Genomic DNA, 57,671 nt, shown 5'->3' with positions numbered 1-57,671 from the left:
AGGCGCACCAGCTTTACCCTTTTTTGTAGTAACTATGATAACACCATTAGCACCTCTGTTACCATAAATAGCTGTAGCAGAAGCATCCTTTAACACTTCCATAGATTCAATATCAGTTGGAGCAAGATATTCTATACTTCCTACAGGATAGCCATCTACTACATATAATGGGTCACTTGCACCAAAAGAACCGATACCTCTAATTCTTACTTTGGCACCAGTACCCGGCGCACCAGAACCAGGCGTAATTTGCACACCAGCCACTTTACCCTGCAGTGCCTGATTTACATCCACAGTAGCTACCTGTTGGATTTTTTCTGTTTGCACAGTTGATACAGCTCCTGTTACATCACTTTTACGCACAGTACCATAACCTACTACTACCACCTCTTCCAGTGCCTGAGCGTCTGTACCTAGCTGAACATTTACATTTGTTCTGCCATTAAGCGGCACTCTTTGAGTCTCATAACCAATAAATGAGAACACTAATGTTGCGTCTGTGCTAGGCACATTAATAGTAAAATCCCCATTAATACCTGTAGCAGTACCAGTTGTTGATCCATCAACCAGCACCGTTACACCCGGAAGAGCCTCACCTGTAGTGGCGTCTGTAACAGTACCTGTAATTTGCTGCGTCTGAAAATTTTTACCATACCTTCCAATTGCGGCACCTACATCTGCAGAACTACTATTGCTTGGCACAGCTTCGGCATGTATTTGGCCTACACCTGCTATTAGCAGTAAAGCAGCCAATCCTGAAGCGACTTTTCTTTTAGACAAAGACTCTTTATTATTGAAGTCTTTCCCTGTAAGTCTTTTATCCTTAGACATATATTGATCTGTACTTATTAAAATATATTAATAACTGTTTAATAATTCATCTTTCATTAAAACTGCCCTAAGCTTTGGCAGAAAACCCAGACTATTTATATAAAGAGACTTTGTTAGAAAATTGTGCGACAAAAATTTATTTTACACTTAGCGTTTATTGATTTTTTTTATCAATTACATAAACACTTTATGCAATAATTATCTGTTTTTAATTTCCTAGCACCTTATTTTATTTTACAAGCCAATTGATTTATTTAAATGTTTCCACTTAAAATATTGTTATAAAAAGGAATAGCAAATGATTTTGCCCTTATACTTCATATTTTCCATTAAGTTTCAACTATCTAACCAACGTTAGTTTCACATACAAAGATAGGCAGTATCTATAACAATTATTAACACAAATTTAACATTTTATGTATGTAAACTAACACTAAATAGGTTTTCTTAACCTAACTATTCCATAAAGGTTTACAGCTATCTTGGCTGGTTAACGTAAGACAGTAGCCACTACAGTTTTTTTACTGTCATGTTCAACTAGCTTAAAGTTTCCACACAACATTTTACACTCTAGAAGCAGTCATCTATCTACAACTGGTCTTAAGCAAACAGAAAAGGTCCAACCTGATTTAACTCTCTAAGCCGGACCTTTTTACATATTTCCTTATAAACACCTTGGCTAAAGTTCTTAACCGACACTTCCTCCCTTTAAATAAGGATGAAATTATTTATGCCAATAACTTTTTACATCGGTGCATTACTTCCAGGCATGCCCTGGCATTGTGGTACGGGCATTTCCAGAAGCCAATCTTATCTTCGTTCTTCATGAGGCTATAGTCGTCAAACACCCCCCAGAACCACTCGCCCCTCTCCTCATCCAGAAGATGCTTTTTAGCAAAATTCCACGCATTTAAAGAGTGCTGCAAATACCCTATATCCTGTGTTATCTGATACGCATTAAGGAACCCAACCATAGCCTCAGCGCTTACCCACCACTCACGGTGTTTATCATAATGGTTCTCGTCTTTATTCAATTCATGGTAAAGACTTCCGTCAGGTTGCAAGCCATTGGTTGTTACCTTAGCCATAGCTACAGCAACATCTTTTACTTTGGCAGTGAGTTCTTCTTTACCTAACACTTCTGCCGCTTCTAATAGCAGCCACGATGCTTCGATGTCATGCCCATAAGACACAAGATTAGCTGTCGATTTCCAGTCGGTGGTAAAAAACAGATTCATGTTATGGGTATTAGCATTAATAATGCGCTCCAGGAAAACATTAAGAATCCCCTCCAACTGCCTCGCCAGATACTGATCTGGCCAGATACGATACAGGTTAGCATAAGCCTCCAGAATATGCAGGTGCGTATTCATGGTTTTGGGGTCGTTGCGGTCTTTCTCACTTAAACGCAGATCTTCCAGCAACTGTCCTTCTTCGCTAAAAGCTTCGTAATAGCCGCCTAGTTCAGGGTCAAAGCTGTGCTTCTCAATCCAATGGAATAGCTCCTGGCAAAGCTGTAGCGCTTTAGCTTCTTTGGTGGCCTGATAATATTCGCTCAAACCATAAACAGTAAAGGCTATGGCATAAATTTGCTTGCGTTTGCTATAAGGCTTTCCTGCTGCATCTACACTCCAATAGGTGCCACCATGCTTTTTATCCAGGAAATGCTTTGTCACAAAAGTATATGCACGATCTGCTATAGCACGATGCACCTCTTTTTTTGTTTGCCGGTAAGCTGCTGAAAAAGTCCATAGAATGCGGGCGTTAAGCACTCCCCCTTTAGGAGAGTGCTCATTAATCTTCCCGTCATTATACATTTGGCCTACAAAGCCGCCATTCATCTCATCCAGCGCGTTCTGCTCCCAGAAAGCGAGAATCCTGGTAAGTTCAGCTTCAGCTTCGGCCTTATAGTTGCTTAACTTTTCGTTTATTGCTAAAACTTCAGATGTTATCATTACGAAACTCCGTTCTCACTTACCACTGTTCCCTTCTGGGCCTGCACATAAGCTTCATTGCCATCAATAATCTTGTTAAGGCGCTCGACAGATGCTCCTGAGCGGAAATCATCAGATGGCGTGTTGACAGCATAGTCAAGCAAGCGATCGATAGTAGATGTGGCAACATGCATACGCGTGTCAGATGAAGCATAGTAGATAAATACTGTTCCGTCTTCATCTAAAACCCACCCGTTAGCAAATACTACGTTAGAAACGTCTCCTACTCGCTCTTCGCCTTCTGGTGCAATAAAGTAACCCGCCGGTTTATGAATAACTTTTGTAGGATCCTCAAGATCAGTCATAAATACATACAGCACATAACGCAAACCGGCAGCAGTATTACGCACTCCATGCGCCATGTGCAGCCAACCTTTATCAGTTTTGATTGGAGCCGGCCCCTGACCATTTTTCACTTCGTAAACAGTGTGGTAGCGCTTCTCATCTATGATCATTTCTTCAGAAACTTCGGCATTCTCCATAGAGTCTGTTAAGCCCCAGCCAATACCGCCTCTGGTGCCAGCTTCAATAAAGCTGTCTTGTGGACGCGTATATAAGGCATACTTCCCATTTACAAACTCTGGGTGGAGTACTACGTTGCGCTGCTGCGGAGACGGGGTTTTCAGATCCGGCAAACGCTCCCACTCTACCAGGTCTTTGGTACGAGCAATACCACATTGCGCTACGGCAGAAGACTCATCGCCAGGGCCTGCGCTAGGGTCTTTACGCTCTGTACAGAAAAGGCCATAAATCCAGCCATCTTCATGCTGTGTTACGCGCATGTCGTATACGTTCACATCTGGCTCACCTGTCTCAGGCAAGGTAATTGGTCTGTTCCAGAACCTGAAGTTATCTACTCCGTTATCACTTTCTGCTACAGCAAAGAATGACTTTCTATCCATCCCTTCTACACGCACCACTAGCAGATACTTACCATTTAGCTTAATAGCACCAGCATTGAAAGCAGCATTAATTCCGAAACGCTCCATCAGATAAGGATTTGTCTCCTGATTCAGGTCATAGCGCCAGAATAAAGGCGCATGTTGCCCTGTAAGAACCGGATATTTATAACGGTCATAAATGCCGTTTCCTAATGCTTCTTTTACGTTTTTGCGTGTGATCAAGCTATTGTAAGCTTTTTCAAGCTCGCTAAGTCTTTCTTTAAAGTTGATTTCCATCTGGAGAAATAAATTATTAATTATTTTTTTGCTGCTGAACAGATCAGTTTATCCTTTTATTTTTGAGACACTAAAGCTCTTTTAGAAGCGATATCCTGTTTAGGGGCATCATTATTAAGCCTATCCCACCAGGTTTTCTTTAGAATAAGCACACAAACAAAGAAGATACCGAGGCTAATAAACAGTTCGGTGTGCATACTTATTACCAGGTAAATAGGCAACAGGGTAAGGCACATTTGAGCAACAACACCTATTACTACGTTAAACATATCAAGCCAGAAATACTTGTTCTCCTCAACAGTAGGATCTTCTGCCTGCACCAAATCCTTTATTGGTTTCCAGAAACCCCAGGGGCGAACTGTTTTATAAAACTCCTTTAGCGTTTCCTCATTTGTTGGAGGTGCCATGTAGGTTCCTATTATACTACCAGCCAGAGAAACAGCCAGCAATAACGGGAAGTAATAGAGATCAAGCCCATCGAATATGTATGGGAAGATAAGCGCAGGCACTATACCCGCCAGCATACCCCAAAAGAAGCCGCTGCTGTTAAAGCGCCACCAGTACCACTTCAGCACGTTGGCTGCAATGTATCCGCCATACAAGCCAGCCACAATCCACTGCAGTAAGCTGTTTACGTCTTTGGCAAAGAAACCCAGCACCACACTTAGCAACACTACAACGATACCTGTAGCATAGTTCATGCGTGTTACTGTCTGGTTAGGCGCCTTTGGGTTTACGTATTTCAGATAAATGTCATTAACAAGGTAAGCCTGCGCCGCATTTAGCGTACCGGCAAATGTTCCGATAAAAGCAGCCAGCAAGCCCGCTAATAACAGGCCAAGGATACCTGTAGGTGCAAAGTTAAGAATGGCAGCAGGCAGGATTTTTTCAAAGTCGATACCTGTTGCAGATTCCAGGTTCAGTTGCTCATAGTTAAGAAGAGCCAGTGCAGCAAAACCAATAATCATCAAATAACGTGTCGGAATCAGCACCAGCGATACAAACATGCTCATCTTGGCGGCATCCTGCGGCGAACGACTGGAAAGGATTTTCTGCATGTCGTAATTTGGCGCAGGACCTGCTAAGCTGGCTAATACTCCTTTAAAGAGCATTAGTGAGAAGAAAATACCAAAGAGAGAGAAACCATCTTCCTGTATTTTAGCATTTACTTCATCAATAATACCAGTCCAGTCCAGATCCAGAGTTGCACCAAAGAATGGCGTGTACCACTCATCCGGCACATGTAATGTGCCAGCATCCAGGCCATTCATGGCAATTACAGCAATAGCAATAGCTGCCACTGTCATAATTACAAACTGTAGTACATCCGCCCACACAATACTAGCCATACCACCTAATATAGAATAAAAAACAGCAAAGGAGGTAAACACAAGACCATAGAAATGAGGCACATATTCAGCAGACAGGTCAAAAGGCAGGTAAGGCTGCACTACTGACCAAGGCACGAATATCTCTACAAATTTACCTAAACCGATAAAACCATAAGCCAAAAAGCCAAGGCAACTGATAAGCGCAAAAACCACCACAATACTATGTGACTTGTTAGAGTCTTTTCCTCTTCCAAAACGAGTCAGCATCCATTCAGCCCCGGTAGTCACATTGGAACGGCGCAACCAGGCAGCCATAAACATCATCAGGAACACCTGGTTGAAGGACGGCCAGAGCCAAGGAATCCAGATACTTTTCAGACCATACACAAAGGCCAGCATCACCATCCACATGGTACCGGAAATATCAAACATACCAGAGGCATTTGAAAGCCCCAGCGCATACCAAGGGAGGGTATTCCCCCCCAGCATATAGGCTTCCTTATCAGCCTTTGCTTTTTTTTGCAATACCAGCCCTATGGCCGCTACCGCAATCAGGTAGGCGAATATTATACTAATATCAATTAACGATAACTTCATTGGTGTTTTTGATTAAAGTATTTTCTAAGATGCGTAAGGCAGAGGATAAACAACAGGTTCAAGTTTTTAAGTAGCAAGTCTAGCTTAATATTCAGCACCCTATCATGTATACCAGCCTCCGACATACTTATTCTTGTTGCAATGGCTTACTTATATAATCGCTGGTTTGCCACATCCTGCCCGAAAAGCGTTTCCGGGCTGTTATAAAACTCCTTAAAATCCTCAGCGCTTTCCTGCCCCGGATAAGGCGCATAATAGTGATCTGGACGACCGTTGCGCCATACCAGCACATAAGACAAGCCTGAATCTTTGATAATTGGGAGCAAAGTATTGGTCCACCAATCAGCGTCAGGTAATGTTTCAAGACCTGTTTCAGTTAAGGCCCATACTTTCCCTTTTTCCTGCCCTATTTCACGAAGAATGTCAACCATACCACGTGCTTCCGCTACAAAGTTATCCTCCTCACCTGGCTGAGGACGGTGGTAGATATCAAAACCTATAATGTCAACATACTTATCACCCGGATAGCGCTCCAGATAATCTTCGCGTGAGTTGAATCTATCTGTGGAGTAAGCGATCAGTATATTATCTACACCCTCTTCTTGGCGAAGGTAATCCACGGTAAAGCGCCACATTTTAATATATTCCTCTGGCGTACTGTAGTCCTTCCCCCACCAGAACCAGCTACCTGTGTGCTCATGAAGCGGACGAAAAACAACAGGTATCACTTCACCATCAGGTCCTTTCAGGCTTTTAAGAAATGTAGCCACATCACCTAACCATGATTTATAGCGGTTCATTGCCTCCTGGTCAGCAAATAGTTTCCTGATCGTAGATTCTTCTTTATCCCAGCTTGTTTTCGCCGGATCTACCGGGTTATTTAAGTGCCAGCTAAAAGTATTCAACCCGCCCTGCGCATATATCTGCTCGGCATAGGAGCGCATTTTATCAAAAGGAACACCATCCAGGTTTTTATCTTTACCCAACTCCAGGCTACCCAAATCCCATCCTACTACAGCCGGATATTCTCCTACGACACTCTTCACATCAGAACGCCCCTCTTCATACTCCCAACCAACACCATAGGCTAAATCATCCTGGTGCCCAAACATTACACCTTTCTCAGACAGGTTTTTCAGGTTAGAGTAGAGGTTCTTTGTTTCCTGTGTAGCCGTGGAGTTTGTTGGCAGTCCCTTTTGTGTACATGAAACATTTACAAAAAGCAGTGCAAAAAAGCTGGCAAAAAGAATGCGGTACATAGCAGTTTTATAGGTAAAACAGATACTTCAAAACAATATTTTTAACAAGCAATCTAAGTAAGCTTAACCAACCACAAAAAGAACCTCTGTACCTAAAGCAGTTCAAGGAACGTCGTTATCAGGTACAAGTCTTTAAGTATTTTAAATCGATTTAGAGTCAGCATGAGTCTTGTTTGCAAAAATAAACAGTTTATCAGCGAAAAAGTAATACTATTTTATCAAATGTTTGTTAGTTTTTCCCGGCAAAGATGCTTTACTTTGATATATCCTTTAGAAACAACACCCATTAACAAAGGATAAATGAAAATGCTAAAGAATTGCCAGAGCAGCATAAGATAATATTACAACTAGTATAATTATATGATATTAAGAAAATCTTTCATATTACCTATTTATACTAAGTTTAGAATATATCATTCTGCATATCTTACGCATAAGTTTAAAAGTCGGACAATATATTGATCTTATTTTATCATAAGCACAGCATAACGACATCATAATTAAGTGAGAACTCAAATATACTGACACTATATGAGCAATATTTATAGAGAAATTACGCCCTTAACCCAAAGCGATTGCTTTACATTTTTTTCAAGAACCAAGAAAGAGTTTAATTTTCCGCTGCATTACCACGAGGACTTTGAACTGAACTTTGTTTATAATGCTGCAGGTGCAAAGCGAGTGGTAGGCGACCATGTGGAAATAATAGACGATTATGACCTTGTGTTGGTAGGAAGCAATTTGCCACATGGCTGGTTTACGCATGAGTGCAAGAGTGAAGAAATCTCTGAAATTACAATACAATTTCACAAAGATCTATTCGATGAAAAGTTTCTAAAGCGAAATCAACTAAGCTTTATCAGAACTTTGCTGGAACGTTCAGGCAAAGGCATTTCATTTTCAAGGGAAACGCGAGAAGCCTTTAAGCCAAGGTTAGAGCAACTGACACAAAAGAGTGGTTTTGATTCAGTGTTAGAACTGATTTCTATTCTGCATGATTTGTCTATTTCGCGTAACATGCAGACCTTATCGAACAGTTCTTTTACATCTGACCAGTTTAACTACTACAGCCGCCGAATAGAGAAAGCATTCGAGTACATGCAAACCTACTATGACAAAGAAATATCGTTGGCTGATGTGGCAAAAGTAGTAAACATGCCAGAGGTATCGTTCAGCAGGTTTATTAAGAAGCGCACCGGAAAAACCTTTGTAGAGAGCCTGAACGAAATACGCCTGGGCCACGCATCCCGTTTGTTGATAGACACAACAGAAACTATTTCTGAGATCTCCTACAAGTGCGGGTTTAATAACCTGTCATACTTTAACCGGATATTTAGAAGAGTAAAAGGTTGTACACCTAAAGAGTTCAGACTTAACTATTCTGGTTCGCGTGTGTTTATATAGGCCAGGATTAAGATAGTATAAATGTGTTATGCTGTAGATACCAGATTCTATTCTCTATAAATAAAAATGGCTTCCTGAAAAGGAAGCCATTTTTATAAGTTGTTGTTAACTACTCCTGATAATTAATAGTAGTTTTTAAATCTCCTATCATTAAGTCAAAAGCACCTGGTTCCGTTACCCACTCCCCTTGCTGATTAACAAAAGCCAGATCTTTAGCCGTGATGGTAAAGTTTACTGTTTTCTCTTCGCCAGGCTCTAAGGAAACTTTGGTGAAAGCTCTAAGCCTTCTGGTACTAGGTGTAACACTGGCATACTGGTCGTGGCTATAAAGCTCCACTGTTTTCTTACCCGCTCTGCGGCCTGTGTTTTTCACTTTAACAGACACTTCCACGTTATCGCCAGGCCCAAAGTTAGTGTTACTCACGCTTAAGCCAGAAAAGCTGAATGTGGTGTAGCTTAAACCTGCACCAAAAGCCCATTGAGGGTTAAAACCTTGATCTCCGTATGTATTAGGCACGTCCTCACGAACACGCTCTGTTCCTTTGTGGTCGTACAGCACAATATCGCCTGTGTGGCGAGGGTATGTAAATGGAAGCACACCATTCGGGTTATAGTCTCCAAACAAAACATCAGCTATAGCAGGACCACCAAATGTGGCAGGTCTGTAAGCCATCAATACAGCATCTACCATTGGCTCAATGGCAGACACAATACGAGGGCGGCCTTCCAGCAGTACCAGTATCACAGGCTTACCAGTTTCTTTTGCTGCTCTCGCTAATGCAATCTGGTTCTCTTCTATGCTCAGATCGTCTATCACACCTGGGCTCTCTGCATATGCTTTCTCTCCTAAGCAAAGAACAATGGCCTGTGCTTGCTGTGCATCTCGCTTCAGTTGTGCCACATCATAATTCGCGGCAGCACCAAACTCAGCCACCGAACGGGAAACAACATTGCCCTTGCCAATCTCTGCCTGCAAGGCCTCCACTAAAGTAAGTGCTTTTTCAGGATACTGGCTTTCGTCGTTTCCTTGCCAGATATAAGACCAGCTACCATGTAAAGAAGCAAGTGTGTTAGCAGTAGGACCAGCCACCAGTACTTTAGTATTTTTGCTTAATGGCAACACCTGCTTGTCATTTTTAAGCAGTGTTAAGCTTTCCAAAGCTGCCTGACGAGACACCTGATCATACTCCGGCTTCTGCACCTGACTTTTCAGTTCTGCTTTAGGATAAGCATTTTCGAATAAGCCAAGTTTCTTTTTCAGTGTAAGGATACGACGTACCGACACATCAATGCGCTCTTCTGAAACAGTACCCTCTTTAACCAGTTCTACTAATAAGTCATAGAAAGAATAATCTACCGGCACCATGCTCATATCCAGGCCAGCCTCAACTGCCAGACGCACAGCTTCCTTAGGCGTGTCGGCTATACGATGCCTGGTATGCAGACGAATCACATCTTCCCAGTCAGACACAGCCACACCCTGAAAGCCAAGTTCACCTCTCAAGATATCTGTTAGGTAGTACTTGCTGCCATGCACAGGCGTACCGTTAATCTCCCCGGAGTTGATCATGACGGTAGAAGCACCAGCCTCTACAGCTGCTTTGAACGGTGGAAGGAAAATCTCACGCAGCATCTGCTCCGGAATGTAAGAAGGCGTACGGTCTTTTCCGCTGTTGGGCAAGGAGTAACCCAGGAAGTGCTTCATAGTAGAGGCAACTGTATGGTCCTGGTTCAGGCCATCTTGCTCATATCCTGTAATAGCAGCTCTACCCATTGTTTTCACTACATAAACATCTTCGCCAAAGGTTTCTTCGAAACGAGGCCACAATGGCTGCCTGCCCACATCTAACACCGGGTCAAAATTCCACGGAATACCCGATGCTCTTGTTTCTATGGCTGTAATTTTAGCCGCCTGATTTACAAGATCAGGATTACGGGTGGCCGCCATAGCAATGTTATGCGGGAAAAGCGTAGAGCCAGCAATGTAGTTTGCACCATGTATGGCATCAATACCATATAACACAGGCACTTTCATTCTGGATTCTTTTGTAGCTACATCTTGTATAGCTGAAATAATCTTATGCCATTCATCTACTGTATAAGCATGTCCCATTACGTTAAGTATAGAACCCACATGCTTTTCGAGAAGAGCTTTACGAAGCTTAGCCGGATCTACCTCAGTAGTTGAACCATCTTTCAGAATAAGGTCGATAGTAACCTGAGTCATCTCCCCTACTTTCTCTTCGATTGTCATTTTAGCCAACAGGTCTTCAATTTCCTGGTCAGTAGCCTGGTTCCCTGCTGTTGCCGGTGTTGCTGCTGATGCCTGTGTTGTGGCCTCCGCAGACTGTGTTGATTGGTTAGACTGCGTGACACCGCAGGAACCAAGAGCTAGCGCAAATAATAATAAATAGCTGCTTTTTTTATGATTCATAATTGTTTGTTGAATGGAAATTCTTTCTAAGCTATGATAATTAAACGTTTAAATTCTAAGTTTATTAGCCGCCACTTTACGTAGTCAGCTCCAAATTCGGGCATCACTCTTTTACCACTTTAACCACTCCTTTTTGGTTTACCCTCACAAGATAAATATCGGGAGAGTACCCCTTGAATGGAATAACAACTGTATCTCCGTACACTTCCTGTTGTTTTAAAAGCTGCCCTTTGATGTTGTAAACTGCAACAGTTTGTATCCGGCTCTCATTACTGATGATTAAATCATTTTTCACAATGGTAGGATATGCCACAAAAGAAGGCTTATCAACATTTTTGTACCAGATACCTGTAGGTTCCTGCCCTGGCTCCTGTCTTACATAAGTACTCAGCTCCGGCATTTCATCCAGTGTAATCACGTACGCATCCGCAAACATCTTTTCCCATAACTCAAGTGAGTTGTACTGGCTATCACGTGTATAGTCTCCATACCAGGGCATGTACCATGACCAGGCAGCTCCGTCTTTAATCAGCTTATCAACATCAGGAAAAGATCCAACCTCGCTTAGAGTTATCATCTTTTTCCCTCCATACAAGGCATTCATGTTATTGAACTCAATAGCATGAGAGCTATGATCTCCTGTCTTGTAAATATCACGTCCTATTATGTCCACGTATTCGTCTCCCGGATACCAGGCTTCATCGCCGGGTTCCCTTGTCCACACCCAAATGAGGTTTCGCAGCCCGTGATAATTGACCATGCGGTCATACATTAAATGCCACAGCGCTTTTAGCGGCTCTGGCCCTTTAGCTCCCCACCAAAACCAACCGCCTGCTGCCTCATGTAATGGCCTCCATATTACCGGCACATTCTGAGCCTGCAATTCTTTTAGCAAACCAGCTACATAATCTATGTCTGCCAGCATAGCGGTATATTCTGCTGAGTTGGGATCAGCTATTTTTGTAATATCAAATTCAGTACCACCCGGATTAGATTGACTGTTAGCATAAAACTCATCTGTTGCACGTGAAGGGTCTCTCCAATGCCACATTAAAGCTGGAATGCCGTTTCTATTGTACCAATCTTTGGCATCATTTATTGGCTCTTTATCATCATACCAATTATATTCCCGGCCACTGTGCATAAAATCTAGTCCAACTAGAGCCGGCTCTTTACCTGTGTTTTCTTTTAGCCAGTTCACCTCATCCATGCTGTTTAGTGTCATGACGCCTGAGATGATTTTATCGCCGTAATTGTCCAGCAGAAAGTTATAAAGCGCAGCAGCTTCAGGAGTAGGATCTGGGGTTACTAAAGTCTGATTAAGGTTAAACCTATCAGATACACTAACTTTTTCCAGTTCAAGGTAATCAACATTAATCCAGCCCCAGGACTTCTTTATTTCAATTACATGATCTCCTGCTGCTAATTTATAAGTGTTAACTACTTTATGCCTGGTATACTCTGAATTTTGCACCAACTGAAAATCAGCCGAAGTATCATCTACTGAAATAATGTTTGTCTTCTCGCCACCTGGGGAGGAGGCAACAATGTAAATGTTGTAAAAAGCTTCTTCAGTAAGGCTTATATTAAACTGCAGGTTGCCTTCTCCCTGCGTTACAGAAAAGCCTCCTGAACAAGCCGTACATGCCTCTTCCGAAGCACCATCTGAGAGTATAGCATTTTCAGCTTCATACCTTTGCCCAAACCCTTGTAAAGCAAAAAAGAAAGGCAGAAGAATGAAGAGTAACTTTGTAAATATTTTAATCATGTTAAAGGATCTTATTTCACTAAAAGCTCTCTTAAACTTATAAACTTCATGCTATTCTGGAATGGCTAAAATTACACCTTCAAAATTAAACATTCGTTCGGCTAATTTTATATACTTTTTTATCATTTAATTGAACAACAAAACTTTTAATGGCAATAAAAATAGGGTGTTTTTGTTTCCTAACAGTTTTTTATAATGTTAAGGCTGGTACTTTATTATCCTGAATTATAAAAGTTTTGTGGCAGTACGCATATAAAAAGCGATATGTTCTCTTGTTGATGGAAAAGATGCAAAAGGAAGAGCATTAACACTCTTCCTTTTGCATCTTTATACAGGCTTTATTTTAATCTCTCAAGCCAACATCATCTATATAAATGGTGTTAGATTCAGTACCGTAGTTTTTAATCATAAACTCGCTAATACCTCCAGAAATATCTCCGAACGCACTTATCGGAATTTCAACTTTCTGCCATTCCCCCTCAATTAATTCAAATGTGGGCTCCGGAGAGTCCACACCTCCCTTTGTTTTTACACGAAGAGCCATTCTGTTATTCCCTGATCCTCCATATACATAAAGTACTACATGGGTATAATCATTTAAAATATTTGGGTTCTTAGGACTTAGATGAAATGCACCATAAGCTTCGTTGTAAACAACTTTAATAGATTTTTCTCCTCTACTTACCTGTTCAGTGTTTGCTAAATCTTCTGATGCTTTGCCCCAGCCTCCCAATAGGGTCCAGCCATTATTAGGGTCTGCATTCAGAGCGTTATCGTAAATAAAATGGTCAATATCAGGTCCACCATCACCTACCATAGCTTCGAGCGTTGTTTCAATCTCAAGACCGCGGTTTGTAACCAAAGTTAAGGTACCACTTTTGGCCTCTGCAGGAACTGTTAAAATTATTTGGGAAGCAGTTTTCGCTAAAAAGTTTGTTACTGTTGCACCACCTGTAAACTTAACTGACTGCACCAGATCCAGGTTAGTACCTGTTATTGTAAGATAGGCCCCATAAGCTGCAGGTGCAGGCGTAATACCCGTAACGACTGGTAAAACAACGGTTACCTCAGTTTCTGTAGCTACCTCATAGTTGTGAGTGGTAATCAATGTTAAAGTACCACTGGTGGCTTGATCTGGCACTGTTACAACTATTTGGTTAGCAGACTTATTTACGAATGTAGAAACTGAAGCATCTCCACCAAAAACAACCGATTTCACAAGATCCAGGTTAGAACCAGTAATCGTAACGTTGGCTCCTGGGTCTACAGGAGTTGGTGTGGCACTCGTAACAGCTGGCAGTATTAAATCCAGTGCAGAAGAAGTTGGCACCTCATAACCATGTGTAGTGATTAGTGTCAGGTTACCTTCATCTGCAGTATCAGGTACTTTTACCTCTAACTGGCTAGCTGATCTGCTTACAAAAGCAGAAACCTTTGCTCCACCTGCAAATACAACTTCCTTCACCATATCAAGGTTTGTACCTGTAATGGTCAGGTTATCACCATGCTTTACAGCATTCATAGAGGTGACAGTTGGTAAAGTTAGCTCTAGTTCAGCTTCTATTACGACTTCTACAAGCGAACCTGCTGCCACAAGGGTAAGAGCTCCTGCATCAGCTGTATTAGGAACTGTTAATACAATCTCAGTAGCAGACTGGCTAGTAAAATCTGAAACTATTGCACCTCCTGCGAATACAACTTCCTGAACCAGATCAAGATCAGTACCTGTAAGTGTCAGGCTTTCGCTGTGCTTTACTGCAGCAGGCGACAGAGAAGTTACTTTAGGCAAAGTTACAATCAGCTCTTCCTCCGTTTCTACAAACGACGGTTCCGTACCGCCTCCTATAAGAACCAGGGTACCTGTTTTTGCATTTAAAGGTACCTGAAGAACTAACTCTGTTGCTGACTGGCTTACAAACTCGTCTACCGTATCTTTTGCGAACACTACTCCTTCTACCCAATTAAGTTTGGTACCATTAATAGTAATATTCGTACCAGGTCTTGCTTCTGTAGTAACTGAGGAAATTGTAATTGGAACTTCAAAGCTTAAAACAGTCTTGGAGGTTATCTCCTTACCATCTGAAAGTTTAAGTGTTACCAGTCCTTCCATCGCCTCATCCGGCACAATAAGGCGGATAAGCTCTGAAGTCTGCTCCAGAAAGTCTGCTTTAGCAACCGTTGCACTTGGTAACTCAACTGCCTCCACCTGGTTCAGGTTATGACCAATAAATCGAATTTCTTCTCCATGTTGAACGCCAGTAGGACCAAAACTCAGGAGTTGTACCTGCCCAGCATTTGGTTGAGTATCGTCGTCATCTTCACATGAAGTTAAGAACCCAAAGGACAGTATCAGGCATACAAGCAACAGTAGCCTTACATTATAAATGTTTTTCATACAATAATATCTTTTATAGGATTATTATTCAGCCGTTAAAGGCACTACACGCATGTTATCCAATGCAAAATTGATATCCATGGTTTGTGGATTAGCAAAAAAGAAAGAAGCTTGATAACCTTCAGGATTATACTCTAAACTTGTATTTGCTTCCAAGAAATCTTCAAACGGAATACTAACCGTTTCCCAATCTCCTCCTGTATCAATATTTGGCTTCCAGGTATAGTAAATTTTCTCTCTTTCTCCACCCATATCAGGCCCCATATACATTCTCACTTCAGCACCTGATAAAGAGGCTAATGTGTTGATTTCGAACTTTAAAACATAGTTACTCGGGTTTTCAAACGCCTGAGCTGGAATAGCTTTTGTTGCTTCAACCAATGTGCCGCCATTTCCTACCCAGAACTCCAGCCAGCTGGCACCCCACTGAGGTTTGTTTATTCGAAGGAAATTGTTGTTGATAGCTTGAATATCCGGATCAGAACTAACTATGTAATCTTTTCCATGCCACCATCCGCTAAAGTCTGTTTCTTCAAAACCAGCAATAATGTTACGGTTATCACGGAACCAGAAATCAGATTCTGTCTCACCAAAACTAGTGGTAACTGTTATAGGGCCCGGCTCAGCACCCTCTGGCACTCTAACTTCAATTCTATCATCTTCAACGGATACTACTTCTCCTGTTACATCTCCTGTAAAAGTTACAGTAAGCGGGGCAAGCTGCTCGTAAAAGAAGCTACCCACTATTGTAGCCACTTCACCTGTATTTACATGTTCACTTTCCATGTAAGAGATCACAGGATCGCTAATATCAACAGTAAAATCATGAATCAGAGAGTCACCGTTAGCAAAAACGATTTTCATCTTGTTAGTGATTTCTTCCGGAATCCTATTAGGAACTCTGGTGATGATAGAAGTATTAGTAATAAATGTCGGTATGAGTGCTGCCTGCTGGTCATTAACCCAAAGTTCCCGGGCATCCTGCAGGTTTTGTCCTATGATGGCAATCATAGCTCCCTGACCTGCTTTAGCAATGAGAGAGTCTGATGCCTCTGGCCTTGTAATCCTTATGTAGCTAATCATAGGTTTACCACCGTTCGGAGCATTGTCATCATCATCCGTACAGCTCGAAAATACTCCAACCATCGCAAACGCGATAAAGAGGAATAACAGTGATTTATAATTCAATTTCATATTTCAGTTCTTTTATAGTTAAATATAACTTCAGTACTACTCTCCAAAATCATAAGGAACGGGTTCATTTCTCAGATTCGGAGCCTGGCTTGCCTCAGCGGCAGGTATCGGAAGCTGAAAGTTACCAGAACTTGCAGTGGCATAAGGCTCTACTTCCGTATCCTCGTTTATGATAAACTCCCAGGAGTTTGGATTTGGCATTCTGTTCGGACGGATTACATATAGGCCACGATATTGATTGTTTATGATTTCATAAGCTTTATCAGGATTGTAGTAGTGCAGGCGAACCAAATCATACCATGCTAACCCTTCCACAGCGAACTCCTTTGCACGCTCCTCGAAAATATCGTCCCAGGTAAGAGTTCCTTCATGGGCAGGTAGTCCAGCCCTGGTATGTACAGCATTAAAATATTCTATTGCCTGCGCATCGGTAGTTGATGTACTATTTCCCAGAGATGCCTCCGCATAAATTAAATACATCTCTGCTAACCTCAGCATATAGGTATTGTTAGGATAGCGCTGCGTAGTAGCCTGCCCACCAAGGTCGACTGCTTTTCCTACTACGTACTTCTTAACATTGGCAAAGCTTTGCGCATCGTCTTCTGATGGCGCCGGGAAAACTAATTCCTGTTCAGCTTCAGTGCCATTGTCATCTCTCACCGTCTGAGTAATCTCAGGGTAATGGAAGCCCGGCAACATGAAGGTTGCTTTTAAACGTGTGTCAACAGTAAAACCGCTTTCGAAAAGACCATCATAAAGGCTCATCATCCAGTACGAAGCACCCAGGTCACCTCCCCAGCCATCACCATTGGCAATATCGTTGCTGTAGGTTAACTGAGAAACCATAGTGTTAGCGTAGCCATAGTTTGTCGTGAACACCCACTGCTGCTCAAACAAGGATTCCGCGTTGTTGTCGTAAGGGTACCTGAACAGATCGGCATAATCAGGAAGCAAAGTAGCGCCACTCATGGTAATAACCCTTTGAGCATAATGCTTCGCCAAATCCAGATATTCCTGATTTTTGCTTCCGCCACCTCCTACTCCAGCTCTGTTCAAGTAGGTTCTTGCCAACATACCTTCAGCAGACCACCTGGTAATTCTGCCTGGCTCAATTGGATCATCTGGTAAATTCTCAGCAGCGAACTGATAATCTCTTGTAATAAACTCCCACACACTTTCTATGGTGTTACGGGTTAAATTCTTATCATTTAATAAAGCAATGTTGTTTTCGATGATAGGAACAGCACCATAGTTCATCACTAAGAACGTATAAGCAGTAGCCCGCATAAACCTTGCTTCGGCAATAGCATGATTTTTAACATCTTCTGATACCTCTGCTCCAGCATACGTGTTAATGTTTTGAATTAACGTGTTTGACTGGCCTACCACAATGTAAAAAGCACGGTATGCACTGTTGTTTGACGAAGACACATCCGATGTATTGAACAACGTATTGTCTCTGTCATTCCAGGCTCTGTAAAGAGTTCCTGCTCTTAGGTCACCTAATTGATAATAAGCCTGGTCTACATAATCCTTCCATACCACACTATATAATGGCGCAGAAGCGGCTAATACTTGTGCATCTGTTTTAAAGAAGTTAGCATCCACCAAGGTATCCTGAGGAGGTCTATCAAGAAACTCTTTTTCACAGCTCGTGAAAAAGGATAATGCCAAGAGTGCTCCTATATATAAACTTTTATTTTTCATCTTACTTGTTGTGTTAAATTAAAAATCAATCCCAATGTTAACAGAGTAAACAGGTGTTAACGGGTAGCGGCCATAATCTACTCCTATGGCTGCAGAGTTAGGGTTTTCAAGGCCACCAACGTGAGAGCCAACTTCCGGATCATATCCTGAGTAACCAGTAATGGTGGCTACGTTCTGGGCGCTTACACCAATTCTGGCCCCTTTAATGTAGCGCAGCTTAGACAGCATTGAAGGCGATAGGTTGTAGCTTAAGGTTATGTTTTTAAGCCTTACAAAAGAGCCATCTTCAACAAATTTGTCTGTGTGGCGTTCAAAGTTGCTGTTCTTATTACCTCCAGACATTCTGGCCACATTGGTACCTGGGTTTGTCAGGTAAGGGTCCAGATGGTCAGGGTCGTCGTCTCTGTAAGCTACATCAGCATAGTTGAATGCATCTACAAACAAGTTCCTGCCCAGGTTGATGTTATTTGGATTCGTGTTTTCCCGGCGGAGATAGTTGTAGATATCATTTCCGATGGTACTTGTAATCAGAACACTTAAATCGAATCCTTTGTAAGAGAAGTTGTTGGTGAAACCTGCATAGTATTTTGGCCATGGGTTACCTATAAACGTCTGATCATCACCGTTGATAATGCCATCGCCATTTACATCCTTATATTTCACATCCCCAACCCAAATGCTGTTTTCAGCAATAGCATACTCATTACCATTGTTATCGGCTGGCAAGGCACTTTCTTGCAGTTCTTCTACTGACTGGAATATGCCTTCTTCTATATACCCATAGAATAACCATGGAGCTTGCCCTACAATAGAGCGCTGTGTCCATTCATTCCACTCTCTTGTTGTACGGTTTAACAAACTGTTTTCAGAAGTAAGGGCCGTCAATTCAGTTTTGAAATGGGAGATGTTAAAGTTAGATCCCCATGTAAAGCTACCATTATCAATGTTGATAGTGTTTAGGGTAATGCTCCATCCTTTGTTTTGCAGAGAACCAACGTTTACAGTAGGAGGTGCTATAGAGCCACTTCCGTTAGTACCCATGTACCAAGGCAATGTACTTTGCAGAATCAGGTTATCTGTATCCTTAATATAGTAATCAGCTTCTATCTGAACTCTGTTTTCGAACAAGCCAAGGTTTATACCAACGTTATTTGTTTTCGTCTCCTCCCACTGATACTCTGGGTTAGGGTATCTGTTTGGTAAGAAGCCTGTGCCCCAAGGTGTTGGACCAGGAGAAAGCGTTCCATAAATAGCCCCACCTTGGCCTTGTGACCCTGTAAGGCCAATTTCGTATCTTAATCTTAAGTCACTAACAAAGGTAACATTAAAGAAATCCTCCTCAGACAATCTCCAGGCAGCCGATACGGAAGGGAAATATCCCCATCTGTTCTCAGGTCCGAAGTTTACAGAACCATCTGCACGAAAAGCAGCCTGAAGAATGTAACGATCACCATAGTTATAGTTAACACGACCCAGATAAGACTCCATTGCCCAATCACCTTGACCACCGTTAGCTACACTTGTTAGCACATCACCTGCATTCAGATCAAGTATGTCATTTGTTTGGAAGCCACGTCTTTCACCGTATAAGTTCTTCCAGGTAGATTCCTGCGACTCATGCGATGCCATAACATTAAGGCTGTGCTTTCCGAACTGCTTCTGGTACTGAAGCATTTGGTTCCAGTTTAAGTAGGTGTTTATACCATTGGTGTTGTTCAGTGTTGCTGTCTCATTTCGCTGATAACCGAACTGGTATGTTGGAAGGAAATAAGTAGAGTTAGAGTAATTTACATTGCCGTTCAAGGATGTATTAAAATCCAGCCCTTCTATTATATGGAAACCTAATTTTATCCCTCCTAAAACCTGCCTTCTGGTTAGGTCATTTGTAGTAATATTGGCAAGCCCAATTGGGTTTGGCGGCGTGAACTGCTCTGCTGTGTTGTCAGATGTTACGGTACCGCCACCATAAGAACCATTAATGTTTCTTACCGGAATGTGAGGAGGCAATTGAATTGCCGTTGATATAATGTTTGATTGTGTGGTAGACAACTGCTCATTGGTTTGAGCGTAGTTAAAGTTACCGTTGATAGTGAGCCATTTCTTTACCTTACTGTCTAAATTTAACCTCACTGAATAACGATCGAACCCTGAACCTATGGCAATACCCTCCTGGTCCAGGTACTCACCTGATAAGTAGTAAGTTGTTTTTTCGCTACCGCCGCTTACGCTTAGCTGATGCTTTTGCATAGGGGCACTTTTAAATAGCTCATCCTGCCAATTAGTTCCTTCACCTAATATAGAAGGGTCTAAAAACTCTTCACGAACTGTTCCGCCTGCAATAGACTTATATTCATTATCCATTTGAGCGTATTGGCGCAAGTTCATCACTTCAAGCTCATTCGGAGGCATTTGTAAACTATACATGAAAGAATAGTTTATACGTGTTTCCCCTGCTTTACCACGCTTAGTAGTAATTAACACAACCCCATTTGTACCTCTTGAACCATAAACTGCTGTAGCAGATGGGCCTTGCAAAACCTCCATACTTTCAATGTCAGATGGATTCAGCGTAGCCAAAGGGTTAGAGCCAGTGGCAGAGTTTGATCCTTCAATCTGCACGCCATCTATTACATAAAGCGGTTCGTTGCTTCCGTTGATGGAGTTTACACCTCTAATATTAACAGAGATACCGCCACCTGGTGCACCTGTGTTCTGTGTAACATACACACCAGCGGCACGGCCTTGAATTGCCTGTTCAATAGTAGTGTTAACTGTTTTCTCAATTTGCTCAGCACCAATAGTTGTCTGAGCTCCTGTGATGTCGCTGCGTCTAAGCTCACCATAGCCAGTTACAACCACTTCATCCAGCACCTTCTGATCCGGAGTTAAACTAACGGTGATGTTAGATCTCCCTCTTACAGGTACTTCCTGTGCTGTAAAACCTATGTAAGACACAACAAGCACTGCATCGCTGGCAGCCTGAAGGGTAAAATTACCTTCAGCATCTGTGATAGCACCATTCGCAGTTCCTTTAACACCTATACTTACACCCGGCAACCCCTGGTTATTTTCCGATGAAACTACTCTACCATTTATTGGCTGTGTTGATTGGGCAAAGCTACAAACCCCTTGCAAAAGCAAAATAGCCAACAGCATGAGGGCTACTTTCCATCCGCTTAAGTGTTTACTTACAGGAATACTTGTCAAATATTCCCTTAATGCGTACATGTTTTTCATCATAAACTTTGTTTTGGTAAAATTTAAATAAATTTATTATTATTCTAACAAATGACAGTTAGTACAAATAAGTTTAGCTTCTTATACTGTTTCCATTCATTTTTTTAATTTTTAATTGGTTAATACTAGGTTTGGCACTTTAAATTATTCTTTGCTCTCTTGTACATTTACTTCTTAAGGTAGACCAACAGCGTTAAAACTATCTTTAGATATTCTTCCAAAATGCTTACTAGTATTGGGTACACCTTATGTTAAAGCAACATCTTTTAATAAGATAAATGTTTCGCTTTTATATCAGGCAGTTACCTTCTGGTAACGGTAGCCAAAGTGAGAGGGAGAGGTCCATATAGCAGGCCGTTCTCTGGTGCTTTGTTTATTATAGATTTCCCCTGGCTATATCTTTTAATTTCTAACATTCCCTCTATCAATAAACTTAATTCTAATTAATGGATCAACCTACAAACTAACAAGTGATTGTAAGATTTGTTCTGATATTTGATCTATTAGTATTATATCATGTTTGTAATTGACTTTAACAATATAATACTATACTGAGCACCATCTAACGAATGTTAGTACATTAAAGTTAAGAATAGTACCCTGCACTGTAGGGCATCAAATGTTTCAAATGCAGGCACAAAATGTTAACAGCTTAAGAACATGCTCAAAAAGAGCTAAGAGTCAAAGAAATTAGAAGCTGTGAAAGGTTTTAAGCTGCTAATATCACTAAATTTCTTTATAAATGTGAGAATAATATAACCAGAGCTTTCCAATGATTATTGACACCATAACATTAAAACAGAGACCTTGCCTGGAAATTCAGGCAAGGTCTCTGTTAAGTAAACATACTATTAGTATTACCTGAACGTCATAATAAATTCTCCATTTGGCCTTAATATTAAGAGTAGTAAGGCAACTCTTTTTTGCACCTAGTTTGACTGTTTATTTACTGAAGCTTCAGCTATTAGACCGCCCTCTTAAACTTGCCTTTATAAAAGTGAAACGTTAAAGCTTGTCACTTCCTCTGATATCTTTTTAACATCATCAGTGTTCCAGGGAAATGATACTGGAAGATATCCCAATCGTTGCCAACCTGGAAATTAATACCCGTCTTCAGTACCTTTATAGTTGTACTAGCGCTGCTTACCGTGGAGCGTTTTATAGCTAGTTTCAGCACCTCTGTCTTCAAGACAGATACTACAAGTTATAGAGAAACTAACTGATAAATTTCATCAGGGCTTTGGAAAGAGTATTTAAAACTCAGATTACTGCTTTTTACTTAAAACTTTTTTAGCTTTTGCTTCTTTAAATGTTATCAAAGCCTCATTTACTTCCTTGGCTAATAAAGCGGCTCCTTCCTCGTTTGGATGGACACCATCATAAGTAAGAGCAGCTTTACCCAGGAAAGGAGTATAGAGGTCTATTGTCTCTACCTTTGTCTTTCGGGCAATTTTATTAATTGCAGGTAAAATCTCCTCTTTCACTATACGCTCTGTTATCCCCCATTTATCTTCGAAAACAGGAAGAGGTTTACAGATATAAACCTTTGGTTTGGAAGGCAAGTTTTTAAAAGACTTAACTAACGCCACGTAATCTTCAACAAAGTTTTCCTTATACTTCCAGTTCTGTGGCTTTGTATCGTTTGTCCCTAACTTGATGATGACTACATCCGGATTCCAGTTCAACACTTCTGTGTACTTGGCTTCGATCCAATACGGATAATCGCCTTTCTTTAGTAGTGTTCTTCCTCCAATGCCATAGTTACGTACCTCATACTCCTCTCCCAACAGTTCCTGTAGTGCCTGCGGATAAGTTGTTTTTAGCCCTGCTCCCTCTGTTATACTATTTCCCACACAAGCTACTTTTACTTTATACTGCGCCTGTGCCCCTACAGATAATAACAGCATTATACTAAAGGTTATGAAATTCAGAACTGCCTTTCTCATTTTTTTGATGATAGTAATGACAATTTAGTCCAAATGGAGACTATACTATAATTCTCTGATCCAGATATTGCGGTAAGCAACTGGGTTGCCATGGTCCTGTAACGTAATAGGTGCTTTACCATGCTTTTTGTATTCTGGCAGACCTATGTATTCCGTCGGTCCTTTCACTTCTACATCGTTTTGCACCAACACACCATTATGCAGTACCGTTACACGAGCAGGTGAAAACACAGCGCCATCTTCTTTAAAACGAGGAGCAGTATAAATAATGTCATATACGTTCCACTCAGTTGGTTTACGTGTAGCATTAACCAGCGGCCGATGCTGCTTGTATATACTCCCCGCCTGACCATTGGAGTACGTGCGGTTGTTGTAAGAATCCAACACCTGCACCTCGTAGCGGTCCTGCAAAAAAATGCCGCTGTTGCCTCTGCCCTGGCTGGAACTTTGTACCTGGTCTGGCGCACTCCATTCTATATGCAACTGAAAGTCTTCAAAATTACGTTTTGTTGAAATATCACCTTTTCCAACAGTAAACTCACCGTTCTTTACCTGCCACTTTGCATCTCCACCTCCACTTTTGGCTTTCCATTGCGACAGATCTTTGCCATCGAAAAGCACTATTGCATCAGAAGGTGCAGAATTGTTATTGCCTGGGGTAACTACACGTGGCTCCGGTTCCCAGAACTCTGTCATTTCAGGCACCATTTTAGGAGGAGTAGGCACCTCTTGTGCCTGAGCATTGGTGTAGGCTAAAAAACTAAAGGCTATCGCTACTACTGCAGTTTTTCCTGTAGTAAAGAAACTTGTGTTCATGTTTGTCTGTGCGTTTATCTTTGAATATAAGGGTTAACCGTTAACTTTCCTTTGTCCTAGTTTAATGTGTTGATCCAGGCGGCAATTTTAAGCGCCTCATCTTTGGGCACCTGGGGCATTGGCGGCATAGGCGTAGCATACCCTGGCCAGTTATCAGGCTTAGGAGTATGTATCAGCTCTACAATCTGGCTATTGGTATACTTACGCTTCGCAACGTCTTTAAAAGCTGGCCCTACCTGTTTTTTATCTGCATTGTGGCAAGCTAGACACGTGTTTTTAGCCAACAATGGTTTCACATCATCAAAGGTTAAAGCTTCTTTAACTGGAGCAGTCTTAGCAGATACTTTTTTAGAGGCTGCTTTTGTTGAAGCTTTTGCAACAGTCTTTTTTGTAGCCTTTGCGGCGGCGGCTCTTCGCTTAGCCTCCTCAGCTGAGTTTCGGGTACTTATCTCTGTCAATGCCAGCTTTTCACCATCAGGAATGCTATTTAACGTGTAATAACCAAATGGATGTACCAGTGTATAGTAATTTTCCTTAGCCCGCACACCATCTAACTTCAGTAAATGAATATAGCCTTCGCGCAAGCCATCTACTACAATTCGTGCTTTCATACCATCATCAGACAGCTTTACCCCCTTTACCGGCAATTGTTTCTGGTTAACTGTTGGGCTACCGTATACAGCATGGTACTTATAGATGAAGCTTTCTACAGCATAAGAGGCTACATCCTCTGCTGACTTTTTATCTACAGGCGCCGTAAACTCAACTTCAAAACCATCAGGCATGGCACGCACTGTTCTCATCTCAAATGGAACCTTATTGTTCCATACCAGGCGCTGTAAGCCTTCGTTGGCCTCACCAGCAGAGCCCCAACCCCGGTTTGTTTCACCTATAAATAAGGAGCCATCTTTTGCCCAATCCATTCTTAACACACCCGACTGAAACCCACTACGGAAATCAAAAGCCACGCCCTGGTATTCCCCGTTTACTTTTTCCAGCACCACACGCATTATTTTGCTCTGCCCCTGGTCCCCTACCAGCAGTTGTCCTTCAAAAGGGCCAAAGTTTCCTTCCGGAATCTTAATTATCTCAGAATTAGAGATGCCATAGATACCATGTGGCAGCCAGACAGCCGGCAATTGTAGCTCCGGGAACTGCTTCTTCATGTCGAACATCGTGACAAACTCCTCGTTCTGCCTGTTCTCAGGCTTTACGGGCTCCCCTCTTTCATCGACCTCATTACGAGAATCCATTTTAGCAAACACCTGCTCCTGCGTTAGTTTTACAGGTGACTCAGGAGAACTGGTCCAGCGCAGGCCACCAGGGTGAACAGTAAAAGAACCTTTCTTCACATGCCAAATACCACCTGAGCCAACCCAATCGCCTTGGTTTTCAGCATAGAATAGTTCCCCATCAACCATACCCAAGCCAGCTGGCGATCGCATACCTGTTGCCCAAGGTTCCATTTTACCATCTTCGGTTATATGCAACATCCAGCCCCGCCAGGGAGCCAGGCTCTTAGCATGCCACCACGGGTTCGGAAAACCTAGGTTAGTCGACACAAAGAAAGATCCGTCAGGAGCTAGTTTAGGACCAAAACTGTACTCGTGATAGTTACCCGACAGAGGCCAGGCATAAACGGTTTCGAACAGATCAGCTTTGCCGTCATTATCTGTGTCAGTCAGTTTCGTAAGCTCCCCTCTTTGCGCACAATATAAGGCACCATCTTTATAAGCCAGACCTAATACTTCATGCAAGCCTGAGGCAAACTTCCGAAAAAACGGACGGGCACTGGTTGGGTTCTCTGCTATAAAAATGTCGCCTCTGCGTGTTGCTATTCCTAAATCACCATTTGGCAAAACAACCAACCCCCCCACTTCCAGTAAAGTACCCTCTGGAGAGCTTATACGCATTATTTTAAAGAAGTCTTCCTCCATAGGCGACTCCTGCGCCTTTAAGGTTGTACCAATGCCCGCTACCAATGCTGCCATGAGCATAACATTCAGCACAAATTTTTTACCTATATTCTTCATGTGTAAAAACCCTCTTAATGTTAGAAAAGAATAGAATAAGTTAGCTTCTCACGTACAGGTACAATCAGTTCCTGGTGACCTGCCACGTTACGCACCACTGGTTTTGCCCCTGCTGTATCCTCCACACGCACATAGTAAGATTTATCATCTATCAGATACATGCCTTTTCCTGCTTCTTCAATCTTGTTCCCCTCTACTAAACGCACATATAAATTAGCCGAAGGATTTTGAACGATTAATTCCCGTCGTAGCCCCTGGCCGTTTTCAATAACATTAATCGCATCCATAACAATAGCTCCATTTACCTCATAGCTGAAAGTAGGCTCCGACTTCTTATTTAATTTATAACTTTTAGGGTGATAAGCACTTCCTGTAGTGTCTGTTGTCCAAGCCTCCTGCTCGGAGGCAAGTTTAGCTACGGTTAATGCTGGCTTTCCGAAATACTGCACAGAGCCTAGTGCACGCGAGGATCCGTCGCCACGCTCATGCCACATAGGCGTTGCATCTAAAAACCCTCCTCGCCATAGCTGCACAATAGTACCATGATCCATGTCGTATGTGTAATGTAACTCTGCAGGACTGCCCACCGATATAGCATGCGTCACGCGCTGGTCGCCCGGTAAATCTATAAAGCTCCGCAGAATTGGCCTTTCCTGGGCATCTACTATAATAGGATCTACTACATCTGCCAGGCCAACCTCTTTATCGCTAATCAGGAACTCCCGCAACGCAGGACCAGACACCCGCAAAGCTAAAGCAGGCTGAGCCCAGTCCATGTACTTGGCATACAGTAGCTCGAATGGAACTTCACCGGCGGGCAATGCTACGGTCCCTTTCCCGTTCCAGGCACGCATAGGTACTACCTCCTGCTTGTTAACTCTTACCAGACCCGAACCTCCAGGGGTTTCCACATTAAAAGTATACTCACCTGCTTCTTTAACAACCAATGTGCCTGTGTACCGAATCAGGAATCGCCTTGCCGTAGTATTTAAGTTTGATGTCAGAATACCAGATGTTCCTTCCGCCTCTGGAGGTATGCTATCGTACTGTGGTTCCTGCTCATATCTGCCTCCGTACACTATATAAGAGATATTCTTAAGCTCTGGACGAGGTTTGTTGTAGTGAGTTACTTTGATATTGCGAAAAGCTACTGCGCCGTGGTCGCCTTGCAGGCGCAGCGGACCCATTGCTTTTTCTTCGTTACTAGTGGCACCGCGTGTAGGGCCGAAAAGTTCTATGTTCTCGTGTATTGCCACACCATTGAGTTCTACACGTAGTAGCTTGGCATTCTCTGTTTTGTTACCACTGGCATCGAAGCGTGGTGCCTGAAAAGAAATTTTCAGGTGTTGCCACAGGCCCGGGGCACGTCCTGCATTTTGGCGCGGTGCATACCCCTGATAGCCCTGCTGCCCCTTCGGACGGCTCTCATCCCAACGCTCATACACGCCACCATTACTGCTTGCTGAAACACCCGTTGCTCCCCAATTATCGGCCAATTGTAACTCATAACGCCCTTGCAGATAGATACCTGAATTAGAACCTTTAGCCATCATATAATCAAGCTCCAAGTCTACATCACCATGTTCAATATCTGTAAAGAGATCCTTGCCTTTATTCTTTTTGGTCGGGATGTTGACAAGAATACCTGTTCCCTCACTTACATTCAGCTTATTTGGCTTATCAAGATCAACTGTTACGTCTCCTGCTATTTGCCAGCTTTTTCCGGGGCTTTGGAAAGAAGAAAGATCATTCAGATTGATTGACATAACCTGGCTACTTGCTGGTGGCGCCAGGGTCACACAAACTAAAAGAGCGCAAGCTGCCCCTACTTTTTTCAAGGATAAAAACCAAAAGTTCAACATTTCTTTTCTTATACAATAAAGTGATGTAGCAACATATTTAAACAGGCTTCTCAAATCAGAATTACTCCGCAACTCTAAATGCTAATAGTTCTTCATTATTATCCTTTATTTCCCACGCAATGATGAAGGGCTGTAGTTTTGAAAGCCACCGCAGCTTTTGCTATTCTATATTGATGATAACGGAGGCAGGCTCCAATCCATCAGAAGTAGCCGTTAGCGTTACCTCGCCTGCTTCTTCCTTTGCCTGAAGTATAGCCAGGGCCAAGCCATGGAAAGCAGATCGTTGGCTCGCCTTGAAAGGCTCCATACTTGTCTGCAGGCCATTGTCCACGCCCGCAATAAAGGCATTGCCTGCTATCTTAAAGTTAACCATATTGTCGGCCCCTGGCACTATATTTCCATCTTTATCTAAAATTTTTACTGTTACAAAAGAAAGGTCTTTGCCGTCAGCTTTAATGTTTTCGCGATCAGCTTTCAGCATAATTTTAGCAGGAGCACCAGCAGTTTTCACCTCCTTCGTCAGCACTTCTTTGCCATCTTTTCTGGAAACGGCTCTAAGTGTGCCTGGCTGAAAAGGTATGCGCCACATCACGTGCAGGTCATCGCCTTCCTTCTTTTTCGTGCCTAAAGCCTTACCGTTCAGGAATAGTTCTACCTCATCGGCATTGTTATAATAAGCCCAAACATCTACTAACTTGCCTGGCTTCCAGTTCCAGTGCGGGAACACGTGCAGCACAGTTTCGTTTGTCCACTCGCTCTTGTACATGTAGTAAGAGTCTTTCGGGAAACCTGCCAAGTCTACTACACCAAAGTAGGAGCTACGGGCAGGCCATCCATAAGGCGTCGGCTCACCGATATAGTCAAAACCTGTCCAGATAAACATGCCCGACAAGAAGTCGTGCTTCTTCATTACTTTCCAGGTTTCTTCGTGCGTGGAGCCCCACGGCGCGCTTACGTTATCATAAGCTGAAACGGTCAAGTCTTCGTTACCATCTGTAAACGGCTCGTCCCATTTATAAGGCCAGCGGCGGATGCTGTCGGAAGGCATATCGTAGCTGCCACGGGTTGCCAGGGCAGAGGTTGTTTCCGTTGCGATAAATTTTTCTCCAGGGAAAGTCTCCGGAAACTTCTCAAAGTCCTGATGGTGGTAGTTGAAACCAACCAAATCCAGCTCACCAGATTTATAGATGGTGTTGTGCGGGTAGGGCTCATTTAAGCCAGCTGTGATAGGCCTGGTTTTATCAAGGTTCTTTACAATATGCGCCAACTCTGTGGCTATAAGCGTGCCCGTACTGTCTCCCTGCTCTGGAATCTCATTGCCAATACTCCAGATAAATACGCTTGGGTGGTTACGGTCGCGCCGGATAAAATCCTGCAGATCCTGCTTGTGCCACTCATCCCACACATGGCTATAGTCGTACTTGCTCTTCTCCTTCTTCCACATATCAAACATTTCATCCATCACAATAAAACCCATTTTATCGCATAGCTCCAGCAGTTCCGGTGCTGGCGGGTTATGTGAGGTACGGATGCCGTTTACTCCCATGCCTTTCATTATCTCCAGTTGGCGCTCTAATGCACGGGTATTAATGGCTGCACCTAAAGCCCCAAGGTCGTGGTGATTACAGACACCTAATATTTTCATTTGCTTTCCGTTCAATGAAAAGCCTCTCTCTACATCAAAGTTAAAATAGCGGATCCCCAATGGTGTCTCGAAGTTATCCACCACTTCACCATCCTGCTCTACCAGTGTGACTACTTTGTATAAGTATGGCTCTTCCACTGACCAAAGCCGAGGGTTTTCCACCGTTAGGTTCTGATCAAACTCATTGGTTTCTGCATTTAGCTGTAGGTTGTCAGACGTAACACGAGCTACTTCCCTGTTATCCGCATCATAAATAACAGAGCTTAGAGCATAGCCATCCTTTTGCGTTGCTTTACCATCAATCTTAGTCTTGATAGCTATTCTTGCTATTTGCTCGTTTACTTCAGGAGTGGTAACAAAAGTACCCAAATGCGCTACGTGCACTGGGTTTGTCTTCACCATCCACACATTGCGGTAAATACCAGAGCCAGAGTACCAGCGGGAGTTAGGCTGCTGCGAGTTATCTACCTTAACCGCTATCACATTTTCTTGGTCACCATAGTTAAGGTAAGGAGTTAAGTCATAACGAAAGGAGATGTAGCCATTAGGCCGCTTTCCCAGATACTGGCCGTTAACCCACACCTCACTGTTGGTATATACGCCGTCGAAGTCGATAAAGAACAACTTTCCTTTATCTTCTTCACTAACGACAAATGATTTCCTGTACCAGCCGATACCTCCTGGCAAAGCACCTCCGCCTGTACCGGCAGGGTTGTCTTTGCTGAACTCTCCTTCTACACTCCAATCGTGCGGCAGGTTTAGCTTACGCCATTGCGAATCATCGAAATTAGCTGCCTGAGCATTTTGCTGGTCTCCAAGGTGAAAAGACCAGTCTTTGGTAAAATCTGTTCTTTTTCTTATCTGCATCTCCGACTCATCTGCCGAAAAGCTTATTGTGGATTTGCAGGCGTACATGCCTAAAACAGCTACAAGTACAAGTGTAAACCTGCACATATTTATGGTGGCTCTGTTAAACGTTTTGTGCATTTTTTAAGCAGGCTGCTATGGCCCAGGTATTGTGATTGATGAACTTTGACAACGTCTGATATTTGGCACTTATATCAGTTTAATCTTTTATAGTAAAGTGGAATAGAAAAACCAACACGAACAACTCTACTACTTTGGAGTTGTTCGTGTTGGTTAGTATTAAAGTGCACTTATGGAATTATATAATGAAATGCGAACCATTCGTCTTTTGCTTCATCATAGCTTGTACCAAACCAGATGCCTTTGTTTTCATACTCTCCAGGGAAGGCCTTTACTACTTTTATTGTGCTGGTTGTTGGGCTTAAACTGCTATTTTGGTTTTGAATTAAAGTATTGTTACCGCCTAGCACAATGGTATTTTCCTCTTCATTGATGGTGAAAGTACCAGTAGTGGTTACCCCGTTCTGTGAGCGCGTATAATTCTGGGTTCCTCCAAATCGGTCGAAACGTATCCAGGAACTCTCAGCTACTTCATCCCAGGAATCGTTCCATCCCCAGTCTCTGGAATCATCGCTGGAGGTTGTCCAGCCATTACCTCCAGCTATCCAATCTACCGGATTGCCGGCTGCATCTAATTGCCACACACGACCAGAAGAAGGTCCGCCAGCCAGCATTGTCAACAATTCGCCAGGTGCAAACTCCGGGTCAAAGCCTTCATCATCAGGGGCAGGACCTGAAGGCACCCAATTATCAGAGTACTCTTTTGATATGAAGTTATATACCAACATAGCGGGTCCTTCACCGTCTACATCCTTGTCGCGTATTACTCCAAGCCGTAAGATATTCTCATCCAGAGCAAGAACAGTATAGTTGGTCCAGTCGCTTATGCCGCTAATACCGTTTTTACTAGGCTTGTAGCCCCGCAGGATAGAAGCATCATTTATCGTCAGTGTTTTTTCGTTTACGTTAAGCGAGTAAGTTCCTGTCTGTGTAATCCCTCCCTCCATTGGTTTTGTGGCACTAAAGTTAGGGCCTCCTATTAGGTTAAAGGTCATAACGCCATAGTCACCCTCAGCCATTATATTTGGATATATATCGGAAAGTCCAGGCGCCCAGGTCCAGCAATCGCTTCCATAACATCCGGTTTCTTCAGCACCATCGGCCCAAGACTCACCTCCGGCCAACCAGCCGTTATCAACGCCATAGAAGGAGATAGGACCAGAGAAATACTTTCCTTCGGTATCTAGTACCCAGTCCTTTTCATTGCCAGGGCCACCTGTTAGAGCAATCCACAGAGGGTCGTTTACATAATTCAGGTTATCTTCTGTTACCTGAATGGTAACAGGGTCCATTTCTACTACACCACCAGCTGTCATGGCCGAGAACTTGATTACATACTCACCTTGGAAAGCAAAATGAACGGTATCTATAGTGCGAGTAGAACGGCCAGTACCATAATCCCACATAGATACGGTTCCCGGAGTTTCATTGATCATGATGACTGTGTTCCCTCCTGGGTCAGTCTCATAGTCCTGCACTACTTTGTAATGGATTTCGGACCGATCGAGCATTCTGCCCAATTCATAATCATCATCCTGACACGATGCCATAAAAAGCACAGGGGCAAGCAGAAGATAAAATAGAAGTTTAAAATTTTTCATCTGTTTATGTTTTTATTGATCAGATGGAAGCTTCCATGTGTAAAACAAAGTTGATGCTCTTCCGATAAAAAAGAGCAACACACTCAGCTTGTTTTATCAGATGGAAGATCTCATACTGCTTAAGTTATAGTTACCAGCCTGGGTTTTGCTGCAGGGTACCGTTAGACAAGTTAATTTGATTAACAGGTATCTGCTGTAAACCGTTGGTTTGCTCAATATTGCTAGCCGATATTGTTTTGGTAGTAGCAGTACCGGCATTTAAAACGGTGGTTGTCTCAGCGATTGCTGAAGCAGCAACGCTAACTCCCTGGCGGAGCAGGTCCCAATAACGGATACCTTCAAATGCCAACTCTAACCGACGCTCCTTCATAAGGTTGTCCATTGTTACCGGTATCGAAGCAAAATTATCCTTATAAGCGCGTCTTCTCACAGCATCGAAGTATGTTTGTGCATTCGGGCTACCTAATTCTGCGGCCATCAACAACACATCGGCATAGCGTATCGATATAAAATCCTGGTATTGGCTAATCTGGAAGCTTTGAATACCAAGCTCATCAACTACAACTATGGGCTTACCCTCTTCATTCACTATAGGAGTATATTTTTTGTTATAATACCCCGTATATTCCCGCTGCCTGCTTTGACTGGTAAAATCAAGATCTTCGTCATCTATTGAGATTATGGAGGCTGTTCTGCGTGTATCGTTCTCGCTGTAGGCGTTCCAAAGGTCAGGAGTTACAGTACCTCCTCCCCAACCATTACCGTATGGGTAAATAGCCTGCTCACGCATACCTAACAAGACTAACCAATGGTTTCCGTCTGTGTTTCCTTCATAGTCGCTCGTGTAAGTGTATTTGATGGCAAACACTGTTTCTTTATTATTCTCACCAACATAATCGGTTAAGGAAGCCGCAGGCCACAGAGCAGCGAAGTCTTCCACTAAGCCGAATCCTCCATTCGCGATCACGTCTTCTACATAAGCAAGTGTCTGGGCTTTGTCTACAACACCTACCAGGTCAGGTTTCCTGTAATAACCTGTATAGTAAAGATAAACACGACCCAATAAAGCTTCAGCCGCCCATTTTGTAACTCTTCCGTAAGTGGCAGGAGTTTGAGCAGTATACGGAACAGATGGAAGGTTATCCGCAGCGAATTTCAGGTCTTCCGCAATTACCTGATACACTGAGTCAGGAGAAGCCTGTGATATGTACTCAACGGAAGGTTCGGTAAGCAAAGGAATGTTGCCCCACAACCTAACCATATCAAAGTAAAGAAAAGCACGAATGAACCTGGCTTCTGACTCGTATGTAGCCCGTAATTCCTCATTACCTGTCCAGTCAATTTGATCCATCTTACTGATCAGTGTATTACAACGGAAAACCGCTCTGTAATAAGCTTCCCAATTTGCCTCATACAGGTTTGGAGTTGACGGCGAACGAGACTTGTCAAACTCATCAATCATCTGGTATTTAAAATCGTCAGAGGCACCTGTGCCGCCATAAGCATTATCAGAGAGCACTTCCGAAGCTACAGGAAAGCTTACTCCGTCAGCCCAAATGATTTGCAAGCCGTCGTAACACCCTACTAAAGCAGTATAAGCATCTTGGGGTGTTTTGTAAAAGTTGGATTCTGTAGCCTGTATTTGGGGCTGTGCGTCAAGAAAATCGTCCGTACAGGCTCCTAATGCTGCCAGGCCTAAAACCAATATATATCTGTTTATATTTTTCATGTTATCTACGCGCTGTCTACTTAAAATTTAATGTTAGCACCAACCATCACTGTTCTTGGCCGTGGATAATATCCTAGATCAATACCTGAAGCAAAACTGTTGGTATAGCCGATTTCAGGGTCCATGCCTTCGTACTTTGTGAAGGTATATAGGTTTTGAACTGATGCATACACCCTTAACTGACTTATAAAATTTTTCTGAATCAGTTTACCAAGATCATACCCAACTGTAATATTGCTGATTCTCAGGAAGTCTCCATCGTGGATATACAGATCAGAAAAGGTTGTCCAGTTACGGTTATCCTCTGTTACCCGTGGCATAGTGTTAGAGGAACCTGGCCCGTGCCAGCGATCTAAAATAGCCGTGGTATAGTTGGCATAAATAGAGTGGTTGCGGTACGACTGCACAATCTGGTTTCCGGCTACACCGGAAGCAAGTAAAGAGAAATCAAACGCCTTGTAATTACCAGAAAGTGTAATACCAAATGTATAATCAGGATTTGGATTTCCAATTTCGGTATTATCCATCGTATTGATTACACCGTCTCCATTTTGGTCAACATAACGTAAATCGCCTGGCTGAGCATTTGGCTGAATAACTGTTCCTTCTGTTGATCTATAAGAAGAAACCTCTTCCTCACTCTGAAAAATACCGTTGGTCTGTAATCCCCAGAAGTAACCGATTGGATGCCCATTCTCGGCTCTGTAAAATTCTGCCGAATTATCAAACAGTTGGTTGGCATCACCGTGTATAACGCCATCCGCAGTAGGAATCTGACCAACTCTGTTCTTGTTATAGCTACCGTTAACCCCAAATGTATAGTTAAAGTCTCCAATATTGTCGCTGTATGAAAGCGCCAGTTCTATTCCTTTATTAGTTACATTACCACCATTGATAAATGGAGGCTCAGCACCTGCGGTTGCTGGTACAGGCGCCCGCACTAGCCAATCTTTGGTTTTTTTAGTATACCAGTCGAAAGTGGCGTTTAGTCTACCATCCAGGAAGCGGGCATCAAAACCGATGTCTGTCTGTTCTGAAGTCTCCCATTTCACATTCTCGTTACCATATCTGCCAGGATAAGCACCAGCTGTAAGGGCGCCCTCTTCATCTCCGAATGTATAGTTGGTGTTCGCAATCTCAACAAGTGTCAGGTACTGGTAGAAATCGATGTTCTGGTTACCCACCTGTCCCCAGCTTGCACGTAGCTTAAAGTAGCTTAGCCAGTCTTGGGTGCTAGCCATAAAAGACTCATTAGAGAGTACCCAACCAGTAGAAACAGACGGGAAGTATCCCCAACGGTTGGCTGGCGCGAATCTAGAAGAACCGTCGGCACGGAAAGTAGCATTCAATAAATAAGTTTCCTTATAGTTATAGTTTAACCTTCCAAAGTAAGACATTCTTCTGTCCTGATCATAGGGCCCTCCGGTAAGCGTAATAGCGCCACCATCATTGTTTGTAGCATTTGATAACCAAGCATAATCCAGACCTGAGAGCACCAGGTTGGTATTGCTACCATAAATATTTGTCCCGTTGTTGCGATAGGCCGATGTACCCAGCATCACCTCAAATCCATGATCCTGATTTAGATTAAAGTTATAACTCAACAAGTTATCCCAGTTATAATTATAGCCTTTATTAAGTGACTGGCTTGCACGTGTCACAGTATTCAGCGCATATATTGACAACTGATACGTTGGCAGATACGAGCGACTTTCACCGGCAGCATAGTTCAGGCCAAAGCTGGTTCTGAAGCGCAGGTTCTTGATAGGCTCTACAACCACATACACATCACCTAACAGCCGTTGGTTATTTCTCCTGTTTTGGTTGCTATATACTGCCAGTGCGTAAGGGTTTGCTTCGCCAGTAAACCAGCTAGATTCGCTGTTGTCATAGAAGTTGCCTTCTTCGTCATACATCGGAACAAACGGGCTCGTATTAAAAGCTCCACGTAACGAGTTGTTGTACTGGTTGCCAACCCCGATGCCGTTACTTTGGATATAAGCAAAGGTTAAATGTTCTCCAAGTGTAATGATATCGTTGTAAAACTTGTGCTCAGAGTTTAAGCGGGCGTTATAGCGCTCATAGTTAGATAAGGCTTTACCGCCTACAATACCTTCCTGAGAAGTATAAGACAGCGAAGCGGAGAAGTTAGAGTTCTCAGAGCCGCCCTGAGCACCCAATGAGTAATTCTGCGTAACGGCATCGTCTACAAACATCTCGTCTATCCAGTCTGTACCTGTGCCCATTGCAGCAATTTCATCATTGGTAAAATACGGTAGCTTGCCTGAATTTACTGCCGCCTCATTCATAATAGAAGCATACTGCTGTGAGTTCAACAGGTCAACTTTTCGTCCCAGGTTCTGAACACCAAAGTAAGTGTCAAACGTTACTTTAGCTGGCTGCCCTGATTTTCCTTGCCTGGTCGTGATCAGCACCACGCCGTTGGCCGCCTGCGAACCGTAGATAGCAGCAGAAGCCGCATCTTTCAACACATCAATAGAAGCTATATCCGCTGGATTCAGATAATCGATATTGTCTGTTAATACACCATCCACCACATAAAGCGGGCTTGCGTTTCCTACAGTACCGACACCGCGAATAAGTACGCGCATGCTCTCGCCTGGCTGGCCCGAAGTTGAAGAAATCTGCACACCCGGTGCCTGCCCTTGTAAGGCTTGTAAAGCGTTTGTGGTGCTTTGCTTCTGGATGTCCTCTCCTTCTACCTGCGTAGTAGCCCCTGTAACCAGCTTCTTCTTTTGAGTACCGTAACCTACCACCACTACTTCATCCAGCATTTCCTGATCAGTGGCTAAGGTTATATTTATTTGCGTTCTCCCGTTAACAGGCACTTCCTGAGTTTTAAAACCGATGTAAGACACCACAAGAACGGCGTCATTAGCAGCCTGAACAGTGTAATTACCCTCTACGTCAGTTATACCTCCAGTAGATGTACCTTTGACAGCAATACTTACTCCGGGTAGTCCTGTTCCATCTGCCTCAGATGTTACACGCCCCCTGACCGTTTGTTGAGCATAGGCTGTTCCACACAGGTAGAGCAACCAGGCTAATAGAAATAACTTCCTCATATGAGTAAATAATGTTTTCGATTAATTATTAAATGGATTAAAGCATTTTAAGAAGCTGAAATAAGTTTATTTCAGCTTCACCGATTTTGATTTTCCAGCATACTTGATCACCTGATCAGGCTTAGATTCGAATTGTAACTCTTTTGGCTTATTTGGATTTACATATATTACATTAAAAGTTCTGTTTTTAAGCATGCCCTCAAATTCCCCCTCACGCTTACCGATAGTGAGCTTTTTTGAGGCTTCGTTATATGTTATTGGAATTGTAGCGTACTTGCCTTTCTCGTAATTATAGTTGGTATTCTCGTCTTCGTAGAGATTAAAGCTTGCATCTCTACCACCATATACGTACAGTGTTATAGTATCGGCAGGCTTTTCTGAAGTGTATTCAATCTCAGGTCCAAAAGGAAGTATAGAACCCTCTTTCACAAAAAGAGGCATTCTTTCATAAGGGGCATCTGCTTCTATGTGCTGTCCACCTTGCTGGTAAGTACCCTCATACAGATTGTACCACCCTGTGCCGGCTGGCAGGTACATTTTTCTTTTAGTCGCATTGCGTTCATACACAGGACTCACTAACAGGCTTGGGCCAAACATAAACTGATCGCCTATGTTTTGCACGTTCTTATCTTGCCCGAAATCCATTACCAAAGCACGCATGATGGTGTAATCGTTATGGTACACCTGCCCTGTGAGTGTGTAGATGTATGGCATTAGTCTGTAGCGCAGCTTGTTATAGTAAACTATAGACTGGTAAGCTTTATGATCTTCAGGAGCGATGTTGAAGACTTCGCGGTAAGGATACTGGCCATGCGAACGGTACAGCGGTGTAAAGGTGCCATACTGATACCAGCGGGTTTCCAATTCTCGCCATTCTTCCAGGGCATCGCCTTTGGGGTCTGGTCTGTCATATTTGTTCTCTACAAAGAAGCCTCCGATATCGGTGGTCCAGTAAGGCAGGCCAGACATAGAGAAATTCAATCCTGCCGGAATCTGGCGGCCCATTTCCTGGAAAGTAGCAGCTATGTCTCCACTCCAGGTCGCAGCACCATAGTGCTGTAGGCCTGCAAATGCTGAACGGGTAAGAATGAACACGCGATCATTTGGGTTTGTGCTTCTTTGTCCTTCATAAATACCTTTGTTATGCATCAGCACATAGGCATTAAAGTACTTTTCAGCAGAACCTAAGTAAGTTGGGTTCATTAGTGCCTTGCGGTGCTCAATAGAGGAGTTAGATAGAATATCTGGCTCTGATGCATCCTGCCACCAGGCATCTACTCCTAACTTGTATAGCTTCTCATCCAGCAGATTCCAAAACATCTTTCTTCCTTCCGGATTGAAGGCATCATAGAATGTAGAAACATACCCTTTACCGATCCAGTCTCTGATGCCTTCGTTGATACTCGTCTTGTATAGTAGGCCTTTTTCATCAAAGCGTTTATAAGCCTCAATTCCTTTGTAGAATTTAGGCCATGTAGAAATCATGAAGTGTGCATGGTACTTCTCATGCAACTCTTTGATCATCCCCTCTGGGTCAGGAAACCTGGATTTATCAAACTCTTGGCTCCCCCACTGATCCTCTTCCCAGTAAGACCAGTCCTGCACGATGTTATCTAGTGGGATATGTCGCTTACGAAATTCTTTAACAGTATTCATAAGCTCTTTCTGAGTTTTGTAGCGCTCGCGGCTTTGCCAGAAGCCCATCGCCCACTTAGGCATTATTTGAGCTGATCCTGTTAAGGTGCGATAGCCACTAACTACTTCATCTATGTTCTGGCCATACACAAAATAATAGTTTATTTCATCTCCTGCTTCAGAGGCAAAGGCGAACGTATTCTTCTCTTGCGGGCTTAGCGGGCTCAAGTAACGCAGTGCAATAAATGACTGTCCGCCATCCGGGTTCCACTCAATTTTAAAAGGATGCTTTACCCCTTTCTTCAGATCCTGCGCAAAAACAGACTGGCCGGGGTTCCAGGCTTCACGCCACTTATCCAGCAGTAGTTCGTTGTCGATCCATACTTTTATGTAACCTGAACCAGGCATCGTAAAGTGATGCTCTCCTGTTTCGTCGCTCTCTATGTAACCTTCCCAGGTAACTGTGCCACCCTCCAGTGTGTAACCTTCCGGAAAATCATCCTGCTGTTCCAGAAACTCATAGTTAATCTCTTTTTCCTGGCGCACGATAGGATCTTTTCCTGCTTTGGGATCAAAAGCATAAGTAGCCGTAAGCGCGCCGGGCTTCTGGTCTTTCGTGTAAAGCTTTAGTTTAGATAGCTCCTGATATGGCCTTACATCACCAAACTTCGTGATAGAATTATTGTCCCACAGTATACCATAGTTCTTGCTTGACACCAGAAAGGGGACTACTGCCACAGAGTTATACTGCGTCAGATCTACCTGCCAACCCCTGTAGTTCATGAGCCCTGTCTGGTGCTGCCCTAAACCATAAAACGCTTCGCCATCATCAGCTTTAAAAGTTCTATTCAGTTTATAGCTCTTCTCCTCGCCCAGTAACTGCACAGGACTAAAGTCCTGCTGTTTACCGTCTTCCTCTTGTACAATAATATTTCCGTTTTTGTCATAGAAAGTAACGGCTCCTGTGTTAGCATCTACTACTACTTTCAGCGCTTTTGTATTTAACACAAGAGACTTTCCTCTTTCTTTTAGGTCCCACTGCACATTAGCTTTATTGCCTTCCAATACCATCAGGCTTTGAGCATCTTTAAACTCGTTTGCAGGGCTAGCGATTACCTGTACTATATTATCTGCTACAACTTTCAGCTTTACATACTGCGGATCTCCTTCAGACTTCTTCTCTAGTGTTACTAACACTCCATCATCCAGCTTTTGATAACTTTTTATAGCTGGGTTACTGAACGAGCAAAGAATAATTGTTAGAAAGAAACAAAGGGTGACTCTTACTTTCATTTAGATTATGTGAATAAAAAATAAAACTTACTTAACTCTGAGAAAGACGGCTGCCTTACTACTAACAAATGTTTGTCAACAAATATAGGCAAGGCTTTACTTAGTAAGGGGTATCAAATGTTTCTGATGTATGTCTTTCGTGTTAACAAAAGACGAAAACATGCCATAAATACATCGTATAGCATATTTAACATAAGATCACAGGCATATTTTGTTAACTGTAGTACGTGCGGTCACATATTGTTTTCCAGCAAATTTGCACCTTGTAAGTATCAGGAGTAGAGCTTAGATAGAAACGAATAGCACAAGAAGAAAGCAGTTGTTACAGTTCCTCCTAAAGAGCTTACCGAGCCTTTCATAGCTTTGCTTTTTACTTTTACCGACTACTGCTGAAGTACTAGACTTCATTCTTCTTTCTTTCCAGGTATACAGACGGTAGCACCTTATACTCTTCTTTAAAATACTTGGTAAAATACTTCCGGTTATTAAAGCCTACCTGGTAGGCTACCTCGGCTATAGTAAGCTGACTCTCCTCGAGAAGCTGAATGGCCCGCTGAAGCCTGATTTTCCGGATAAATTCAATTGGGGAGGTTCCTGTCAGGGCGACAACCTTTTTATATAGATGTACCCTGCTCATTCCTAATTCTTTACTTAGAGCTTCCACCGAGAAATCAGAATCAGAAAGATTATCCTCTACTACTTTTATAGCGTTCTGGATAAGCTTATCGTCAAGAGATACAATATTTGTTTTACTGGTTTCTACACTGATTTTCTTCCCGTAGGCCTTTTGCAATAGCTGGCGCTGTGAAATAAGATTCCTTGTTCGGGACAGGAGCATTTCAAAGTTAAAAGGTTTCGAAATAAAATCATTTGCCCCTATATCCAGCCCTTTCAGTTTCACTTCTTCTGCTTTATGTGCCGTTAGCAGCACAAATGGAATATGTGCCGTGCGTTGGTCTTTCTTAATCTTCTTACAGAAGTCAATGCCATTCAACTCCGGCATCATTAAATCGCTTATAATCAGATCGGGCATACAAGCCAAAGCTTTCTGCCATCCTTCCTGCCCATTTTTAGCTTCAATAATAGAAAAGTACTCTCCTAAACTGTCTTTTAGGTAAAGCCGGAAGTCTTCATTGTCTTCCACCAGCAAAACAACCGGCACATTATCAAAGCCTTTAGCAGTAACAGGAGGCTCGGATTTATCTAATACTAGTTCTTCTTCAGACTCATTAATAAGCTTAGCAAGTGTACCAGAAGAGGCTATTTCTTTTACAGGCAATGTAACCGTAAAGCAGCTGCCTTTCTCCGGCTCGCTATCTACGGTTATCATACCTCCATGTATTTTAACAAATTCTTGTGTTATAGCCAGACCGATACCGCTTCCCTGATTTAAAACACTATTAGGCACCTCACTTGTAAAAAACCGCTCAAAAATCTTCTCATGTTTTTCTTTAGGTATACCAATACCAGTGTCTTTTACTTTGATCTCCAGTATTTTTATACCCTCAGAAGAAGAATCATTGTCGAAACAGTTTACATTCACATCTATTCTGCCATTGTCCGGCGTAAACTTAAAAGCATTTGATAATAAGTTAAACAGTATTTTCCCCAGCTTATCCATATCAAAAGAGGCCTGAAGTTCCTCTATGCCTGAGTTAAACGACAGCGTGATCTTCTTCTTATCAGAAAGATCCGTGAAAGAGTTCACAGACTCTTTGATGAACTTCACAATGTTTCCTTCCGAGAGATATAGCTTAACATCTTCTACCTCCAGCTTCCTGAAATCTAAAAGCTGGTTCACAAGATTTAGCAGCCGCCTGGCATTCCGGTCAATCATTTCAAACTGCTTCCGCTGATCAGGGTCTTTCGTGTTTTTAAGCAGCTTTTCTATCGGAGCCAGTATAAGTGTTAAGGGTGTTCTGAACTCATGGCTCACGTTTGTGAAGAACCTTATTTTCATCAGGTCAAGCTCATGCATGTGGCGCGACTCTCTTCGCTCCTGCTCCAGCAAAAAGTTCATCCTGGCCTTTTGCAGCTCCACTTTTCTAATAACTACAAGTATTGCAAGAGCAAACAATACATATAGAGCATAAGCCATGTTTGTTCTCCAAAAAGGGGCCAGCACAGTTATTTTAAGGCTAACACCCTCTTCATTCCAGACATCATCATTATTAGAAGCTATAACTCTAAAAACATACTCTCCGGGGTCAAGGTTAGTATAGGTCGCTTTTCTGATACCGTCCGTAGCTGCATGCCATTTTTTATCGAAGCCTTCGAGCTTGTATTTATAATTGTTTTTCTCGGGATGAAAGAAGTTAAGTGCTGCGAACTCAATGGAAAAAGCATTTTCATCATGCTTTAAGGTGATACTCTTTGTTTCATATAAAGATTTTGAAAGAATAGCCCTGCCATTCGCATCCTCACCTACTTCAACACTTTTGTTAAACAACTGCAGGTCTGACAGTACCACTTTTGGAGCTGTCTTGTTTTTACTTAAGCTGCCTGGGTAAAACAGATTAAAACCGTTAGAGCCTCCAAATATTAATTCTCCTCTGCTGGTTCTGTAAGCGGCATTTTCATTAAAAGCTTTTCCCTGCAAACCATCCAACTCATCATAATTTCTAAAACCTACGCTAAGCTTATCAATGCTCTCTTCTTTATTCTTTAAAATCAGGTTCGATAAACCATTAGAGGTGCTAAGCCATAAATTACTTTTATCATCTTCTAATATGGAAACTATAGTATTGCTTGGTAAGCCATCATTAACAGTAAAATGATGAAAGACATTTTTCTTCTCATCATAAAGGTCTAATCCTTCGGTAGTACCTATCCAAATATTATTGTTTTTATCTCTATGAATAGACGTAATATTATTGCTGATCAGGCTCTTTGGGTTTTCAGGCTCATGCGAGAAGAAGGTGCTTTTGCCTGTTTCTTTGTTCAGCACATCTAAACCATAACCACCGCCAATCCACATATTACCATGCCTATCTTCGGCAATGGAAGAAAGGTAATTGCAATGCACAGGAAACTCTCCTCCATTAACCTTAGAGTGGCGAAACCTATCCTTCAAAGGATCAAAAAGTTCTAGGCCTCCATGCAATGTGCCTACCCATAAGTTACCTTTAGAATCCTCAAATAATTCCCAAACACTATCATCAGACAGGCTGTGCGGGTTCTTCGGGTCGTTTTTGTAGTGCGTAAATTTTTTGCCGTCAAACTTATCTAGGCCACCCAGGTAGGTGCCAATCCACAGCTGCTTGTTCTTATCTAATAATAAGGTCACAATAACATCGCTTGAAATACTGTTATCATCACCAGCATCATGCCTGTAACTGCTAAAGGTACCGGTTGCTCTATCCATGTACACCAAACCACCGCCGTTGGTACCAATCCACAAGTTTCCTTTCTCGTCTTCTACAAATGTATTCACATCATCAAAAGGAAGGCTCTCTTTTATAGAAGTCCGATACTTGAAATGCGGGAACCGGATAATATTCTTATGATAATAGTTTACGCCTTTCTTAAAAGTGCCAATCCAGATAATCCCCTCACTGTCTTTGTACAACGTGTTGATACTATTATGGGCAAGGCTTCGGTCTACTTCACTGTTATGGTTAATGTAATGAACCGTTAGCCCCTTCTTATTGATTACATTAATCCCGCCATGGTCAGTCCCAATCCAAATGGTCCCTTTTTCACTTTCTACTATACCTCTTGCCAGGTTGTTGTTCAACTGCAGCTGGGCAGAGTTCTTATGGAAGTGAGAGAGAGACTGTGTGGCTTCTTTGTAATAGAATACGCCCACCGGGTTATCTGATGAATGTATCCATAAATCATCATCACTATCAACTGTTAAACTATAGCTGAATAGTTTCTGGTAGGCTTTTTTATATATCTTATCACATCGCTCCACCACTTTAAGGGTTTTCACATCCAGTTTCTCAAACACTCCATTCTGATGAACAACCCATAGGTCTCCGCTGGAACTCTGCCCTATAGCCGAGACATGGTTACTGCTAATAGAGCCTTTGCCGGAGGTAGAATGTGTAAGGGTTACAGAGCTGTTGTTGGCGGGGTTGTATTTAGTTATGCCCTGGCCTGTGCTGATAAACCAAAAGTTCCCTTTTTTGTCTTTTACTATATCTTCCACAGCAGCACCTGCGGGTAAATTGTATTGCTTTACAAAATTTTCAGGCTTGTTATAGAACTTTTCTGTTTTGGGGTTATAGACACTGGTACCCATGGTCGTCTGTACCCATATTTTCCCTTCTGGCCCTTCAAACAGTTTTGTAATATTATTCCCAATAACGGAGCAGGAATCGTTAGAATTATACTTGAATACTTTTAGTTTGTATCCGTCATAGCGGTTAAGCCCGGCAGCAGTACCTATCCATAAATACCCTCTGCTATCTTTTAAAAAGCACTTAACCTGATCATGAGAAAGTCCACCGTTTATGTCGATTAGCGAAAAGTTGTATTGCTCGGCTATGGTAACAGCCCACGCATCTGCAACCCTACTTATTAAGAACAATGCCAGTAATATCAGCTTTTTAGAACCCATAACCTCTGTTAACCTGGAGTTACTACAAATAATGTATAAAACCTTACAATTCTCCTTTAAGTCGCCCCTGATATAAGCCTATAGGGGATAAAGCATTAAAAATGCATCGACAACATTATTTGAAACAACCATTTGTTAGCAATATAAGAAATAATATTATAAATTAAGCAGGATACTTTGTTAATAACCTACACCGGCAAAGGTTGCTACTGCCACAACATGAATCTAACATACTTTAAAGTTGCTCTGATTTGCCAACAGGTAGGTACATAGAAATTGAATAATTTGTAATCAACTAAAAAAGCATATTAAAGAAGTTACTGTATCTTTCACCTTTTCTTGCTTACCCACTTATTCCCTCTAATCCAGAAGCGCCAAGGCAATAACGCATCATCACCAGCATAGTCAACACCTATTCGCGGACCAGCTGCTATGTTTTCAGCAGCAACATCAGAGCCTTTATTTTCTACCCAAATAGCGTCACCTGTCAAGTCAGCACCGTACAGGCTTTTATCTATTCCTAAAGCGATACTCAACACTCCCGGGCCTGCGGTAAGGTTAGGCTTTGCATCTGCCATGTTCCGGCGCAGCAGCATTTCCTCTACTCCTGTCTCCGGCTCAACGGCCCGTATCAGCACGGCGTCGGCTTTATCTTTTTTGTTGGTGATGATGTTGAACAGGTGATATATGCCGTAGATCAGGTACACATAAGCCACTCCACCTTCATGATACATTATTTCAGTGCGCTTGGTACGGCGGTTAAGGTGTGCATGGCAGGCACGGTCGTTTTCACCAGAGTAAGCTTCTGTTTCTACGATCATGCCACTTGTAATAATGCCATTGTGGTTCGTGTACAAGTACTTCCCCAGCAATTCCTGTGCAATTTGTACCACATCTGGCCGGGTATAGAACGATAAGGGCAGCTTCACGTTTTTGTTTGTCTTCTTTAAGTATTTGAGAGGAGGTGTACGATATCAGTAAAAGAAGAGTTAAACAAGAGGTCGTAGAACTTTTATTTCCACATTATTATTTACTACAGTAGGCGCACATACGCTACATAAATAGAAAGGCTCATAATGTTTTAGGCCAAACAAGGATCACACACAAAAGCCTGTCTTTTCTCGGAGACAGGCTTTTGTGTGTGATCCTTCTAAATATTATCTATTGGTTAACATCATCCCGTTCTACGCCAGAGGTCTTACCGTCTCCGGAAAGCACTGCTCCACCTCCATTTACATTATCATCATGGTTTTCATGGTCGGCATGATCATAAAACCTTTCCATGTCAGTAGTATCAGTTTCGCTACCCTGGCTGTAATTGTTTTCCTGTGGTTCCGTTTCCCTTAAAGTACTGCGCTCAACATTTGTTTCGCCTGGTTCTGTTCCCTTGTTACAAGATGCTAAGCCAGCACCCGTAACAGTAGTTACCACCAATGCCAGTATAATCGATTTTATCTTATGTGCTTTCATATCCGCATTTATATTTCCTTGTTAAACATGTACGAGCCATAGGCCGCTAGCTTATGGCAGGTTTATAAATGTACGTCTGAGGGTTACTTAGAGTTAGAAAAGTATCAATGCGCTCCGGTTCTCGTAAATGAAATATACAAGTTCACCTTTAAAAGACAACGCTATGAAACAGAACAAAAATCAAGAACCTTTACAGCAAAGCACAAAAGACAGCTCCTCTGATGTAGAGAAAGTAAAACAGGGCACTCCCTCAGCACCGCCACAGTCTGAAGCGCCTGGCACACCGAAAACAACTGAGCAGAACACCCTTTCTGAGGACGAAGAGGCAGAAAAAGGACATGCCTAGTTCCTTGGTTTAGCTGTACTTATTGTACCTTTGCCACTTTAGTAGTCCTTTATGAAGAAGCCTTTAAATCTGAAACTAAAACAAAAGCTTATCTGGCTTGCTCTTATCAGCGTGTTATTAGGATCTGCGCTGGAAATTTACACATTCGGTTTCACCTCTGATTTCTTTACCCGCTGGCTTCGTACATTCTTCGTGTTCTTTGTTTTGATTTCAGTGACCGTGGTGGCCATTGTACCTGGTGTAAGCTATGGTGTTAATAAAATTGCAGGTAAACGATAAAGGAGGATTGAAAAACCAGTCCTCCTTTATCGTTTACCTGCTAATAGCCAAACAACTGGGCTATGTATCATCTCTCCGACGCACTTTTATCTTGATAGCGTTTTCTATGGGCTGTTCAGCTACCAATATAATGTATCCACCACCACCAGCCCCACTTAGTTTCCAACCTGCTGCTTTATCGGTATAAACATTTATCTGCTTCATAATTTGCTCATCAACCATATTTGGGAACATGTTAACCTGTGCCTCAAAAGATCTCCGGAAGCTATCACCAAAGGCTTTGATGTCTTTTTTCCTGATGGCTTCCCAGCAACTTTCTGCTGCATCAGCCAGTGCCCCGGCACCCTCTGCGCTTAAATTAGTATTTTCCAGAACGACATACCCTGAAGTTCTGGGGCCTAAGGTAACCAGGTACAGGTGCTCTTCCAGCCAGTCTAATATGTCATCTTCGTGCACAGACTCAATTTGCTCAGGCCAATAACTACCGTTGTAGTACAGGCGGTTTAAGCCTGGAAGCACAATACCTAAGGCATCCTGTGAACCGGCCACTTCTTTTGTTCCGGGAGGATTTTCATAAGTAAACAAAACTTTAGCCAGCTTCTCGCGGTCACCTGACGGAATAGCTGTACGCCAGAGCTCCAGGGCTTTGTTACGTGTACTGGAAGCCATGCCGCTCCGGTTATTAAAATTAATGGTAGGCTCTATAGAAATAGTCAGAACTGGCCCCGGGTGGTATTTAGATACCCAAGGCTGGTCCAGCCAACCACCCGCCAAATCAATCCGGAAAGGAATAATACATTCTGTCCGTAAGCTGGTAGTACTTCTGGCTGGCAGATTCTCGTGCGGGATACGATGCGAAACTTTATATTCTATATTACGCTGCCTACATATCTCTGCTTTGGCCGGTGTAGCTCCATCCTCATTCACTACGAAAATATCCGGCTGCACCTCGTCCAGCTCTTGCAAAAAGTCTATAATGCCATATCCTTTATTTACGTGGCAACTGGTAGTGCAGGCAAGCGCTTCGATCATGTACCGTCGTTCCTCCTGGGAGTTTACCGGGTAGCGCCCTTTCAGCTGATACACATTTTCATCGTTGCCAATGCATACATGCAAGTCACCATAGGAGGCGGCTTCTTTCAAGAAAGCAATGTGCCCGCTGTGCAACAAATCAAAGCAGCCGGTCACCATTACTTTTCTTTTCTTTTCCATAACTGAATCACTCATACAAAAGGGTGTAGCAAGTATTTTAGAGACTATAGACAATAAGGAATAAGCACCAGAATATCTTAACAGTATTAGCAAGACACCTAATGAGTGCCTTTGGTTAAAATGGTATATCTATATTGTCTGATGCTCCTGATACTAAAGATAAATAAAACTTGTTTCCTTTTTTCAATCAGGTTTAACAGACTTAGCGGTTATTTTAACCTATAGGTAAAGCTGTCATTCTTTTAAAATATTCTGATCAATGCTGAACCAGCATTCCGCACCCGCTGTTGAAGATTGAACAATCATCGTATTTATAGCGGCAGAATCTATACTTTTGCGTTGCAATTACAGATACCTTCTAGTTTGATTAAACTTTACGCTTTGGAAAACCCGAACATACTACTTATAACACCGCCTCTTACACAACTTAATACACCTTATCCGGCAACTGCCTATCTAAAGGGTTTTCTGTCAGGACGTGGTTACAAGGTTAGGCAAGCAGACTTGGGCATAGAGTTGGTGTTATGCATGTTTTCCAAAGCGGGCTTACAACGGATTTTCTCAGCTATTGAAGAAGGTGATTTTGAGTTCTCAGATAATAGTCTGCGCATGCTACGGCTAAAGCGGGAATACCTGCAAACAATAGAGCCAGTTATCCGCTTTCTGCAGAACCAGGACAGCACCTTAGCGCAGCAAATCAGCTATAGCCGCTTTTTGCCAGAGGCCTCCCGTTTTGACCAGGTAGAAGACATTGACTGGGCCTTTGGCAGCATGGGTATTACCGACAGGGCACGTTACCTGGCAACCTTATATTTAGAAGACTTGGGAGACCTGATAAAGGACACCATTTGCCCTTACTTTGCTTTCAGCCGCTATGCTGATAAGCTGGCCATGTCGGCTACTACTTTTGACCCACTGGAAAACGCATTACAGGAAACGCCAAACCTGATAGATGAAATATTACTGGAGCTATTAGAAGAACACTTACAAAAAGCACAGCCGGGAGTAGTTGGGTTTTCTATACCATTTCCTGGCAATGTTTATGGCGGTCTGCGGCTGGCACAGTACATTAAGCAAAAGTACCCACACATAAAAACGATGATGGGCGGCGGCTATCCTAACACAGAACTACGTAGCCTACGGGAGCCTCGCCTGTTTAAGTATATAGATTTTGTCACCTTAGATGATGGCGAAGGCCCTTGGCTGAAACTGTTGGAGCATCTGCAGAGGCAAAGGCCACTAGAGCAGTTGCAGCGAGCTTTTGCCTTAGTAAACGGCGAGGTGACGTACATTAATAACTGCTCTGATTCGAATGTGCCACACACAGAAATAGGCACACCTGACTACAGCGATCTGCCACTGCAGAAATACCTTTCGGTAATAGACGTGATAAACCCGATGCATCGCCTCTGGAGCGATGGGCGTTGGAATAAGCTCACCATAGCCCATGGCTGCTACTGGAAACGCTGCTCCTTCTGCGATATTACATTAGATTATATTAACCGTTATGATGTTGCTCCCGCCACGTTACTGGTAGACCGTATGGAGCAGATTATTGCCCAGACAGGTCAGACAGGCTTTCATTTTGTGGATGAAGCGGCCCCTCCTGCCCCTCTCCGGGATATGGCTATTGAGCTTATCCGCCGTGGCGTGAAAATATCCTGGTGGGGAAATATCCGCTTTGAAAAAACCTTTACCCCTGACTTGTGCCGCTTGTTAGCCGCCTCTGGCTGCATAGCTGTATCGGGAGGTTTGGAAGTAGCCTCAGATCGGTTACTGGAACTAATGGAGAAAGGTGTTAGTATAGAGCAGGTCGCCCGGGTAACCGATGCCTTTACGCAGGCAGGTATAATGGTACACGCTTACCTGATGTATGGCTTCCCGACAGAAACAGCCCAGGAAACAGTAGATTCTTTAGAGGTAGTCCGGCAGCTATTTATAAACAATGTGATTCAATCCGGTTACTGGCACCGCTTTAGCATGACGGCACATAGCCCGGTGGGTAAAAACCCTGAGAAGTATGGAGTGGTAAAGGTCGGTCCCGAAGAAGGCCCTTTTGCCAACAACGACCTGTGGCATGAAGACCCGCAAGGTACAGATCATGAAATGTTTGGCCCAGGACTAGCCAAGGCCATTTACAACTACATGCATGGTGTTGCTTTAGAACAACCTTTATCATTCTGGTTCGATTTTAAGGTGCCACGCACAAAACATCGCCCAGATTTGATTTATAATGCCATTCAACAGGCGCCCAAGCCAGATGCAGTACGAAGAAATGCCCGTGTGCTTTGGTTAGGGGGAGTTCCGGAAATAGAGTTTACAATGTATGCTAAAAAAGGACAAACACTTGAACGCTGTTTACTTACCTTTTTTGAGAAAGCCGAAGACTATCAGGTTAAAACAACGGCTGTCATAGGACAATGGCTGTTCGATGCACTACAGAAGATAACACCAGACAACCAGGCAGCTACCACCTTAAAGCAACTTGAAGCTAGCTTCCCAGCCGAAGCACACCTTAGCTTTGATGAGTTTTTAAGCTCCCCTACCTGGTTTGAGTTACGGGAGAAAGACTTACTGTTACTTTAGCTGGTACTCCTTAACAGACAGCCCTGGTAAGCTATCTATCTCTACAAGTAACATTTGAGGTGAGATTGTGACGTTTATCCTGAGCTTGTTTCGTTTGTCTATTTACACAACACACATCGCAGCTTTTTTCACAGTGCCTCTTGTTCTTAATCAAAGTGTTAACTTTATACCAAAATGATCCTTTGCTACTCTTTGGGCTGCGTAAAAGCCACACAGGCCATGCACACCGGCACCAGGCGGAGTAGAGGAAGAGCAAATGTACACATCAGAAAGGGGGGTAGTATAAGGCGAAACACGTACAGCGGGCCTGGTGAAGAGTTGCCACATATCTGTTACGCCTCCCGTTATATCTCCACGAATGTAGTTAGGATTGTAGATTTGCAAATCTTGTGTGTTCATTACGTGCCGCTCCATCACCACATCTCTAAAGCCTGGCGCAAACACTTCTATTCTTTTTTCAATAGCTGCCGTCATGTCCACTGTGGAACCTGCAGGCACGTGACAATAAGCCCAGCCTGTGTGTTTGCCTTCGGGAGCTCTGGTAGCATCAAACATACTATGCTGCGAAAACAGAATAAAAGGCTTCTCTGGATGCTGCCCCTCCCATACACTTTTTTCTGCTTCTGCGATCTCTTCTATAGTACCACCTATATGTACTGTACCCGCTTTACTGCAGGCTTCCGCTTTAAAAGGCACTGGCTCGCTTAGCGCATAATCGACTTTGAAAATACCTGGCCCATACCGGTAATTTTTCAGCTGCATCTCATAAAGCGATGGAAACCTGAGATCACCCATGTTCAATAACTGCTGAGGTGTAAGGTCGAAAAGCTTTACCTTTGCAAACTCCAGTTCTCTGAAAGACTTTACCCGATGATTGGTTTCTATTCTTCCACCGATAGCTAAAAAGTAAGAGGCCAACGCGTCAGCTAAACTTTGTGTACCTCCTTTAGGGAATGGCCAGCCCAATTTATGCCCCACCACTGCCAACACCAGCCCAATAGCAGAGGTAACTTTATGATCTAAAGGTCGTACAGAATGAGCTGCCAAACCAGCTAGAAGCCCTTTAGCATATTGGTCCTTAAACTTTCTGTTTGCCAGCCCTACTGCCGAACTGACAGCACTCACACCAAATTTTGCTGCATCAAAAGGGTGACTTGGAATCTTTAGTGGTCCCAGCAAGTCTTTGCCTATATTGTCCCAAGAGTTTATTAAAGGCTCCATAAACCGGATATATGCTTCTCCGTCTATGCCGAGTGATTGCGCTGTTTCTGTTAAGGAGCCTGCCAGCACAGCGGCTTTGCCATCAGCAAAAGGATGCGCCAGGGCAAACTCCGGGTAGACCCACTCCAAGCCATACTCCTGTAAAGGAAGCGCTTCGAAAAAAGGGGAATACACACCCATAGGATGCACAGCAGAACATACATCGTGTATAAATCCTGGCAAGGTTAGCGGCATAGAGCGCATTCCTCCCCCAATAGTAGGCTTTGCTTCTAATATTTTTACAGAAAGTCCTTTTTGTTGTAGTGCAATGGCTGCAGCAAGCCCATTAGGACCTGATCCTACCACTACGGCATCAAACTCGTAGCTCATTTAATAAGGTTCTTTATTTAACTTCCTTTCACCAAAAGTAGCTATACAAGTTAACTCGGAATGTACTCCTGTGAAGCTGCTGTTATTTTATTTCTTCTGACAGCGCTATTTTTTTTGATATAGTTTACTGCGTTAACCAAAGATAAAAGCAGGCCACTAAGCATTATGAAGCCACTTATTACTAAAGGACTAAGATTCAATACCTGCTCAAAAAGGAAATTAGCAGGAGACAAGGTAACAGCTTCATAATTAGTACTTAAGTAAAAAAGAAAGAAGCAAACCTGAAGTCCCATAATAATGGATAGACTTTTGAAAGAAATGAACTCTTCTACTCTACTTAAAATATTCACTCTTCTAAAGTATGAAATAACTGCTTTCCAATCGATAAACAACATGTAAAGAATATAATTGGTAGAAAAGCTAATGTTTAAGAGCAAATAATTTAGCACGTGAAAAACAATTGCTATGAGCACAAATGCTCTAAAGATGTTTGGTTTGACAAGCGCAAACAGAAATAAGCACTCCATTAGCACCCCTGCATAATCCAGCACTTCCCAAATAAAAGGTGACTCAAGGTTAAGAAACAACGGCGCTAAAAGATCTTGTCTTTCATTAAAGTAGTATTCTCTTAAAAAATGCCCCCTTACTGCTTGCGAAGACACATCTAACCACCCCCCCATTAACTTAGGTAAACCAGCACTAAACATAGCTAAACAGAGTGTTAATGCTAATAAAGTAATAGGCCAGCTTTCAGCAACTTTGTTACGATTTTTCGGATCTATCTTGGAATCCAGAGAAAAGGCTATTCCCCAATTGCTAAAAGCCATAAACAGAGGAATCATCCACATTAAAAAATCATGATCAATCTTACCAAAGGAGTACGCAAATGACTTCTCAACTAAAATACATAAAGCAAGAAGTATAGAAACAGAGCGTGTTTTATAGCCAAATAGCAGTAAGATAGGTAGCAGACAACTCACCAAACTTATGACCATGAGAAACCAGAAATCTGGGAACTCAGATAACAGCCCAGAAAGGCTGAACATAGGAGGATCATAAAACGCAGATGAAAAGTGCCCAATCCAGACGACTACCGGGACTCCGAAAATAAGCAAATATAGGCTAAAGAAGATTCTGTAAAGGCCTAGGGCCTCTGCTGATACAATAAAAGATTTGAATATTATTCTATCTATATAATTATAAAACGAAGTCATATCGTAAAGCAATCAGTTAAAAGGTACAATAAACTTTTCCATTAAGACATCGCCAACCAAAGGACCTTCTTCATTATCAGACAAGTTGTAGCTATACCACTGAACTTCAAGTTTGCGTATATCACCTCTTCCTACCACTTCTGTAGCCCTTTTTTTTGTCCAGGAAATACCATCTTCAATTTTGCTACTATCTTTTACCCCTTCCAGAGAAAGCTTAAACTTTTTTACCCCAACAGTAAATTCTAACTCTCTCGGATCTTTCGAGGAGTTTAAGAACGACTTCCTTGCGCGAAAGTTCTCTCTTAATATGACGTTTGTGTTTACATCGGATAAATGATAAAAAAATTCGTCTTTAGATATTTCTACCGAGTCATTCTCATTGAAAAAAACGAATATTTTCGGTTTCTGTACCGGAGAATTAACAAGCGGAATATCTGCAAAACCAGGGTACAGAATTGCAGGAAAAGGCTCTGTGTAATTCATGGCCATTGTTAACTCCAGAAAAAAAATGACTCCAACTATAAAGAAGAGTAGTCTTACATTTTTATTTTTCATACGTAAATATCATAGTACACTTCACTCCCTAATAAGAAGGAAGCAAAACTCCACATCAAAAGCTAAAAGAGCAGTTATACTAATACTCTTTTACTCTTTCATAAAAATAGATGGATATCAGTTAAGCTTTAAGAGCTTAACAAGTTAAGGGTTTAGTGTACAACTATGTATAAGGGAGAGAGGCGCGGATTAAGAACTAAAAATTCAACTTATATATACTATTTCCGAATCTGTTTGTTACATTTTTTCTAATAAGCATATTTAACTGATTTATAAATATTTAAGTATATTAAATTATATACTCTCACCAAAGTATAAAAACATTTAGCTTAAGGCAAGTTTTTGAACATAAATTAATAAATTGATAATCAAGTCATAGCGTACTCAAACCTCCTTGCAGTACAACATCACTAACTTTCACAATAAATATTTACACCCTTACACTATTCAACAACTCATTCACAACTTATTAGCAAATTTTTATATATAGATCAATTTTGTTTTATTGATTATCATAATGACTCCAGCTTAATATCCAGCTGGAGTGTCACTATAATCTACTGCTGTCGTTTACCTCTACAGACATATATTTCTCTGTTTGCTTAAGACTAACTTCTAGCCTTACTAGTCGCCCCTATATACAATAGTATTTTTACATGTAACTTTGTGAGGTCTCGTTAATTATATTTATGAACTTAACTACACTATCACCATTCTTAAGTAAGACAGCATTGGTTTATGATGTTATTCAATTTGAATCAAGGTTATAAGTGCAAGAAGACCGCTTAGTTTTAATATCACAAGATCTCCTAAAACTATACGCAAATATTCTCCCTCCTATGGTATCTTTCACTTTTAAAAATATCAAGTAACCGGCAACCCAGCAGTTACTGCGACTTAACTTCTACTTAGCAACTCTAAATCAACAATTATTCTATTACAGACACCATATCAATTATAATTACAGTAGAGCCAAAGGCAACCGCTGTAGTTAAATTAGTTATCAGGCTGCACAAATATCAGGCTACTTGTACAAACACATCAGAATCATTACTTAATAAAACAAGATTCTTTTTGCTCTTTATCAAATTTACTAATCCAACTAATCCAAGTTGTGATGATAAATATCTATCCATAATGTAAGCAGAATAAAGCACACCAGCTTTATCATAAACCCTTGGTATAAGGGAAAGCAGCCTTTATTTCGGAAAGCTGCTTTCTATTCTTTTCCTCATGGCTTTCTTTATTAGGCCATTGCAGGAATGTCCCTTACGCTTGCTTTTATTCTTACGCGCTGTGAACTTATTTTTTGTCTGGCCGAGTGCTGGTGGGCCATGGCGGTGGTGGAGTCGAGCAGGAGCCAGTTCAAGCTTGGGCTCCTGCTCCTGCAGGACATCTAAGACGTGCAGCCAAATACCTTTCCTCCTGCGCATAAGCCTTTTAAATCTTAAATACCAGTCTCAGAAAACTACTTTCTAACTGTCGATACGATTTAGGCAGGAAGCATGATACGATGTTTTACCAGTTATTGTTTTGACTGTAATTCTCATTGATAAATAGACAGCATAATCAGATGCTTTTCGTAGCACTCCCATCATAAGCTAATCCACATAAAATAAGGCAATTAGTACTTCTTTAATCTACACTTAAAGTCTCCTCAATCAACTGTATAAATTATTTTATAAATTTAGAATTAAGCAATATAACATACCTTATAAGCGATACATGCTCTAAAATTAGCAAAATATCATTCCACATAAGAAAAGCAGCTAAATACATTGATTTTTTAGCCGTTCAATCAAAAAAAATCACTTCAATATTCTTTTGCAAAAAGTTTCAATAATTTTGAAAAACTTTAAAAGGTACAATACTACTCCTGCAAAGCAGGCTACTGCAATATTTTGTTTTTATTAACTTTTTCTCTTATATCATGAAGCAATTCTATGTGATCACATGTTTAGTTCTACTCTTGATCGCTAACTCTCTGTATGCTGAAACTTATTATGTCAGCTCTTCTGGAAGTGACTTTAACTCTGGCAAATCCAAAAAACAGGCCTGGGCTAGCACCTTCAAAATTAACATGATGAACTTCAATGCTGGAGACACTATCCTTTTTGAGGGTGGAAAGACCTTTAATGGAGGAATAGCGTTAACCTCAGAGGATAAGGGAACCGCTAGAAATCCAATTGTTATAGCTTCTTATGGTAATAAAAAAGCAACCATAAACGCCAATGGTGGGCTATTTAGTTCAGGCTTAGGGTTTCAAATATACAACACACAGGGTATTGAGATTAGAAACCTGGTTATAAAAGGGCCAGGCCGAACAAGTAGCCAAACCTCAATAGGTATTAATATTTACATGGATATGGCAAGAACCCGCCTTAGCCACATAGTTGTAGACGACGTTGAGGTGTCGGATTTTCCGTACCATGGGATATCCATTGGAAGCGGAAGCAAAACCGGCGGTTTCGATGACATCTCAATCACCAACACCTCTGTACATGACATCGGAGATGCAGGTATTACATCTTATGCAGATGATGTAATTGCACACCGAAACATCTACGTTGGCTACAGCAAAGTCTTTAACATTTCAGGTCTGGCCGCAAAGAGCAATAGCCACAGCGGTAGCGGAATTATGCTAGGGGGTGTAGACGGAGGCATTGTTGAATACTGTGAAGCTTATAACAATGGGTGGCTGAATGCCTGGAAGAGTGGCGGCCCCGTAGGTATCTGGGGTTACTACAGTAACAACCTTGTTATTCAGCACAACGAGTCTCATCACAACTATACAGGCACCACAAAAGACGGCGGAGGCTTTGACCTGGACGGAGGCTGTACAAACTCCATTATGCAGTACAACTATTCGCACGACAATGATGGAGCTGGCTATCTTTTAGCACAGTATAGCGGTGCGCCAGCTATGAAAAACATTATTGTTCGGTACAACATCAGCGAAAACGATGGTCGCAAAAACGATTATGCAGGCATCCAGCTTTGGTCTACGGGTTCAAATGGAGGGATACAAAATGCTGAGATTTATAATAATACTGTTTTTGTCTCTCCTTCAAAGAATGGATCACCTAAAGCAATCTATGTTCAAAGCGGTGGAATCAGCAACGCTACTGTAAGAAATAACATCTTTCAGACCACAGGTGATTTGCAAGTAGTACGGGTACAAAGCAATGCAGACATTCGTTTTGAAGGGAATAACTATTGGGCAGAAAAAGGCAACGTAGAAATTTACTGGACAGGCAGAACCTATACTAATCTGGAAGATTGGAGAAAGACAACAAACCAGGAAGAGGTAAACGGCATCTCTACAGGATTGATGGCTGACCCAGAGTTTGAAAGCTATAATGCAGGTATTACTTTATCTGATCCGGCAAAGTTAAAGACTCTTAAAAGCTATAAATTAAAAGCAACATCAAACCTTGTAGCTAAAGGCTTAGACTTAAAAGCAAAGTTCAAAACTGATATAGGCGAAATAGATTTTTGGGGCAACAGCCTTAACCAACTTAAAGAAGTTAGCATTGGAGCTTTTCAGGGTATTAAAAGCTCCAATAATGTTAAGAAGAATAGCCAGAGCATTACATTTGAATCTATATCTGATAAAGCCAGTAATGATGTTCCTTTTAAACTTGAGGCTTCTGCATCATCTGGTCTGCCTATAAGCTATAATATTATTTCTGGCCCTGCCACAGTTTCTGGCGATAAACTTACCATAACGGGTACCGGAAAAGTAGAGGTAGAGGCTTCACAAAGTGGTAATGACAATTTTTACGCAGCTACTCCTGTTAAACAGACTTTTAAAGTAAAGAAGGCTTCTAAAACAGAAGAATCTCCTGCACAAGATGTTTCTCTCTCTTGTTCAGCTACCGGCACCATTTTGC

Annotated in this window: 33 protein-coding genes (1 of these 33 running past the window's edge); 5 read left to right on the top strand and 28 right to left on the bottom strand. The window is 42.3% G+C overall.

Annotation, left to right across the window (positions count from 1 at the left end):
- The 5 genes from LN995_RS14290 to LN995_RS14270 all read right to left on the bottom strand — a co-directional run.
- Positions 1-831: the start of a SusC/RagA family TonB-linked outer membrane protein gene (locus LN995_RS14290; RefSeq protein WP_229961765.1), read on the bottom strand. It extends 2,382 nt beyond the left edge of the window; 831 of the gene's 3,213 nt are visible here — the first part of the coding sequence; its start codon is at positions 829-831; the stop codon falls past the left edge of the window.
- Positions 832-1,559: 728 nt separating this feature from the next.
- Positions 1,560-2,786 (bottom strand): AGE family epimerase/isomerase, encoded by a 1,227-nt coding sequence (locus LN995_RS14285; protein WP_229961764.1) that lies wholly within the window; start codon positions 2,784-2,786, stop codon positions 1,560-1,562.
- A complete protein-coding gene (locus tag LN995_RS14280; RefSeq protein ID WP_317206959.1) occupies positions 2,786-3,949 on the bottom strand; it encodes a glycoside hydrolase family 130 protein in 1,164 nt (387 codons plus the stop codon). Before LN995_RS14280 ends, LN995_RS14285 begins: the two co-directional genes overlap by 1 nt.
- 110 nt (positions 3,950-4,059) lie before the next feature.
- On the bottom strand, positions 4,060-5,931 hold the full coding sequence (locus tag LN995_RS14275; protein ID WP_229961762.1) for a sodium:solute symporter family protein: 1,872 nt from the start codon (positions 5,929-5,931) through the stop codon (positions 4,060-4,062).
- Between the two features lie 146 nt (positions 5,932-6,077).
- Positions 6,078-7,190, bottom strand: coding sequence for a glycoside hydrolase family 26 protein (locus LN995_RS14270; protein ID WP_229961761.1), 1,113 nt, complete (start codon positions 7,188-7,190; stop codon positions 6,078-6,080).
- A gap of 531 nt (positions 7,191-7,721) precedes the next feature.
- Between LN995_RS14270 and LN995_RS14265 the strand changes: the two genes are divergently transcribed.
- Positions 7,722-8,594: an AraC family transcriptional regulator gene (locus LN995_RS14265; protein WP_229961760.1), complete on the top strand. Its 873-nt coding sequence runs from the start codon at positions 7,722-7,724 to the stop codon at positions 8,592-8,594.
- A gap of 109 nt (positions 8,595-8,703) precedes the next feature.
- On the opposite strand, the gene LN995_RS14260 is transcribed toward LN995_RS14265, so the two are convergent.
- From LN995_RS14260 to LN995_RS14175, 18 genes are all read right to left on the bottom strand, one after another.
- Complete coding sequence (locus LN995_RS14260; RefSeq protein WP_229961759.1) at positions 8,704-11,028, bottom strand: glycoside hydrolase family 3 N-terminal domain-containing protein; 2,325 nt, start codon at positions 11,026-11,028, stop codon at positions 8,704-8,706.
- A 103-nt stretch (positions 11,029-11,131) separates the two neighbouring features.
- Complete coding sequence (locus LN995_RS14255) at positions 11,132-12,796, bottom strand: glycosyl hydrolase (protein ID WP_229961758.1); 1,665 nt, start codon at positions 12,794-12,796, stop codon at positions 11,132-11,134.
- Between the two features lie 343 nt (positions 12,797-13,139).
- Positions 13,140-15,191: an IPT/TIG domain-containing protein gene (locus tag LN995_RS14250; RefSeq protein WP_229961757.1), complete on the bottom strand. Its 2,052-nt coding sequence runs from the start codon at positions 15,189-15,191 to the stop codon at positions 13,140-13,142.
- A 24-nt stretch (positions 15,192-15,215) separates the two neighbouring features.
- Positions 15,216-16,385: a glycan-binding surface protein gene (locus LN995_RS14245; RefSeq protein WP_229961756.1), complete on the bottom strand. Its 1,170-nt coding sequence runs from the start codon at positions 16,383-16,385 to the stop codon at positions 15,216-15,218.
- 36 nt (positions 16,386-16,421) lie between these two features.
- Positions 16,422-18,092 (bottom strand): RagB/SusD family nutrient uptake outer membrane protein, encoded by a 1,671-nt coding sequence (locus LN995_RS14240; protein WP_229961755.1) that lies wholly within the window; start codon positions 18,090-18,092, stop codon positions 16,422-16,424.
- 18 nt (positions 18,093-18,110) lie between these two features.
- The gene (locus tag LN995_RS14235; protein ID WP_229961754.1) at positions 18,111-21,332 is read right to left on the bottom strand and encodes a SusC/RagA family TonB-linked outer membrane protein; all 3,222 of its coding nucleotides are present in this window, start codon (positions 21,330-21,332) and stop codon (positions 18,111-18,113) included.
- Between the two features lie 1,262 nt (positions 21,333-22,594).
- Positions 22,595-23,236, bottom strand: coding sequence for a GDSL-type esterase/lipase family protein (locus LN995_RS14230; protein ID WP_229961753.1), 642 nt, complete (start codon positions 23,234-23,236; stop codon positions 22,595-22,597).
- Between the two features lie 84 nt (positions 23,237-23,320).
- Positions 23,321-24,091, bottom strand: a complete 771-nt coding sequence (locus tag LN995_RS14225; protein WP_229961752.1) for a 3-keto-disaccharide hydrolase — start codon at positions 24,089-24,091, stop codon at positions 23,321-23,323.
- A gap of 56 nt (positions 24,092-24,147) precedes the next feature.
- Positions 24,148-26,124 (bottom strand): c-type cytochrome, encoded by a 1,977-nt coding sequence (locus LN995_RS14220; protein WP_229961751.1) that lies wholly within the window; start codon positions 26,122-26,124, stop codon positions 24,148-24,150.
- 20 nt (positions 26,125-26,144) lie between these two features.
- Complete coding sequence (locus LN995_RS14215) at positions 26,145-27,890, bottom strand: family 16 glycoside hydrolase (protein WP_229961750.1); 1,746 nt, start codon at positions 27,888-27,890, stop codon at positions 26,145-26,147.
- Positions 27,891-28,146: 256 nt separating this feature from the next.
- Positions 28,147-30,618 (bottom strand): beta-galactosidase GalB, encoded by a 2,472-nt coding sequence (galB, locus tag LN995_RS14210; protein WP_229961749.1) that lies wholly within the window; start codon positions 30,616-30,618, stop codon positions 28,147-28,149.
- Positions 30,619-30,788: 170 nt separating this feature from the next.
- Entirely contained in the window at positions 30,789-32,219 is a 1,431-nt protein-coding gene (locus tag LN995_RS14205; RefSeq protein ID WP_229961748.1) for a hypothetical protein, read from the bottom strand.
- Positions 32,220-32,349: 130 nt separating this feature from the next.
- The gene (locus LN995_RS14200) at positions 32,350-33,948 is read right to left on the bottom strand and encodes a RagB/SusD family nutrient uptake outer membrane protein (protein WP_229961747.1); all 1,599 of its coding nucleotides are present in this window, start codon (positions 33,946-33,948) and stop codon (positions 32,350-32,352) included.
- 20 nt (positions 33,949-33,968) lie between these two features.
- Positions 33,969-37,034 (bottom strand): SusC/RagA family TonB-linked outer membrane protein, encoded by a 3,066-nt coding sequence (locus LN995_RS14195; RefSeq protein ID WP_229961746.1) that lies wholly within the window; start codon positions 37,032-37,034, stop codon positions 33,969-33,971.
- A 66-nt stretch (positions 37,035-37,100) separates the two neighbouring features.
- Positions 37,101-39,866: a TIM-barrel domain-containing protein gene (locus LN995_RS14190; protein ID WP_229961745.1), complete on the bottom strand. Its 2,766-nt coding sequence runs from the start codon at positions 39,864-39,866 to the stop codon at positions 37,101-37,103.
- Between the two features lie 493 nt (positions 39,867-40,359).
- A complete protein-coding gene (locus LN995_RS14185; RefSeq protein WP_229961744.1) occupies positions 40,360-44,526 on the bottom strand; it encodes a two-component regulator propeller domain-containing protein in 4,167 nt (1,388 codons plus the stop codon).
- Positions 44,527-44,855: 329 nt separating this feature from the next.
- Positions 44,856-45,455 carry a DNA-3-methyladenine glycosylase gene (locus LN995_RS14180; RefSeq protein WP_229961743.1) on the bottom strand — a complete coding sequence of 200 codons (600 nt, stop codon included), beginning with the start codon at positions 45,453-45,455 and terminating at the stop codon, positions 44,856-44,858.
- Positions 45,456-45,687: 232 nt separating this feature from the next.
- Positions 45,688-45,996, bottom strand: coding sequence for a hypothetical protein (locus tag LN995_RS14175; protein ID WP_229961742.1), 309 nt, complete (start codon positions 45,994-45,996; stop codon positions 45,688-45,690).
- Between the two features lie 163 nt (positions 45,997-46,159).
- Between LN995_RS14175 and LN995_RS14170 the strand changes: the two genes are divergently transcribed.
- Positions 46,160-46,342 carry a hypothetical protein gene (locus LN995_RS14170; RefSeq protein ID WP_229961741.1) on the top strand — a complete coding sequence of 61 codons (183 nt, stop codon included), beginning with the start codon at positions 46,160-46,162 and terminating at the stop codon, positions 46,340-46,342.
- 51 nt (positions 46,343-46,393) lie between these two features.
- Positions 46,394-46,621, top strand: coding sequence for a DUF2798 domain-containing protein (locus LN995_RS14165; RefSeq protein ID WP_229961740.1), 228 nt, complete (start codon positions 46,394-46,396; stop codon positions 46,619-46,621).
- Positions 46,622-46,681: 60 nt separating this feature from the next.
- On the opposite strand, the gene LN995_RS14160 is transcribed toward LN995_RS14165, so the two are convergent.
- Complete coding sequence (locus LN995_RS14160; protein ID WP_229961739.1) at positions 46,682-47,833, bottom strand: adenylyltransferase/cytidyltransferase family protein; 1,152 nt, start codon at positions 47,831-47,833, stop codon at positions 46,682-46,684.
- A gap of 381 nt (positions 47,834-48,214) precedes the next feature.
- Between LN995_RS14160 and LN995_RS14155 the strand changes: the two genes are divergently transcribed.
- Positions 48,215-50,419 (top strand): B12-binding domain-containing radical SAM protein, encoded by a 2,205-nt coding sequence (locus LN995_RS14155; protein WP_229961738.1) that lies wholly within the window; start codon positions 48,215-48,217, stop codon positions 50,417-50,419.
- 150 nt (positions 50,420-50,569) lie between these two features.
- On the opposite strand, the gene LN995_RS14150 is transcribed toward LN995_RS14155, so the two are convergent.
- The 4 genes from LN995_RS14150 to LN995_RS14135 all read right to left on the bottom strand — a co-directional run bounded on the left by LN995_RS14150 (position 50,570) and on the right by LN995_RS14135 (position 55,211).
- Positions 50,570-52,009, bottom strand: coding sequence for a phytoene desaturase family protein (locus LN995_RS14150; RefSeq protein WP_229961737.1), 1,440 nt, complete (start codon positions 52,007-52,009; stop codon positions 50,570-50,572).
- 50 nt (positions 52,010-52,059) lie between these two features.
- Positions 52,060-53,223: an HTTM domain-containing protein gene (locus LN995_RS14145; RefSeq protein WP_229961736.1), complete on the bottom strand. Its 1,164-nt coding sequence runs from the start codon at positions 53,221-53,223 to the stop codon at positions 52,060-52,062.
- A gap of 12 nt (positions 53,224-53,235) precedes the next feature.
- Positions 53,236-53,778: a hypothetical protein gene (locus LN995_RS14140; protein WP_229961735.1), complete on the bottom strand. Its 543-nt coding sequence runs from the start codon at positions 53,776-53,778 to the stop codon at positions 53,236-53,238.
- A gap of 1,199 nt (positions 53,779-54,977) precedes the next feature.
- Entirely contained in the window at positions 54,978-55,211 is a 234-nt protein-coding gene (locus tag LN995_RS14135; RefSeq protein WP_229961734.1) for a hypothetical protein, read from the bottom strand.
- 497 nt (positions 55,212-55,708) lie between these two features.
- On the opposite strand from LN995_RS14135, the gene LN995_RS14130 reads away from it, so the two are divergent.
- On the top strand, positions 55,709-57,671 hold a 1,963-nt coding region (locus tag LN995_RS14130; RefSeq protein ID WP_229961733.1), incomplete at its 3' end, for a right-handed parallel beta-helix repeat-containing protein.

The sequence above is a fragment of the Pontibacter silvestris genome, assembly GCF_020907275.1.
GTDB lineage: Bacteria > Bacteroidota > Bacteroidia > Cytophagales > Hymenobacteraceae > Pontibacter > Pontibacter silvestris.
The sequence above is the reverse complement of the archived record's forward strand: the minus strand, read 5'-3'. Positions and strand labels throughout refer to the sequence as shown.

Excerpts from the sequence above, each read along its gene's own strand:
- LN995_RS14140 (WP_229961735.1), bottom strand. The coding sequence starts at position 53,778 with ATGAAAAATAAAAATGTAAGACTACTCTTCTTTATAGTTGGAGTCATT.
- LN995_RS14250 (WP_229961757.1), bottom strand. The coding sequence starts at position 15,191 with ATGAAAAACATTTATAATGTAAGGCTACTGTTGCTTGTATGCCTGATA.
- LN995_RS14215 (WP_229961750.1), bottom strand. The coding sequence starts at position 27,890 with ATGTCAATCAATCTGAATGATCTTTCTTCTTTCCAAAGCCCCGGAAAA.
- LN995_RS14200 (WP_229961747.1), bottom strand. The coding sequence starts at position 33,948 with ATGAAAAATATAAACAGATATATATTGGTTTTAGGCCTGGCAGCATTA.
- LN995_RS14245 (WP_229961756.1), bottom strand. The coding sequence starts at position 16,385 with ATGAAATTGAATTATAAATCACTGTTATTCCTCTTTATCGCGTTTGCG.
- LN995_RS14270 (WP_229961761.1), bottom strand. The coding sequence starts at position 7,190 with ATGTACCGCATTCTTTTTGCCAGCTTTTTTGCACTGCTTTTTGTAAAT.
- LN995_RS14255 (WP_229961758.1), bottom strand. The coding sequence starts at position 12,796 with ATGATTAAAATATTTACAAAGTTACTCTTCATTCTTCTGCCTTTCTTT.
- LN995_RS14235 (WP_229961754.1), bottom strand. The coding sequence starts at position 21,332 with ATGATGAAAAACATGTACGCATTAAGGGAATATTTGACAAGTATTCCT.
- LN995_RS14185 (WP_229961744.1), bottom strand. The coding sequence starts at position 44,526 with ATGGGTTCTAAAAAGCTGATATTACTGGCATTGTTCTTAATAAGTAGG.
- LN995_RS14160 (WP_229961739.1), bottom strand. The coding sequence starts at position 47,833 with ATGGAAAAGAAAAGAAAAGTAATGGTGACCGGCTGCTTTGATTTGTTG.
- LN995_RS14230 (WP_229961753.1), bottom strand. The coding sequence starts at position 23,236 with ATGCTGTTATTATCTGTAGGGGCACAGGCGCAGTATAAAGTAAAAGTA.
- LN995_RS14135 (WP_229961734.1), bottom strand. The coding sequence starts at position 55,211 with ATGCGCAGGAGGAAAGGTATTTGGCTGCACGTCTTAGATGTCCTGCAG.
- LN995_RS14175 (WP_229961742.1), bottom strand. The coding sequence starts at position 45,996 with ATGAAAGCACATAAGATAAAATCGATTATACTGGCATTGGTGGTAACT.
- galB (WP_229961749.1), bottom strand. The coding sequence starts at position 30,618 with ATGCACAAAACGTTTAACAGAGCCACCATAAATATGTGCAGGTTTACA.
- LN995_RS14265 (WP_229961760.1), top strand. The coding sequence starts at position 7,722 with ATGAGCAATATTTATAGAGAAATTACGCCCTTAACCCAAAGCGATTGC.
- LN995_RS14260 (WP_229961759.1), bottom strand. The coding sequence starts at position 11,028 with ATGAATCATAAAAAAAGCAGCTATTTATTATTATTTGCGCTAGCTCTT.
- LN995_RS14205 (WP_229961748.1), bottom strand. The coding sequence starts at position 32,219 with ATGAAAAATTTTAAACTTCTATTTTATCTTCTGCTTGCCCCTGTGCTT.
- LN995_RS14225 (WP_229961752.1), bottom strand. The coding sequence starts at position 24,091 with ATGAACACAAGTTTCTTTACTACAGGAAAAACTGCAGTAGTAGCGATA.
- LN995_RS14275 (WP_229961762.1), bottom strand. The coding sequence starts at position 5,931 with ATGAAGTTATCGTTAATTGATATTAGTATAATATTCGCCTACCTGATT.
- LN995_RS14145 (WP_229961736.1), bottom strand. The coding sequence starts at position 53,223 with ATGACTTCGTTTTATAATTATATAGATAGAATAATATTCAAATCTTTT.
- LN995_RS14285 (WP_229961764.1), bottom strand. The coding sequence starts at position 2,786 with ATGATAACATCTGAAGTTTTAGCAATAAACGAAAAGTTAAGCAACTAT.
- LN995_RS14240 (WP_229961755.1), bottom strand. The coding sequence starts at position 18,092 with ATGAAAAATAAAAGTTTATATATAGGAGCACTCTTGGCATTATCCTTT.
- LN995_RS14195 (WP_229961746.1), bottom strand. The coding sequence starts at position 37,034 with ATGAGGAAGTTATTTCTATTAGCCTGGTTGCTCTACCTGTGTGGAACA.
- LN995_RS14150 (WP_229961737.1), bottom strand. The coding sequence starts at position 52,009 with ATGAGCTACGAGTTTGATGCCGTAGTGGTAGGATCAGGTCCTAATGGG.
- LN995_RS14170 (WP_229961741.1), top strand. The coding sequence starts at position 46,160 with ATGAAACAGAACAAAAATCAAGAACCTTTACAGCAAAGCACAAAAGAC.
- LN995_RS14220 (WP_229961751.1), bottom strand. The coding sequence starts at position 26,124 with ATGAAGAATATAGGTAAAAAATTTGTGCTGAATGTTATGCTCATGGCA.
- LN995_RS14165 (WP_229961740.1), top strand. The coding sequence starts at position 46,394 with ATGAAGAAGCCTTTAAATCTGAAACTAAAACAAAAGCTTATCTGGCTT.